Below are 57671 nucleotides of genomic sequence, written 5' to 3'. Positions count from 1 at the left end.
TCTTCAACGCGCGCAAAGCCACCAGTGATGCCGGCGTTGTTTACCAGTCCCTGAAGCGGACCTAACTCGCGCTCGGCCGTCTCAAACAGGCGCAGAATATCCTCTTCACGCGCTACGTCGGCCTGGATGGCGATGGCCCGGCCGCCAGCGGCAACGATCTGAGCAACGACTTGTCGAGCAGTAGCCTCTCCATTGGCGAAATTCACCGCGACGGCGAAGCCAGACGCGCCCACGAGCCTGGCGGTAGCGGCCCCAATGCCACGGCTGGCACCGGTCACGATGACCGTTCCAGCCTTTTTCTCTTCTTCCCTATTCGCGTGAGGCATAGATACTTCCTTCTATCTTTATCAGGTACAATAGAGTGCTTCGATATGGCTCTTATATTACCATATCTTTTCTATATTGATGGGTTTTACAGCTCTATTCTTTGTGTGTTGTCCTGATGGGCTGATAGATCTAGCTCAACTGTTGGATGCTAGCTCAGGTGGATGCTTCGGGAAGGGCGGCATAGCCCTCGTCATGGGCTATGCCGCTGTTGCCCGCCGGAAGTAGTTCTGAAGGCCATAGATGCCGATGCCACGCGCGGGTCTGAAGGTGTGGTGCCGGGGACGCTACTGCCGCCTGGTTGACTCCATGATCCAGTTCACATCCCAGGTTTTTCCGTCATCCATCGAGAAAGACTGTTGCCAGCGGAAGGAATTTTCAGTGAACTGATCCAATTGAAAGCAAACGAGCACGCGCCTGCCATCGTTTGTGGTGATGAAGCTATCGAAGCGGCCAACTCCATTCTCGAATTTGCCAACCAGCGGCTCAAAATCGGGAGCCTGGCGATTATCGAGCCAGATGAACGACCATTCGCCCGTCTCTGGATTATAGGCCCGCACATTGACACCCTTGACGACCTGTCCAGAGGGGAACATTCCCTCATAATGGTCGACCATCACACGTCCATCGCAATACTTCGTCCCCATACCCGAAACGCCCGTAAATTCTTCCCATTCAGCCTCTTGATTGTCCTCAGGATTCTCATAGAGAGAGTTAACCTTCTTGCGCTTATTGACAACGTCCCAGGTATGTAGAAAGAAATCGAAATCGGTTATGTCAGACATGTTTTCCCTCCAAAGAATATTGTTCCCCAAGTATACAGGTTGAACTGGACATAATCGGTCCTGATTAATTTCAAATGATATAGAAGTTTTACGTGTAACAGGGTCCACAGATGTTCTATAGAGTCGATGCTTGCATAAGATGGAGTGGGTATGGTACACTAGCAGCTAGCTCGTCCAGCTTTTGTATGCTGGATTGATCAGATGAAAGAGAATGCATGGGCCAATCTGAATTGTGTTGTGACAATTGTATACGCCTGACAGCAGTTCAGCAGCAGCAGGGAAACCAGTTCCATTGGAGGTATGGTTCGCTGCGCATGCTCTTCACAGCCTGATCGTTATAGAGTATAAAGAAGCAAATAGAAAAGAAGCCACCAGACCTCCCGCGCAGGTCTGGTGGCTTCTTTTTGTGTGTATGAGAGCGGGTCGTTCCTGATGAAGGAGAAGAGATGGACTTCAGTTTTCTGTTGCGGGGTCTGTTGATTGGCTTATCGGTTGCCGCTGTGGTGGGGCCGATGAGCGTACTGTGCATGCAACGCACGCTGAATAGGGGTTTTCGCTATGGTTTTATCTCAGGATTGGGTGTGGCTTGTGGCGATGCCGTGTATGGCTGTATCGCGGGCTTCGGCCTGACCGTTATCGCCGGCTTCCTGGTGCGTCAGCAAGGCTGGGTGCGCCTGGTCGGCGGCCTGTTTCTTGTCTACCTCGGCATCAAAACCATGCTCACCAGGCCCGCGCAACAGGCCGCCAGCACCGCAAAATCTAAAGGCAATGGCTTGCTAGGAGCCTACGTTTCCACCTTTTTACTGACCCTGACCAATCCTGTGACCATCTTATCCTTTGCCGCGATCTTTGCCGGCCTGGGAGTGGGGAGTGGGAACAGCAACTTTGTGAATGCCCTGCTCGTCGTATCCGGCGTTTTTCTGGGCTCGGCCCTCTGGTGGTTGTTCCTGACCGCTGGCATCAGCCTGGTGCGAGGGCGCTTCAACGCGCGCTGGCTGCTGTGGATCAATCGCCTTTCCGGCCTGGTAATCACCATCTTTGGCGTGATTGCGCTGATCAGCCTTTATAGATAGCCAGCAATTGGCGGGGCAGATTTCTGAAGTAGTGTATGGCCGGCAACCGCATCTGCTATACTCTATTTCAGAAACGCTGAAAAGGGAAGGGAAGGATATATGACGCAACAACATCAGGGGGAGCGAGCTTTGCCGGAACAGTTTGATGCGGTGCTGAAGACGATGGAGGGGATTGTCACCTCCTATTTTATGGGTGGTCGGTTGGAGCAGGCGTTGCACACATTGCGGGCCGGCCAATCTTTACTTGAGCTACCAGAGGTGCCTGCAGCCGCGCGCGCGCGGTTTCTGCTGTGCTATGGACGCATGCTGACCCTCAAGACACAATTTGAGAACGCACCGGAGGATGAGGCGATCGAACTGTTGCAGCAGGCGCGGCAACTCGGGAAGCAGGTGGACGATGCGCGGCTTATCGCCGATGCCGTGGATAGTATCGGTTTCGCCGGCTACACGGTGGCCTCCAATCGGCATGAGGGTGATCCCTCGCTGTTGCAGGGCTATTTTCAGGAGGGTCTGGAACGAAGGCAGGAACTGCAGGATCAGCGCGGTATCAGCGAGAGCCTCTTCCATCTGGGCTTGATTGCAGATATTATCGATCAGCCTGAGCAGGCTCACGACTACTACACGCAGTCGTTGCAACTGGCCCAAAAATACAATTACGCAAGGGAAGCGGCGGAGGCGCTGCGCCATCTTGGATTTCACGCCCAACGAGAGGGCAATCTGCCGGAGGCCCAACGCTATTTCAGCGAGGCACTGCAGATGGCCGAGCAGTGTGGGATGCAGATGTACCTGCCCTTCGCCCATGTAACCCTGGCCGATGTGTATCTGGAGCAAAAAGAACTGGACCGTGCCAGCGAGCACGCCCAGCAGGCGCTTGAACTGGCGCGGCGTCTGGACGTTAAAAGGGCCCAGATCTTTGCCCTCTTTAGCAGTGGAGGTATCCGCCAGGCGCGTGGAGAGACGCAGCAGGCCCGCGACTGTTATGAGCAGGCACATGCGCTGGCGCAGAGCATCGGACTCGGCTACGCCATCCAGCGCGCCAGCGACGCCCTGCAACATCTTCCGGGCAGTGTGGATAGCCAGTCGAGCGCGAATGAGCAGGAGCGATAGATGGATCTGGATGAGATAGCGGAAGGTGTCGAGCAGGTTTCACAGCGCTATGCCGAGCGATTCAATATCGAGCGTGACGCTACCTGGTTCGTGCTCAAGTTGCAGGAAGAGGTCGGAGAACTGACCCAATCCTACCTGATGCTGTCAGGGAGAGCGCGTACAAAAGGCAAGCCCCTGGAAGAGATTCAAGCCGAGTTCAACGCTGAGGTTGCCGACGTCTTTTGTCAGATACTCTTATTAGCCAGGGCGAGCGGCATCGACCTGGAAAAAGAGGTTGCGGACAAATGGTTGAGCAGGCTTAAAAGCTAGCGATTGGGTGCATGTTCGCTCGGCGTCGAAGACGGCGTAAGCGCCGATTGTGAAGTGGGAACAGAGTCCTCGTTGCTTGAGATCGGATGCGCATGAGGTATCCAGCGGTAATAGATAAGCCGCATGCGCATCCTGCCGGGTCATATCAAAATACGGCTGATATCTATTGTGCTTATCGGGCTGAAATGAACAATCATCTGTGATTACGCCGCAGGTGATGCGCTCGGCGCTCTGGAACGCCAGGCGGTAGCAGGTCCAGTAATCGGTGTAGACGTGGGCGATGTGGTGTTGGGAGAGGGTGGTGATCAGCGCCTCTTCCTGCTGGTGGGCGGTCCGGGCCTGTGGCACCTCGCTCAGTGTTTCGTACGTGCCATAGCTCAGACTGATAAGCATGACCAGCACCAGTCCGATGATCAGCATGACACGGAGGTTTTTGGCCTTATGTATAATCAGGCGTTTAGACACGAAATCCCACAAGGGCCAGAGCAGGATGGGAAGCGCGATCCAGAGGCAGATCAGGTAGCGGGAGTAGACCGAGGCTCCATCGAGAGGAGCATGGCTACGCATAAACGAATACAGAGTTAACACCGCCTGCAGCGTGATGGTCAGGGCAGTGCAGGAGCGAATGAAACCGTCTGAGAATGTCCCATCCCCCGCGTTCTTACGCCGTTGGCAGGCGGAAAAATGCCTCCATACCTGGTATCCCAGCAGGATAGTCGCGTACAACAGTAATGCCAGGTAAATGCATGACCAGCCCGCCCTGACAACGATACAAGTGGGACCCAGCGGCTGTACAGGCTCAAAGCCCAGAACCTTCAGACCTGGCAGGTCATCGGTATGGCAGAAAGGATTGCCCGTAATCGCTGGCAGGCTGTACAGCATAGTTCTTCCAATCTGCTGCATGGTAGTACTGACAGACCACCTGGGCGTCCCCTGCATCCCGATCAGGACGGACCAGGAATTCTGGCCCGGTGCCGCGCACAGGTTATAGAGGATCAGCGGCAGTGCTCCGATGATGAGCCCCAGCAGCACCAGTAGAACATGCCCCCGTTTCAATTCTGCCCAACAAAAGTACAGCAGGAGCAGCGCGGAACACGCAATGACTGGCAAGATCAGCAGATCGCTCCAGATCCCGATCCCAACGATACAGCCCCAGAGAAGATATCCCCCCTTTCTCCATATAGTAGCAGCGTTCGATCTAGTTATAGAAAGAGCGAGCTGTTGCGCGAGGAGAAAAGAGAGCGTGCCACATAGGAGAATCTCTATGTAGCCTCCAATCGCATTCAACTGTCGCGAGAATACCGTGTTGGAGCCAGGTCCTAACAGCAGGAGGATGAAGAGGGCAAAGCGCCGCGTATACAGGCGAGCGGTCAATATATAGAGGCAGGCCAGAAAGATGGCAAATAGCAGGATCAGACCCAGCCGAAGAGAGAAGGTGGAACTACCAAAATAAAGGAACAGTCCGGCGCCAAGGTAGGCTTCAAGCGCCCCCATATAGTGTTGCCCATAGAAAAAAATGGGAAGATCCCCTGTCAGAATGTGCCGGGCCATAATACCCATCACACCTTCGTCCGCATTCAATTGAGGCCAATCGTTGTAGGCGAGAAAGAGGCGCAGTGCGCTGGCGCAGATAATCAGCAGCCCCGCGCACAGCTCAAATTTATAGCCAGCACAAAATTTCTTTACCATTATATTGACCTTTGGCAGACTAAACAAAGGATATATAGTCAGAAATATGTTATATGAGCAAAATTGGAAATATTGATGTGAATTGATGTAGGTGGCATTCATATTATAAATAAAATAGTATGTAACAGCAAGTGCATGAAAATATATGCGGGCGGGCCTCTTGCTGACCCTGGATCACGCTCAGCGGATAATCCTGGCGTATGAATCGGGAAATTCAAAATGCAAGTTCAGCGAGAAAATGCGTACGCCCTTAGCATATAAGGTAGAATAGAAGAGAGTTGAGAATGATTTTTAGCTGGAAAGGGACATTTTATGGTGACAGTGCGTGAGGAGACCTTTCGTTTATTACGCTTGCTTGGCCTGACGACGATTTTTGGCAATCCAGGTTCAACTGAACTGCCGTTTCTGCGCGATTATCCCGATGACTTTCGCTATGTGCTGGGCCTGCAGGAGGCGTCGGTGTTGGGTATGGCCGATGGCTATGCCCAGGCCAGCGGGCAGGCGGCACTGGTCAACCTGCATACCGCGCCCGGCGTGGGTAACGCCATGGGTAATATCGTGACCGCGTTCTATAATCACAGCCCCTTGATTATTACCGCCGGCCAGCAGACGCGCGCCATGATGGCCCTGGAGCCACTGCTCTTTGCTCGCGATGCCGTTGAACTGCCCAAACCATATGTGAAGTGGAGCTATGAGCCAGCGCGGGCGCAGGATGTGCCGGCGGCCATCATACGGGCTTATCACATGGCCACCCAGCAGCCGCGCGGCCCCGTCTTCCTCTCCATCCCCATGGACGATTGGGATGCCGAGGTTGAGCCGCTGGCCCTGCACGAGGTTGCCTGGCGCATCGCGCCCGATCCGATCTCGCTGCAAGAGGTGGCGAGGCAACTGCGGGACAGTCAGAAGCTGGCCATGGTTGTCGGGGCCGATGCTGACCGCGATGGCGCCTGGCAGCAGATGATCGAACTGGCCGAGCGCACCAACGCCGCCGTCTGGCGCGCCCCGCTATCCGCTCGCGTTGGCTTCCCCGATACGCATCCCTTATTTCAAGGGGATCTGCCACCGGCCGCCAGATTGCTGGCCGAGAAGCTGTCCGATTATGACACTGTACTGGTTGTGGGCGGGCCCGTCTTCCACTACTATCCCTATGTGCCGGGACCCATCGTCAAAGAAGGCACCAATGTTATCCACATCAGCAATGATCCCGAAGAGGCCGCCCGCATCCAGGTGGGGCGCAGCGTGATCGGGCATATCGCCCTGACGATCGAGCAGTTGTTGTCTCGGCTACCGCATACAGAGCGGACAAAGCCCGCGCCGCGCCGTACGCCCGAGGTGCCTGAGGCCCGAACTCCTATCTCGCCGGCCTTTCTCATGCACACCCTTGGGCAGCAGCTGCCCGCGAACACCGTCGTGCTCGATGAGTCTCCCTCTACCGCAGGCATTTTGCGCCGCTACGTCAAGGCCAGCCATCCCGGCAGCTTCTACATGACTGCCAGTGGGGGACTTGGCTACGCCATGCCAGCCGCCATCGGCGTCAAGCTGGCCCTGCACGACCGACCGGTGGCCTGTGTGGTTGGAGACGGCTCCAGCATGTACTCGATCCAGTCCCTGTGGACCGCCGCGCAACTGCACCTGCCAGTCCTCTTCGTCGTCCTGCGCAACGAAACGTACGCCATTCTCAAAGCCTTTGCCCGCTTCGAACAGGTCGGCGAAAAGATTCCCGGCCTCGACCTGCCGGGCCTCGACATCCTGCAGATCGCCCGTGGTTTTGGCTGTGAAGCCCGGCGCGTCGAGCAGCCCCAGGACCTGGTTCCCGCCATCCAGCAGCACCTGCAAGCCAAGGGCCCCACGGTCCTGGAGGTGCTGGTCGAACAAAAGGAGTCGTCCCTGCTCTGACTTTCTCGGGCAACGGACACGATAAAGTTATGAGCCATGCTGGATTTCGCGAAATCCAGCATGGCTCATATGAGATGATTGCTCCTTATATTATCCTCTGGGACCCGGTAGTGGGCATGTTCCTGTTTCAATCCAGGATGTTAAATCATTAAGATGAGCATCCCACGCTTTGTCCATAGTGGCGTAAGCTTCCCATCCTTTTCCCTCACCGATACCACTATGGGTAAATGTTAACAGTGTGCCATCCCTGGTTGCTCTTAATTCAAAGATCAGGGTTGTCGGGGTAGGAGAAAATGCACCTTCCCAGGTGAAACTGAACAGCTGAGGCGCCCTCACTTCTTTTACTTTTCCATGTTCTCCCATGCCAGGCGCCCAATTTGTACGAATGGTTCCCCCCGGTTTCAATTCGATGTCAACTTCTTGCACAAACCAGCGCTCTAAATCTTGCTTTTCGGTCAGCGCTTTAAAGACTCGCTCTGGTGTGGCCTGGATGAATTTTTCTTTTCTAATTGTTTTCATATCCATCGTATGATTTCCTTTTCCCATATTCTAAATGTGCTTTTTTAAGTGTTCTCTCTATTATTCTTCCTCACCTCCTCAAAACCGGAAAAATGGCGGGATAGAACGGGAGCAAAGTCTGATAATAAGCATAGATGCAGCTTTGTCCTTGAGGATTGTCATGAGCATGGGCTATAATCAAGCGGGGGCTTTAAGGATGTAGGAAAGCTCGGGAGATATGGGATGGATGTTATGAGGACATGGATGTATTGTTGTGTGTTGATGTTTAGATCAAAGATTGATCTATGTGAAAGAGGATGTACATGAAGTTTGGTATTTCTCTTCCCAATGGTTGGACAATGAGCCTCGTGGGCATCAACGATCCTGTTGAAGCTTATGAGACGATGACCAACGTAGCGAAGGCTGCCGATGAGACGGGCTTTGATTCGGTCTGGCTGGTTGATCACTTTCATACCGTTCCAACGCCGACCCAGGAAGTGACTTTCGAGTGTATGATGTCGCTGGCCGCGCTGGCCCGTGATACCCAGCGGGTGCGTATCGGCCAGATCGTAGCCTGTAACAGCTATCGCAATCCTGCCTTGCTGGCCAAGATGGCCAGTACGCTGGATGTCCTGAGCCATGGTCGCCTGAACTTCGGTATCGGTGCTGGCTGGTATGAGCACGAGTACCTGGCTTACGGGTACGAATTCCCGGATGCGCCGACGCGTCTGCGCCAGCTGCGCGAAGCTTTGCAGGTGATTCTAGCCATGTGGGAGCAGGATGAGGCGCAATTCGAGGGCAAATACTACCACGTTCGTGGTGCCATCAACCAGCCCAAGGGCGTCCAGAAGCCGCACATCCCGATCCTGATCGGTGGTGCTGGCGAGAAGGTTACTTTGAAGCTGGTGGCGCAGTATGGTGATGCCTGTAACTTCGGTGGTGATACCAAAACGGTGCAGCATAAGATGGATGTATTGAAGCAGCACTGCGAGACCGTTGGACGCGACTTCAAGACCATCCACTGCACGACCGGCGCCTTCTGCTCGATCGCTGACAGCGACGAGGAGGCCATGGCTCTGGTTCCAGAGAAGGCTCGTGCTGGACTCCATGAGAACTCCCTGGTGGGCAGCCCCGAGACGATCCGTCAGCGCATCGCCAACCTCGAAGGGCTGGGATTTGGCGAGATCATCATCGACTTCCCCAGCGCGACCGACCTGACGCCCCTGCGTCGCTTCGCCAGAGAGTTTATCGTCAAATAACCATAGATACTGAACCGCTAGCCTGAGGATGTCAGGTCCCCTGGCTTACTCAATAAGGGACACGGGTCCTCCCGATTTTCAAAAAATCGGGAGGACCCGTGTCCCTTATTGTATTTAATATATTCCGCTTCAGTGGATAAATCAGGGACGGATAACCGTCGCCTGAGCGATGCGTTCGCACTCGGACACGACCAACTCGCGTCCCAGGAGTTTTAAGAAACTTGTTTGATAGTCCGCGCTTCCCACGTCCGCTGTCAGGTTCAGGCGAAAGGGCGCGAGGTAGGAGGCCACGTCTGAGGATTCCAGACCAAAGAGCCAGGGGGAGCCTCCTTTATCCAGCCTCTCTAGCAGTTTCTGGGCGCCTGGCACGTTCGAACGTCGCTCGATCAGGCTGCGCAAGACATAGGTGAATACGAGGATGCTACCAGGAGTCGATTGCCCGACGAAGGCGAGCGTTTGATGGACAGCTTTTTCAGTGAGATACTGCGTTACGCCTTCCCATACAAATAGCGTGGGCCGCGATAGGTCAAAGATTGTGGCCCCGAGAGCGGCATCCAGACTCTGTTTACCGAAGTCGATGGGAACGAAGGTAACATGTTCTGGCAAGCGACCGAAGTGTTTGAGGAGCCGCTTCTTCTTTGGTTCTTGCACGGCTGGAAGGTCAATCTCGAATATCCGCACGCGCTCCATCCCCGCCAGACGATAGGGACGAGTATCCAGCCCCGCGCCCAGCATCACCACCTGCTCGATCCCTTGCGTGAGGGCCTGCTCCACTGCCTCGTCGATATAGCGTGTCCGGCAGACCTGAACACCGTAGAGACCCGGCATGACGGCATCGGTCTGTTTAATTGTGTACGCACGCATGCTTTTAAGCTGCATGAGCATACTGAAAGGGGCGGCAAGCAGATCTTTGACCAGGGGATCATAAAAGAGCCGGATTGGCTCCGGCTGGAACTGCTCAATCAAACGGCACATCGCTGCTCCCAGCGCCGTATTGCTCACGGGCGGGTTTGCCATAAAGAACCTCACTCATGCAAAGTTTTTATGCTTATTATTGATAAATAGCGTATCTGTTTATCAATAATAAGCATAACCTAAAGATGAGTTATTGTCAATCAATACACTTTGTACGCAGGGCTTTTTCATTTTTCTCTTTGGCGCCTACGGCGCCAGATTGGGGGTGGAGTGTGTGTGGTGATATGGGAAGCATTGACAGGAGGGAGGAGCATCTCTTATAATTAATTCAATCACTGATTGAATTAATTATAAGAGATGAAGATTTGAGAGAGGAGGTAACTGGTTAAGTTCGAACGCAAGTGAGTGGCTGGTCCCGGATTGCTGCGCAGTGTATGCGCTAGCGTTACAAAGAAACAGTGTTGTATGGTGATCTTTTCCAGGGAAGGACAAGATTATGTATTTACCTCGGAACCTTTTGCGCATCCCCGTGCTATTTTTATGTGCCATTTCTATGGTGGCCCTTGTGTTTATGGCTCCGCGTTATGGGACCACCGTTCATGCCAGCAGTAAGGCGCTCAATATTCCGGCTACGACCGGCAATGGAGCGGGTCAGAAGCCGTACATGGGTTGGAGCAGCTGGAGCCTGGAATCCACCAATTATAGCGGCTACAATACCGTCTGGCTTAACGCGGCCCACGTCAAGGCGCAGTCGGATGTCGTGCATCAGAAGTTGCAATCCCACGGCTATCAGTATATCAACATCGATGCCGGCTGGTGGATGGATAACAACTGGACGAGCGAGTTTGATAGCTACGGGCGTCCCAGGGCTGATGCCACGCGTTTCCCCGCCGGGATGGCCGACATCGGCAATTATGTCCATAATAACGGGCAAAAGTTTGGCATCTACTTCAATCCCGGCATGGACCCCCAGGTCTACAATCAAAACTATCCTATCTATGGGACGAGCTGCCACGCGCAGGATATCGTGGTGCAGCCACTGACCAAAACCAATGGCTGGCTGGGCAACTACGCCATCAATTATAGCAATCCCTGCGCCCAGGCCTACATTAATTCGATCGCCAACCAGTTTGCCTCATGGGGCGTCGATTACCTGAAGCTGGACGGGGTCACGCCTGGTTCTGGCCGCAGCGTCAGCGTGTCGGATAATCGCCCGGACGTGCAGGCGTGGTCCCAGGCGCTTCAGCAGAGCGGCCGCTCGATCTGGCTGGAGCTCTCATGGTCACTGGACCACAATTACCTCAGCACCTGGCAGCAGTACGCCAATGGTTGGCGTATCGATACCGATGTCGAGTGCTACTGCGGCACGCTGGTTACCTGGGACAACTCGATTAAGGCGCGCTTCAACGATGTCGTTCCCTGGATCAATAGTGCCGGGCCCGGGAGCTGGAATGATCTGGACTCTCTGGACGTTGGGAGTGGGACGCTGGACGGCATCTCGCAGGATGAGCGGCAGACGTACATGACATTGTGGGCCATCGAGTCCGCGCCCCTCTTTTCGGGAGACGACCTGACCCAGTTGGACAGTTATGGCACCTCGTTGCTGACCAATGATGAGGTGATCGCCGTCGACCAGTCGGGCCATGCCGCGCACCCCGTCTCGCAGTCCTCGAACCAGCAGGTCTGGTTCTCCAATAACACTGATGGCAGCTATACCGTAGCCCTCTTCAACCTGGATAGCTCCGGTGCCAATGTGACCGCGAACTGGAGCGACCTCGGCTTTAGCGGTAGCGCCAGCGTACGCGACCTGTGGAGTCATAGTGACCTGGGCAGCTTCAACAATAGCTTTAGCGCCTCCCTCAATGGTCATGGCTCGCGGCTGCTAAAGGTTACGCCTACCAATACTGGCACTCTCTCTTACGAGGCCGAGGCGGCCAACAATTCCCTCGGCGGCGGCGCCAGCGTCGCCGGTTGTAGCGCCTGCTCGGGAGGACAGAAGGTTGGCAACATCGGCAGCGGAGCCTATGTGCAATTGAACAACATTTACGCCAGCAAAAGTGGTAGCGCGACCGCTACCATCTACTACATCGATGGGGACAGCGGCAGGTCCGCGCAACTGAGCGTGAACGGCGGTTCGGCTACCACCTTAAACTTCCACGGCACCAATGACAACAACTGGAACTCGGTCCAGAGCATGAATGTCACTGTCAACTTAAACGCTGGCAGCAACAGCATCAGACTCTCCAGCGCATCGGGTTGGGCGCCAGACTTTGATCGTATCGTAGTCAATACCGGCGCTAGTTCGTATGAGGCCGAGGCTAGCATCAATACCCTTGGTGGTAGTGCCAGCGTCGTTGGCTGTAGCGCCTGCTCGGGAGGACAGAAGGTTGGCAACATCGGCAATGGTGCCTATGTACAGCTGAACAACATCTATGAAGGGAGCGCTGGCAATTATACCCTGACGCTCTACTACATCGATGGGGACAGTGGACGTTCGGGCCAGCTCAGTGTAAATGGAGGGAGCTCAACGACCATCAACTTCCACGGCACTAACGATAACAACTGGAATTCTGTCCAGTCGATGACGATGACCGTCGCCTTGAATGCCGGCAACAACACCATTACGCTCTCCGCGCCCTCTGGCTGGACCGTCGATCTCGATCGCATTACCGTCTAGTCATAGTTTCCAGCCAGCCTGACCGCATTGTGGAGGGGCATCTACGAATATCCGTAGATGCCCCTTTTTTTAATCGAAGGCGAGCTCCGAACTTATGGTGCGTGGGAAGGTCCGAAGATATTGACGGATGGGTTTTTGGTATGTTATGGTGTCGATGCTGTTATATATGGCAATGGAGGAATAATATATGATTGCCATCTCCCCCTTCATGAGGCAGGTCTTCTAACGCTTCATCTGTAATGCAGGTCTTCATGTGCGAGGAAGTCTGTAACATCTGAATACGCGATATTCGCGATCCTCTTTACTCTATCCACGAAGCTGGAGCGAGCTCAGCACCTACGGGGTGATGTCTTCGTTGGCGAAAGGTGCGTGCCCGGGAACGGGACCGCTACGCGGTAAGCTGGGGCAAGCCCAGCACCTACGGGGCGTATCTTATGTTGCTCGTTTTTCGCCGGGTTTGGTTGCCTTTTTTCTCCTTATATGGAAGGGGCCTCGGTGCTGGTTGCGCATTGTGGTTAGAGTAGGTTTTTCAAGAAAAGAAGGTTAGAAGCGATATGATTATTGAGCAGAATTTGATGATTCCGATGCGTGATGGTGTGAAGCTGGCGACCGATGTGTATCGTCCAGAGGGTGAGGGACGGTGGCCGGTGCTGGTGGTGCGCCATCCATACAATAAGGATTTCCGCATGCCGTTGCCGGGATGGGAAGACCGGCCTATCGCCATTAATATCAACCTGTTTGCCGAACGTGTTGTGGCGGCTGGTTATGTGATTGTGCTGCAGGATGTGCGGGGACGCTATGCGTCCGAAGGCGAGTTCCAGCCATTTCTGTTTGAGAGCAGTGATGGCGTGGATACCATCAACTGGGCATCCGAGCAGCCCTGGTCCACAGGCCAGGTTGGTATGTTCGGAGCCTCGTTTCAGGCGCTGGCTCAGTGGCAGGTGGCCAGCGCGCAGCCAGCCGCCTTGCGTGCGATCGCGCCTTCCCAGTCTCCCCATGCGGGAGGCTTGTATCTCTATCAGGGTGGCGCGTTCATGCTCGCGGTAGCCCTGACGCTGGTCATGGGGAGCTTTGCGCCGGATCAGCTGCAGCGGCGCATTAAAGACGACCGGGCGAGGTCTGAGGATATGGAGATGTTGAAGCAGGCGTTGGACGATTTTCCGGCCCGCTTTGAGCAGTTGCCGCTGGTTGAGCAACCGGCGATGCGTGATGTTGCGCCCTATTACTTTGACTGGCTGGCGCATCCCGACCAGGACGATTACTGGCGCGCCACCCTGTCGGAGGAAGAGTTCGAGCGCGTTACCGTGCCCGCGCTGACGATCGCTGGCTGGTATGATCTGTTCCTGCGCAACGACCTGCGTCAGTATCAGCTGATGAAGCAGCGGGGAGGAAGCGGACATGCGCGGCAGCAGCAGCGGCTGATCATCGGACCATGGGGACATGGCAACTTTATGTGGGGCCACGCGGAGCGCCGGTATGACGAGGACGGCTTGGCGGTGAGCGAGCAGGCCGTGAACATGCTGACCGACGTGCAGTTGCGCTGGTTTGATCGCTGGCTCAAGGGGCTCGACAATGGCGTAGAGCGGGAGAAGCCGGTGCGCATCTTCGTGATGGGCATCGATCAATGGCGCGAGGAAGATGCCTGGCCATTGCCCGATACGCGCTATCGTTCTTATTATCTGCACAGCGGGGGGAAGGCGAACAGCGTTGCCGGTGATGGCGTGCTGTCGGCCACGCAGATGGCACAGGGTGAGGAAGATGTGTATCGCTATGATCCGCATGATCCGGTGCCGACCAGGGCCGCGACCAACGTCGCGTCCAAACAGCGGGGCGACCTGGGACCCTATGATCAGCGCGAGATCGAGGAGCGAGAAGATGTGCTCTGCTATACTGCAGCGCCGCTTGAGCATCCCGTTGAGGTGACCGGTCCGATTGAACTGGTGCTCTACGCCTCCTCGTCCGCCCGCGATACCGATTTTACCGGCAAGCTGGTGGATGTGTATCCCGACGGTCGTGCCGAACTGCTCGCAGATGGGATTCTGCGCGCCCGCTATCGTGAATCCTTCGCGCGGCCAGCCTTGATGGAGCCAGGCCGCGTCTACGAGCTGCACATAGACCTGGGAGCGACCTCGAATGTCTTCCGCGCCGGGCATCGCATCCGCCTGGAGGTCTCTAGCAGTAACTTCCCGCGCTACGATCGCAACTCGAACACCGGTGGCAGCATCGCGATCGAGCAGAGAGAGGATTTCGTGCCCGCCGTCAATTGCGTCTATCATAACGAGCTGTATCCATCACACCTGATCCTGCCAGTGATTGAGCGGGAAGGATAGGGCTGCCTTTACCTATCATCAGAAGAAAGGTGATGTTTAGAAGGCTCCAACGCATACGCAGCAACCCCTGAAACAGGTCGCTGCGTATGCTTGAGATAGCTGATTGCGTCATCGGCGCCTGTTGTCACGTTCTTTGAAGAAAGGGGTGTGCTCGATACATTTAGCTGAACATTCTGGCGCACCGCTGGTTGGGTAGGTGGTCGTTGTTGGCGTAACTAACATGCGCGCCGGGGCACGGTGCCGCTTCGCAGCAAAGCCGGGGCAAGCCCGGCACCTACGATCTACGTTTCCGCCTGGCGGTGGCATACGATGGTTTTGTTTATATGGAGAGAGGAGGAGCTGGCTATGAATCTTGTGACGGCCTCTTCACAGATCGCTTATTGCCTGACCGAGGGGGTGGAGATTCGTGATGAGGGACAGGGCATTGCCGTGGTGTCACCATTCTTCCAGGTGGCTATTTCTCCGCTGGAGCCTGGTTTAAGGCAGGTATTTAGCAGGCTGGCGCAGTCTCCATGCTCGATGCGCTGGATTAATGAGACCATCGATGCCGCCCACCTGATGACCTGCTATCGCTATCTATCCAGCCTCATGCGGCACCAGATGTGCCATATATCCGTGATCAGTGAGAGCAGCGGCGAACCCCTGGCGACGCTCTATCCAACTTCAGCCTCGTTCCAGCACAAATGGATAAATGTCCAGCCGGAGCAACTGTATCGTCTGTCGCGTTTCGCCTATCTGCGCCGAGGTGAGGATGAGGGGTACTGGCTGGAATCACCGCTCGCTCACGCGCTGCTCACGGTCCAGAACCAACTGGTGGTCGATCTGCTCTATCAACTTGGAACGACACGCACTCCTCTGGAGCTTGCCCGTATGCATGGGGAAGGATCATTGGATACCGTAGCCGATGTCCTGACGCTGTTGCTGATGGGCAATTTCGCCGCCGCCACAACCGATGACGGTCAACTCGGCGAAACGCAGGACGCAGCGCTCAGGCAGTGGGAATTTCACGACCTGTTATTTCACAGCCGCAGCCGGGGCGGCAGACACAGCAATTCACTGGGTGGCACCTATCGCTTCCTCTATGAACTGCCTGCTCAGCCTGTTATCAAGCCAGCTCCGTGGCCGGTTACTGTGCAACTTCCACTGCCCGATATGGAGCGCGTCCAGCGCACAGACCCCACGTTAGCGCAGGCGATGGAGGAGCGGGCCTCTATCCGCACGTATAATGAGGAACATCCGATCACGATGGAGCAGATCAGCGAGTTTCTGTATCGTGTCGCACACATCAAAGATATCTATACATATGGAGAAAGCGGTGAGCTGAGCAGAAGACCCTATCCTGGCGGCGGAGCCAGTTACGAACTGGAATGCTATCTGACCGTTGACCGCTGCTCCGGACTGGCGCCCGGCCTCTACTGGTACAATCCATTACGGCACACCCTATCCCTGGTTCGTGAGCCAGATAAGGATACCGAACGGTTGGCCATCGACGCGGGCCAATCGATGGGTGAGGAAGGCCCTCCCCAGGTGCTGATTACGCTGACCGCTCGCTTTCAGCGAGTATCCTGGAAGTATCAGAGCATCGCCTATGCCCTGATCCTCAAGGATGTAGGCGTGCTGTATGCCACCATGTACCTGGTTGCCAGCGCCATGAACCTCGCTCCTTGCGCCATCGGTGCTGGCGATTCGGATCTCTTTGCCAGCTTAATCGGTGCTGACTATTACCAGGAAACATCGGTCGGTGAATTTGCCCTGGGCAGCAGATAGGGTGGCATGGGACAATTATTTCCCATGTGCGCGCCGAATCGCCCAGATCTCCTCAAGGTGCTCATCGGTGTGGTCAGCTGTACATCTTTCACACCTTTGTCGCGCAGATCAGCTTGCCGGGCCTCAAGGTCGCTGCCACCCATGCCGATGATTTCGCCGGGCCTGACGATGTAATGCTGAGCGTTCAAATATGGGGAAAGATCGTGCGCCGCTGGTCCTGCCAGGAGAATCGTGTCTCCGTCGCTGTCGAGCAGGTAGGCAATGTCCAGGTCGGACCGCTGTTCAGTCAGTGTAAAGCCAAGCATCTCGACCAGAAAACTGCAACTGCTGGCAACATCGGAGACGCGCATGGCAAAGGATGGAAGGTCAGCCATCGAATCATGTTCCTTCTATCGTTGTTGAACGAGGGCGGCGGTCGCCTCGTAGAGCGGCTTCTGGTCGCGTTGATCGTAGGCTGCCTGAGATTGTGCTACTTCCTGTAGGTGCTCGTATGCCCAGACCTGCAGCGCCCTCACTGGCTCGATCAGGGTCTGGCCCAGTGGTGTAAGGGTATACTCCACAACTGGCGGCACGACGGGATAGACGACGCGCTGCACCAGGCCGTTGCGCTCCAGGGAACGCAGGGTCCGCGTCAACATCTTCTTTGAGATGCCATTGATGCGCTTGAGTAACTGGCCGAAACGCATTGTGCCATCTTCCAGCGCATAGATGACGAGCGGCGTCCACTGGTCGGCGATCAACTGTAGCACCTGTCGTGACAGGCAGTTCTCCTGGAAAATATCTGGCTGTGTCTGTTCTTTCGTCTCCATGTGATAACTATATCATGTGCATTATCAAAACACCAGTCCAGCGTTTGTTCCGAAGTGCCATTCCTTTTTTTTCAGAGGGCAATGTAAGGAGAAACCCGAAATGCCCCACGAAAACGAGATGCCCCCTTAAATATGGAACACTCCTGTAGCGGCGACCGTTGGAGGTCGACTCTACGGGGCGTTTTTCTTTGGTGGGGGCGTTTGGGATTTTGGGGGTGTTGGGGGACCGGTCTGGTTGTTCGCGTTACGTGGCAAAAGGCCATAGTCTCCAAAAGTTGACTATGTTACCTTATGGTCCCTTCTTACATAATATAAGTTTTTAAGCTATAGTAGCCATAGTAGTGATCATCCACGCGTTGCTAGTGCAGCGACCTGATGTGTCACGAAACTGAGACGAGAGATGTATTATATACGTATACCAATATTCTGGATAGAAATGAAAAATCACGAGATAGATGAAAAGAAGGAGCGATAAAATGCCGAAAGCAGTCAGATTTAATCGGTATGGCGGGCTTGATGTGTTGCAAGTGGTTGAGGTTGAGAAGCCGGAGCCGGGTCCGGGACAGGTGCTTGTGAAGGTGAAGGCGGCCGGGACCAATCCGGGCGAGGCGGCTATTCGCCAGGGAGTATTTGCCGAGCAGTGGCCTGCCACCTTTCCCTCGGGCCAGGGGAGCGACCTGGCGGGTATCGTTGCCGCGGTGGGCGATGGTGTGCAGAATGTAGCTGTGGGTGATGAGGTGATCGGTTTCACGAACAAGCGGGCCAGCCAGGCAGATTTTGTGGTGGTCGAGGCCAGTGACGTGACCCCACGCCCTCGTAACGTTCCCTGGGAAGTAGCTGGCGCGTTATTTATCGCCGGGACAACCGCCTACGCGGCGGTGCGTGCTGTAGCGCTGAAGCCGGGAGATACCGTGGCCGTCTCGGGAGCTGCGGGCGGTGTCGGCACCATCGTCGTGCAGCTGGCAAGGCGAGCGGGAGCAAAAGTGATCGGCCTGGCCAGCCAGTCTCACCATCAGTGGCTGAGCGACCACGGTGTTATCCCCATTGCCTATGGGGAGGGGGTAGAGGAGCGGCTGCGTGAGGCGGCTGGTGGCCATCTCGATGCTTTTATCGATACATTCGGTGCTGATTACGTCGAACTGGCGCTCAAGCTCGGTGTGCAACCAGAGCGCATCGACACGATCATCAACTTCGCGGCAGTGGAGAAGTACGGTATCAAGGCCGAGGGAAACGCCGACGCGGCGAGCGCCGAGGTCCTGGCTGAACTTGCCCGACTGATCGAGCAGAAAGAGATAGAAGTTCCGATCGCCCGCATCTATTCCCTGGCGGAGGTGCAGGAGGCATATCGTGAGCTGGAGCAGCGCCACATCCTTGGCAAGATCGTGCTTGTACTCTAAACGCGCATCATGGTATAACCAGCGACCTCATGCCTCCTTTGCTCTCAAGAGTAAAGGAGGCATTTTCTATGCTTAGAAGAAGGGATGGGGGTAGGGGTTGATTTCGTCCACAGTGAGGGGGTGGTCCTGGTAGCCCAGGGCATAGGGGACCTGGTGCAGACGGCTAAAGCCGGTGATGCGGCGATTATGCTGCCCGAAGGTCATAGGTAGCATGCCCGGCATGAGGACCTTCACGCAACACATCCCCGTGTGCAGGTGTTCCGGCGCCGTCTGATCGACCACGATCGTATCGATGTTGCGTTGCAGGTAATACTGGATGAGTTGCTCAATGTCCTCTTTCAGATCCAGTTGATCTGATGGCTGCTGGTAGAAGGTGGCGAAGGCCTCCTGAAAGGTCTGTCTGCGTGGCGTGCGGTACAGGAAGTGTAGCCGTTCAAAAGCCTCGGGCAGATAGTAGACGAGGGGATGGTCGAACATGGTTTTGACCTGGCGGCCATCGGCGAGCATCGCGCGCGCCTGCTCACGTCCCTGCTTATACATCTCATGGGCGGCGGATGTCGTGGCTACGAACTCGCGCAGGCCGCGCAGCAGGGCTTGTTCGGGATGTGGATGTGAGCCAGACAGCGCATGCAGCTTTGGCATATCTTCCCGATTGTCTTCATCGATGCCAAGCAGGCAGATACATGGCAGGGCATGATCCAGCGTGGCATTGAAGGCATGCAGGGTATAGCCGGTCTGATGTTCCACCCGTTCGACAAGCAGGCGAATGGTTGGATCGGTTAGCGTGTCGAGGTCCAGGCGTGGCAAGCCTGGACGGGCATACCACGTGAGCAGGAACGAATCGCGCTCGATTACCTCCAGACAGCCATGAAAGATTGCCTCTTCCAGATTATTGCCCAGGGCGCAGCCGTTGGATACCTCGTAGATGAATGTAGGATTGTCCTTGCCGTGTGGCAGACCATAATAGACGCACTGCTCTGGCACGAGGAGCGGAGCCCGGTGCTGGAAAGAGTATCCCCAGACCCAGTTGAACTCCAGGTCATGGTGATAGGGCTGCATGTGGCAGCACTGCTGCTCGTGCTGCTCAAAGCACTCAGGCTCTTGCAGTCCCAGTGTATTGGGATCGAGCGCCGACCGTCCCTGCTGCAAGAGCTGATGATAGCTCGCATGTATCGCCGCACGTTTGCTTCTAGGACGCATACCGGCGTAGCGTTCAATGCTCTCGAGCACCGAAATGACTTTACTCTGCTGCGTGCGTAACGTACAGCCGGTCCCCTGTGTGGGTTCTCGTCCATCCTGCAACTCGTAGTGCAGGTGCGTGGCGGTGATCGGTAGCGTGGCAGTGTGGTCAACGGTCAGAGAATAGATCAGCCCCGTCTGCTCATCAACGTAGGTCGAGAGAATGTCCTGTGGTGTAGCCGATGCAATCTGGGCGCGATAGGTAAAGACATCTGACTTGTGACGTGACTGCAGGGCAATGACCGCCTCTTGTTCACTATCACTGGCGAGCCCACCACAGGCGGGACATGACGAGAGCGGCACAAAAGGGTGCCGCTGGCAATCCAGGGTCGTTAACGGAAGCGATAGCAGAGCCCGGCGCGTCTGGAGCTGCTCCGGATGCTGGAGATAGGCCAGGACCTCCCGGGCCACCACGGTCCCCAGTATCTCCAGACTAAATGACGAGAGCCAGGGCTGAAAGGTCGGTGGCGCCTGCTCATGATAGAGGTATTGATGCAGCAGCTCACGATCGGTATCGGCGTACGTCGCTCCCAGCTTGCATAGCTCGGCGCAACTGGTGCAACCCTTCTCGCCGGGGATCACGCAGGGGCCAATGATCGCCTCTCCGAATTGTGTATAGACAGGCAAGAGCGGTCGCTTTGCTTGCAGGCAGCGCTGATTGAGCCGCTGAAGCTCCTGCGGAGCCCAGATATCGCTGCAGTAGACGATGAAGCTACATCCTGGCAACTGCTCATCCTCCGGCAGGCATGCGATGATCTGAACGTATTCGGTATCCAGGTGGCGCAGCACGCCGCGCGCGATATTGCCCTGTCCCACCAGACCAATGCCATGCTTTATGGGAGTTTGCCGCATACTACACCTCGCTTCGGATCAAAAGGACGCGTACTACAAAGGGGAAGATCTCGGCTAACGCTGGATCGTGATCCAGAGGCACCACGCAAGCGTAGAGATGGTGTGAGCGCAGTTTCTGGAGCAACCATGTCAGACGATCCGACCATGCAGCGGGGCATGGATAGTCTGGTATGCTGACCTGCTGGCCGCGCAGGTTCCGGGGAAGATCGATTGGTGGCGTGACGGCGTAGGCGGGCTGCTGATATTGTATGGATTGATAATGTTGCAATACACGTTGCATTCCCACCTGCAACGCCTGTGTCGCCTCGCAATGCGTACTGTACGCGATGATCCTATCGTCCACACAGAAGGCAAAAGTAGGGACGCCCAGCGGCCCCGTTACATTGTAGATCTCAAGTTGTACATCCGCTATCTCTAAGAGCCGGGCGAGATGTGTTCCTGTCGCTGATAGTGCCGTGTGTGACAGGTCAACGCGCGGATATGGCTGTGCGGATGCCGTCAGCTGCTCAATGGTCAGGTGATGGCACCAATCCAACAGGCCATGGCAGGCCGCCTCATACCAATCCATGCCAGACGCGGTGCCGCGAGGCAGCGCTATCTCTCTTTCGCGCTGGTGTAGCGCGTAGAAGACCTGTGGCGCGGGCACGAGGCAGGCTCGGGCGCTATAGAGGTTGAAGGCCCAGGTCCACAGCTCATCTGCCTGTGCGAGGGGGGCTGGATCGATGAAGCGATCGGGCGCTATCATCGGCTCTGCTTGCTGGCGCGCCTGTTTAGTCGTCAACAGACGCCGCTGATCCACGATCTCTGCCAGGTAACGCTCACAGGCGGTCCGGGAGGCGTATAGTCCGGACGCCGTGGCATCTAGGTCCGCGGCGGTGATCATGAGCGGCTCTCGCAGGTGCTCTAACAGCATCGGGTTGGAGACGTTTACCTGAAAAACGGTCAGCGGCATCTGCACAAAGTTCTCGGCACTCGTGAGCGTAAAGAGTCCGAGCCGCTCATCGGTACAGGGCATGATTGAGTTAAAGAACTCCTCGGCATCGATGGCTGGACGGCATTGTAGGGACCGCAAGCGATCGAGGAATTGAGGGGTGGTCGCGGCGACTGGAGCTTGATCGGCCTGGCAGAGCGGATGGGGCTGAAACGCAAGGCTCTGGCTCTGGAAGGTCGCGAGGTCAAGATCGATGATCGGTGTGTCTTCCTGCGCATCGCCGATCCGAGTGCAATAGCGGAAAAGCTCAAACAGGAGCCGATTGGCGATCAACCCGGCGGTCGATCTGGTAACACACGGCGGCTCGACCGGGTCTGCTGGTTGCGCCTCAAAGGCGTAACGAGGTAGCTGGTCACTGAGCGAGATAAGATTGGATTGGAGGCGCCGCCATGCGCACTCCCAGCAGCCTTTTGCCGCCGGATGCACCAGGGGACCGATCCAGACATGGTTATCGATGACGATTGCCTGCATCAGGACGCGTTGTTGATGGCGACACAGACGGTTGAGCAGCCGGGCCCGCGCCAATACAGGTTGATCGGAGACGTAGAGTACCGCATCAAAGTCCTGGATAAGGTGCCGCAGAGCCGCCTCATCATCCCAGGGCAAGGCGTCTACTTCTCGTATGGTCTGCTCGGGAGCGGACTTTGCGTGCCGCATGGTGGGCGCTGTTGCATCCACGCCGATATATCTGATACCCTGTTGCAGACTGGCATCTACCAGCGCAGAGAAGCACAGGCCAGAGCCGATGAGCAGCAGGCGCTGTCCAAGGAAGCGCATCAAGCTACGGGCGGCGTTTTCTTGAAACGATGCGATGAAGGCCAGGTCCGGGGCATACGCGTCCCGTTCAGACAGGGGAACGCTGAGCGGTTGATCCTGCTCTGTATTACGCAAAAAGTGATGGGCTGATAGCTTCTCGATCAGGTTCACGATCATCTGCCGCTGATCAGCATTCAAGCCATCGGTAATCTCTTCAACGGACGCTCCACCGTCGAGGATGGGAATCAGGTGTTGTAACAGGCCATACAGACTTTTCCCCTTGAGCATCAGCCCACCATGATTGTTGCGCAGATAGATACCATCCTGAAAAGGGATGTAGCAGGTATCAGACTGGAATTTTGGCCGCATCTTTTCTACCAACCTATCTTGATCCGAAGCCGTATGCCTGACAAGGTATCAAGCGCTTCTCTTATCGGGGATACATGAGTGCTCCCACACGGGTGTCCGCCTGCGCGACCGCACCGGGTTTTTCTATGGTGTATGGGGGCGCAGTGCGCCCCCATACACCATAGAGTTGTACAACGGATGCTCATCACTAGCCGCAGGCGCTGCAATCACAGCCACAGCCGCAGCCACAACCACAGTTACAGCCACAGCCACAACCACAACCACAACCACAACCACAACCACGGCAGCCGCCGCATTTACAGCCGCAGTTGCCACAGCGATGATGCCCACAACCACAGTTGTGTCCACCACACTTGCCACCACAGTTCACAATGATAGGTTTTTGGCACTGACCACCACACTGACCACCACACTGACCACCACTGCAGCCAACCTCTGTAACCTGGACCTCTTGCAGGTCCTTGTCATCTAGGTCGATGAAATCTACGAACTTCTTAGATAGCTGTTCAGCTCTGGTGCGGATCTCAGGATCACTGTGATTCATGATGGGAACTCCTTTCTGTATTGCTTGTGGATCCAGTATCTTTCGGCTTGCTATGATGCCAGGCGTGCCTGTCCGAGATTCCTACTATCAACAACCTACGTAAACGGCTGGACGAGCGTTATACACAGGAGTTTGAATCAAAACTGAACACGAGTACATTATTAAGGAAATCACAGCTAAATAATGTACTATCCAAGGCTAAAATGACATACCGGGTAGAGGCAAGTCAAGGCGCGTCTGGTTGCCTGTGGCTAGCGAATAAATAAAATGCGCGCGAGGATGGTGGGCAGTAACTCATCCGCCATAATAGGGATGCGATCTACCCGTTTTTTCATAAATGTCGCAATTGCCGAAGGCAAATGGGGCAGGTGGACACGATTCAAGTGTAGCCCAGAAAACAGATTTTTGGGGGCGTATCAAGCGGTTCCCTGGGCATTGTGGCTTGATTATTGAGTAGATGCATCGAGGGCCACGCGCGAAGATTGCATGGATGGGATGATCTACCCAGGGCATACTGGCAGCGCAGGGCTGCCAGCGCATCAGAATCCAGACATATGATTGGCAATCAAGGTACGCAGGTATTCTGCTGTCTCTTGTTCTGTCATTTCGGGATGAAGGTTGCGGATATCGATATTACCTCGTGCTCTCCGGATCTCTTTGATATCATCTGCGAAGTTAATATGCTGTGGTATAAAATTGTTTTCCTCAATTGATGATTTCTGCTCTCGTGATGCCTGAAAAATTCCCATCTTGCTCTATCCTTCTACTGCTTCACCATTGTTTTTAACTATAAAAAACGGCCGCGCTCATTTAGATGAACGGCCTGGTTAAAAAAAAGTTGGCGGAAACGCGCTTAAGTGTGGCTATACTCATCCAAATGAACGGCGTACTATGTTTAATGGTTGGTGCGATCTATAGTTTGCACCAACCATTAGTATTCTATGAATAAGTATAAGAGTGGCAACAAATGAAGGCTCACCCCTGTCCATAGGTGACATAAAATCGATAGCGGCTATGAAAGCGCTCCCATTCCTGGGCCAGTCCCTGCAAGATTTTCTGTATCCATTCCAATTGTCAGGGTGATGAGGTTGCCTGCATATCTGTGAGGCGTGGTATGGTGTGTATATCATACGAGATATGTAGAAAGGAGGGATGAGGTGGGCAAGCGCATACGACGTGTTTATCAGAACAAGGCGCGTCAAAAACCAGCGATCTTTGGAAAAGGCACTGAGCCCGCGAGCCCCTTCCAGGAAGATGGATGGTGGGAGCAGTGTGAACCATTTCTGGAATTTTTTCCCGAGGGGGTAATCGCATGTGATCGAGACAGCAAGATCCAGTTGATCAATGCCGAGGCACGCAAAATTTTTGAGATCGACTCACACGAAGAATGGCATAATGCTGAATTCGAGCGCTTTTTTCAATTCTACACCATTAGCGACGAGCAATTGCGGCCGATGCATATACAACCATGGCTACAGTCGCTGTTTGAGGAGCAGCCAGCCGCTCATTCATATAGCTATCCTACATATGGTTATCCCATCTTCTTTCGTACCCCATCTGGCACGCGTTATGCCAGCATTCTCTACTGTTCGGCGCTGCTTGACCGGCGGCGTGAAGTAATTGGCATTATTGCCGTCTTCCATCAGATTCAGAGCCGCTATCAGAAGGCTCTACACCTGCAAAGGGTGTATGAAGCCATCGTTAGCATCACCGAGGCGCTTGAGCACATGCCTGATATCGCCAGCCATCCGCTACCTGAAGAATCGATTCTGCTCTCGCCCCCGGTATTATTTGTGGCGCAACAGGTTGCCGAGGTTATTCACAATATCCTGGATTGTCAGCGCGTGGCCCTGCTGGCCTTCAGATTGCCAACCGACCTGATCTATTACGTAGCTGGCAGTGGTCTGACATCCGAGCAGGAGCAGTATCTTCGTGAAAGAGGGGGCCGATTACAGCTCTCTGAATTTCTCGATGAGACGAAGATCATGCATCTCGGCGCCAACCAGGAGGTCCTGCTCACCAGCGATCAGTTATATCGCTCGCTTATCTTTCCCTCGGATACGCCGGTTGAAAACCTCTTGCTGGTCCCCTTATTTGTGGAGCAGCGCATGGTTGGTATGATTCAGATCGTCAAGGCCAGGTTGAACGATGAATACACACCAGAGGAGATCGAACTGGTCAAAGTTGTGGCCGGGCACACCATGCTGGTCATTGAATGTATCTGTATTTTAAAGGAACGATCCGAGGCCCAGACGAAAGAGTTCATATTGAACGAGATCAAGCAGCTGACGACCGATTTTCTGACGATTGCCGCGCATGAATTGCGCACCCCGCTGACGGGCATTCTCGGCAACATCCAGCTGGCCCAGCGCCGGGTCGAATCCCTCAAACGCCAGATGCCAGGCTGCCCCGAGGCGCTGGTCCCACATTTCACCCGCGTACAGCAGCCATTGGAGGCGGCTGCCCAGAGCGCCCGCGTGCAGCAGCGCATGATCAATGACCTGGTCGATGACGCGCGCATCCAGTCCAATCAACTCACATTGATGCTGAAGCCCTGCGACCTGAAAAAGATCGTCACACATACAGTGGAGATGCTGCGACAGGACGCGCCGGATCGTGCCATCTCTCTGATCACAGAGACCGTGGAGCAGCCGATAATCGTGCGGGCCGACAGTGAAAGGATCGCCCAGACGCTAACCATCTATGTGGAGAACGCCCTGCGCGCAACGAATATAGCGCAGCCCATCTCGGTGCGTGTCACGGTTGAAGAGATGACGACCCATGTGTATGTACACAGTCAAGGGCAGAGTCTCAATGCTGACGAACAGGCTCATCTCTGGGACCGCTTCTATCGGTCGAAAGAGGGCGCCATCCAACACGAGCTAGATTTGAGTCTTGGCCTGGGCTTCTATCTCTGTCGCGAGTTTATGAAGCGCCAGGAGGGTGACGTCGGCGTGATCAGCGATCCCTCACATGGAACGACCTTCTGGTTCTGCCTGCCACTCCTCCTGCTGCCCAAAAAGTAGAATATTAGTAGTGTGGTCGGATATATTTAGAGACCGGCGGGCTGCTGACGACCTGATTTTACCGCTTCCTGAATCAGGATGCTGAGATAGTGATCCTGCGAGGCCTGCGCCAATCCGTAGAACTCCACCCCCTCATCGACATAGATAGCCATCTTCTCCAGGCAGGTCGCGATCGCGATCTCATCGTCGCTCAGGCGTCCAGGGATGAAAGGATTCTGGTAGATCCACTCGCTGCCCGCCATGATGCCTTTGAGGTAGTAGCCCTCAAGGTTGCCATACTCGCCTGCGTTCTGGCGCTGCAACTCGAATGAAATGGGGGTGCGCACATCCTGCAGGTAGCGCACCTCGCGGTTATTGATCTCACCACGCTCGCCGCGTACCAGCAGGCGCGGTGAACGTATCCAGGAAAAATACTGGTCGTCGCAGAAATCGTAGATGCCCAGGCACCCACCGAAATCGAGCTCCGCGATCACCTGGCGCGACGGTTGGGTCTCCTCCTGTGTTGGAGGGCCTGATCGATCGGGACTCGCGACCAATGGGGACTCAAAGGAACGGGCGGTAATCGTGGGCAAGGCGAAGCCGACGCCCAAAAACTGGCGCAGCAGGCTGATGCCATGGTAGCCATGCGCCACCGAAATCTGCACCTGGCTGATCTGTCCCAGCCGTCCCTCCTGAACCAGCCTCAGACGGGCGGCATGCAACGGCTGAAACTGATACTGCTCGGCCACCTGGACCTTCGCGCCCGACTCGATCAGCGGCCGCAGGGAGCGCAATCCTTCTACATCTGGTGCGGGAGGAGTCTCAGCCAGCACCGGTATCTGCCGCTGGCTGAGCTCGTGCATCAATACCGGCGTCGTTGCCCACGGGACCGACAGCACCACAAAGTCCAGCTTCCCGGCATTGAGCAGATCATCCAGGGTACGGAAGGTCGGCACATCCCATTGCTGCTCGAACTGTGCGCCCTTCTCGGCATCACGCACGACCACGCCGCTGATATGGAAACGCTGCGGAAGCGCACGAGCGATCTGAACAAAAAAAGTGGAGCGCCAGCCGCCCCCGACGATACCAAAAACAATACGTCTCTGCATAAATCTGCCTCCTTGCGGCGCGCTACGTTCAACACTAACCATGCGAGAGAGAAAACGATTACTCTCCGTCAGTATGGGGTTTGAGAAGGCTGATTGTCAAGGGAGCTGTATTATTCTTGCTGGCAAAATGTTGAATGGTATCCGTGGTTATGAAGGTTTTTGACCGTCGCCCACAAACTGCAGGGCTTCCTGAGCCAGGGCGAGCCAGGACACCTCGGACGTTGGTGCAAGCACCAGCCATTCTTTCATCAGGCGGCCATCGTGGCGCGGGTCGAAGCGCTCTCCGTCTCCACTTATAATGAGTTCATCCACCCTGGATCTGGGAAGCTTTACGACCAGGTTGCCTCTGACAAGCATAGCGAAGATTTTGTTTTGAAATTTGAGGGCTGAAGAACCAAAGCTTTTCCTGGCCTTTGCGCCCTCTTCAGGTGGTTGTACTCCTGGATAGGTCAGGAGTTCCCCAACGACGGCGGCGAAGCGTTCTTCAGGTTTTGGAAATGAAGCAGTCATAATCAAATAATACCTCTGTATAAGAATTATTCAGGCATCGGTAGATGGATATGAAGCGGGATGTATGCATGTATGTATAATTCATCTAGATACATTATATACTTTTATTGGAGAAAATAATATGGCCAATCTTTCCTCATCTCCGAAATCTAGACGTATTGGCTTGTGCCCCATGGGAATTTTGATGCTGTTCTTGCTCATCGCCTATCTGAATTATCATTTTACTGCCCTAGAGACTGGCGAGAAATCGAAAGAAATGTTATTATGTAAATGTACAATATTTCATTGCATGTACATTTGTGCAAGCACGCGTGGGAGAGAAAAAATGACCGAGATGCAGAACGAAAGGAGACGACTACTGGTTAAAATCAGTCGGCTTTATTATGAAGATGGACTCAATCAACAGGATATTGCCAAACGCCTGGGTATTTCGCGACCTCACGTGAGCCGCATGCTCGCTACCGCAAGAGCTGAGGGGATTGTCAATATCACGATTAATAACCCTTATTCACGAGAGCAGGACATTGAGCAAGAACTCGTAGAGGCATTTGGCATTCTCGATGCGTTTGTCGTCAGCATGGAAGAAGCTTCTGAACAAAGATTTCTTCAGCAACTCGGACGTAATTGCGCAGCACTTCTCGAATCTGTGCTCAAGGATAACGATATCGTCGGGGTTATGGCCGGGCGCACGATCGCTGCTATTGCCGCTGAAGTAGAGTATTTTGAGCGAGATGCGTTACAGTTTACGCCTCTGGTTGGTGGCTGGGGGTCTACTGGATCAGCGTTGCATGCCAACTCGAATACGATGATGTTTGCTGAAAAACTGAAATCGACCTACTGGCTTCTCCATGCACCCGCAGTTGTTGCCTCACAGGAAACCAGAGAGCTTTTGATGAAGGAGCCGGAGATAGCCGGTGTGCTTGAGATTGCTCGGAAGAGTACTGTGGCAATTGTCGGCATTGGCCAGGTCTCAAACGAGGCAACGATTGTCCAAACCGGCTACTTTGGAGACTCAGATTTGAATGATGTTATCCAAAGAGGAGCTGTGGCAAACGTATGCGCGTCATTTCTCAATGGAGAAGGAGAGAGCATCCCTTTTTCAGCACAAACCAGAATGATTGGCATTGACATAGCAGCGTTGAGACAACATACCAATGTCATCGCTGTTGCTGGTGGTCAGGACAAAGTCGAAGCAATCACAGCGACGCTGCGCGGAAAATGGATTGATATTCTTGTGACGGATCTTGAGACGGCACAACGAGTTTTAGCGTTTCATAAGCGCTGGCAGCTACCAGGGAGGGGAAACAATTGAGTAGGAATGGTTACTATGGGCCCTATGGAGGAATGTTTATTCCTGAGATTCTGTACCCTGCTTTCCACGAATTACAAGCAACATTCACTGAAATACAACAGGATGCGGTGTTCTGGCAGAGCTATCAGGAGAGTCTGGCAAACTTCTCTGGTCGCCCAACGCCGCTTACCTACGCCGCGAGATTAACCGAGTACTTTGGCGGCCCCAGGATCTACTTGAAGCGAGAAGATCTGAATCACTCAGGCGCGCATAAGCTGAATAACGCTCTGGGCCAGGCGATGCTCGCGAAACGCATGAAGAAAACACGTATCATTGCCGAAACCGGCGCCGGGCAGCATGGAGTAGCCACTGCTATTGTAGCAGCGAAGTTTGGCTTACATGTAACCGTGTACATGGGAAGCGAAGATATCGAACGCCAGTATGCGAATGTTTTTTGGATGAAACGCTTCGGCGCGGAAGTGATTCCGGTGGAAGCCGGTTCTCGCACCCTCAAAGATGCGATAAATGAGGCGCTCAGGGATTGGGCTTCGAATTTTGAAACAACCCATTACGTGTTAGGAACCGCCTCAGGTCCCCATCCCTTTCCAGCGCTGGTAGCTTTTTTTCAATCGATCATTGGCAAGGAGGCAAGGGAACAAATCCTTCAATTGGAAGGCAAGCTTCCCAAACGTGTTTATGCCTGTGTGGGAGGAGGTTCAAATGCGCTGGGAGTCTTTCAAGCGTTCATGCCCGATGAAGCAGTTGAACTTATAGGAATAGAAGCTGGAGGAGAAGGACCGACAACCGGAAAACATGCTGCCCGCCTCGCGTACGGACAGGGCAGGATCGGTATAGCCCAGGGGTACAAATCCTTCTTTCTCCAAAATGAAGACGGACAAATGGTAGATACCTATAGCATTGCAGCTGGACTCGATTATACAGGGGTGTCACCTGTTCTCGCCCATTTAGCGGAACAGGGACGAGTGCGCATCGAAGCGGCCACCAATGAGGAGGTTCTGCAGGCCCTACAACTGGTCATGGTCAGAGAAGGTATTGTTCCTGCACTTGAATCAGCCCATGCGTTTGCAGGAGCTTTTCGGGAAATCCAACAGTGTTCACAGAACGATTGTGTCATCATCAACCTCTCGGGCAGGGGCGATAAAGATATTTTTACCATAGCGGAAGGATTAGGCGATGAAGGATGGAAAGCTTTTATCCAGCGAAAAAACACACAATATCAGCACGCTTGCTCAGGAGATTCTGGAAAAGCGTAAAGGGAAGCCTATTTTACTGATGGCGCATCAAATTCTAGGCTATCCTGATTTCGAGACGAATTACGAAATGCTTCGTCTGTTCCAGGAATGTGGAGTGGACCTGGTGGAGTTACAGATTCCTTTCTCCGAGCCCATTGCGGACGGTCCACTGTTCCTGAAGGCCAATCAGAAAGCCCTGGAACGGGGTGTGACTGTGGAGCAGTGTCTGGATTTTGCCCAAAAAGTCACCAGAGATTTCTCTCTTGCTTGTGTTTTCATGACCTATTACAACATTTTACTCCAATATGGAATCGAACGGTTTGTTGAAACAGCCAGGTCGGTTGGAATCCGCGGGCTGATTGTGCCTGATGCATTCCCCGAGGAGAGTGAAGAATATTTCGCTGCCTGCAGGCAAGAGCAGATCGATCCTATTCTCGTGGCTACTCCCTACACACCGGTCAAGCGCTTGGAGTATCTGGCGAACGAGACGGAAGGATTTTTGTATTGCGCTGCTAGAAAAGGCGTCACGGGCTCCAAAACGTCTTTTGGTGATGCGACAACAGATTTTCTTTCCCGCTGCCGTCAGTACGCATCCACTCCCATTGCAGTTGGGTTTGGCGTTCAGCACCCAGAGGATGTTCGCTATCTTGTCAATAAAAGTGACATTGCCACTGTAGGAAGCGCAATACTCAACGTATTGGAGGCAGAAGGAACTCCAGGCGTCAGGAATTTTTTGCTTTCTCTCAGGCCTTGAGCGGGCGAGGGCACGGGGTCGCTGCGCGACAAAAGCCGGGGCGAGCCCAAAAAGCCGGGGCGAGCCCGGCACCTACGAGAGGGGTGGAGGGAGATAGGGATGGATGGGATGATGTAACGTTTATGGATGTGGGCGCAGGGTACGCCAGGCGGCGCGACCGAGCTCTTGCTGGATGTGGGCGAAATCGATCTGCTGGCGCGACTTGAGCCAGCGACGCAGGAATTCCCGGCTGGGTCCAAAGAGCAGGGGCATATAGATCTGGTCTGGATAGAGGGCGATGCGTCCCGTGTCGATCATGGGACGCAGCCAGGCCATGATGTGCTGGGAGATGGCATCGGATGATTGTTGTAGAGACTGCACCTGGGTGCTCAGGTATTCGGTGCTATCGGCCTGAATGAGGAACTGGCCCAGTTCGGGATTATCCGTGAACCAGGCGACGTAGGCGGCGACCAGGTCCTTGATCGTGTCCTCCAGCGGCTGTCCCGGCCTGTTCATGATAGGCTGTAGCCGCTCATTGAGCTCTTTGCGCCCTTCCAGATAGAGAGCCAGGGCCAGATTCTCTTTATTTTCAAAGTGATGATAGATACTCCCCGTGCTGGCGCCAGACAACTGTCGAATATCCTCCATGGTTGTTTCCGTGTAACCTCTGGTGGCGAATAGCTTAAGGGCCGCCATCATGATGCCCTGCCTGCGTAGCACGGTCGTTTCGCGGCGATAGGAGGCACTTTCAACCATAGCATCTGCTCCTTATTGATATGCCAGGATTTTATTTGCACAACATTGTAACATAACCTTGACTAGAATGCTATTCTAGAATATCATTCTAGTGATAGATATATCTCTATTGTCTTCAAGCACTACATATCCCTCAGGAAGGAGCGTTCATGGATACGGCGACCTCAAATGTGGAAGCGAATGAAAGGCGGCGTGTGTCGCGATCACAGAGACCGGTAGGTCCTCATTATAAATGGGTAGCGCTCACCAATACGACGCTGGGCGTACTGATGGCCAGCATCGATGCGAGTATCGTATTGATCTCGCTGCCTGCCATTTTTAAAGGCATCAATATTGATCCACTCGCCCCGGGCGAGTCCAATTACTTCCTCTGGATGTTGCTGGGCTACATGGTAGTTACAGCGACCCTGCTGGTGACCTTCGGGCGCATCTCCGATATGTTTGGACGTGTGCGTCTATACAATCTGGGATTCGCCATCTTCACCGTTGGCAGTATCCTGCTCTGGCTCACCCCTGGCACCGGAAATACCGGGGCACTGGAACTAATCATCTTCCGCTTCGTGCAGGGCATTGGCGCTGGCTTTCTGTTCTCAAATAGCGCGGCCATTCTCACGGACGCCTTTCCGGCCCATCAACGCGGCTTCGCGCTGGGCATCAACCAGATTGCGGCCATTCTGGGCTCGGTTATCGGCCTGATCCTTGGTGGCATCCTCTCCTACTTCAGCTGGCGGCTGGTCTTCCTGGTCAGTGTCCCGGTAGGAATCGTTGGTACCGTCTGGGCTTATCTCATGCTGCGCGAGGTCGCGACCATTCGTGGCAAGCAGAAGATCGACTGGGCCGGCAACATCACCTTCGCCATCGGCGCGACGGTGCTTTTGCTGGGTATCACCTATGGGATCGAACCATATGGTGGCTCGCCTATCGGTTGGGGCAATCCCATGGTGATCGCGGCCCTGGTTATCGGTGTGGTGCTGCTGGCCACCTTCATTTGGATCGAACTGCACGTTGAGGATCCGATGTTCCGGCTGGATCTGTTCAAGATCCGCATGTTTGCCGCCGGAAACGCCAGTAGTTTCCTGGGAAGTATCGCTCGCGGTGGACTACAATTTATGCTCGTCATCTGGCTGCAGGGCATCTGGCTGCCACTGCACGGCTACAATTACGACGTCACCCCATTGTGGGCCGGCATCTACATGATCCCGCTCATGATCGGCTTCCTGCTGATGGGTCCACTGAGTGGTTACCTCTCCGACCGCTTTGGCGCGCGCATCTTCTCGACCGCCGGCATGCTTATTCAAACGGTCAGCTTTCTGCTGCTCACGGTCTTGCCCGCCAACTTTGATTACATCTGGTTCGCGGTTCTGATCTTCTTCCTGGGATTGGGGCAGGGCATGTTCTCATCGCCCAACACGTCCTCAATCATGGGTAGCGTACCAGCGGAGCAGCGTGGCGTCGCCTCAGGCATGCGTGCCACCTTCCAGAACTCGGGTTCAATCGTCAGTATCGGCGTCTTCTTCAGCATCATCACCGCTGGACTGGCCGCCGCCTTGCCGAGTACCCTTGCCGGTGGACTGACCCACGCGGGTGTGCCCGCCACGGTTTCTGACAAGATCGCGCATCTGCCCCCCACTTCGGCCCTGTTCGCCGCCTTCCTGGGATATAACCCGATGCAGACCTTGATCCCGCACAGCGTATTGACGGCACTGCCCGCTGCTAACCAGAGCAATCTATTGGGACATAGCTTCTTCCCCAATCTGATCTCCTCGCCCTTCATGGTCGGCATCCACAACGTCTTCTACCTCTCAGCCGCCATGTGTCTGGTAGCTGCCATCGCCTCGCTACTGCGCGGCAAAGCACAGCAGGATGATGGCACGAGCGTCAGCGAGCGGACCGATACCCCTTCCGAAGAGGTTCCGGCCTCCAGCCGAGCCCGCTAAATAACACTGCTCAACATAGATAGAGAGATAGGACACTATCACTTACAGCGTGGTAGTGTCCTATCTCTCTATCTATGTTGTCCCACCTCCTAAAAAGCCAATTCAGTTCCACGCGATTTCTCAGCCGGCCAGTGTGATTGCCTACATGTAGCACTCAGGAGCCTTCTTCAGGTGTTCCCACTGTTCACGATCATGCTCACAAATGATAAGCGTTACGTTTTCCCTCTCTGCTATGCCTGTCAGCTTGCGCGTGCTGGCGCGAACAGATGCGGCATCCATATCGAAAGCACTGATCTCTCGTGTCTCGGCGTCAAGGTCTGTTGTTCGTGGGATAGCATCAATCGCCAGCAAGACCGGTCCGGTTTGTGCGAGATGAATGAGTACGGATTGATGACCAGGGACATGGCCGCCGGTCTCTATCAAGCGGATTCCAGGCATGAAATCTTTGTCTCCCTCAACAAAGAGATATTGGGTGGATGGTTGATCAAAGCGTGCGAACGTTTGGGTAAGGCGCGGATAGGTCCCTTGACGCGCAATTTCGTACTGCTTGCGTTGTACAACCATTTGCGCGTGGGGAAATGCATCATGATTGCCGGCATGGTCGGGATCAAAGTGGCTGCAGATGACGTAGTCTATGTTAGACGGGAAGAGCCCCAGGCTGGCTAGTTGATACATGATCGTGTACTGGATACGCTTTTTTGCCAACCTACACCGGATGCGCAACCGGATAGCACCAGGTAGCCAGATTGTTATATGAGCAGGTGTATGCGAATGTCAGCATTGCTCTTCATCAGTAACGGGAACTTTACGAGGGCGCTCCACGTTAAATCTGTATAAACGACTCAACAGACGCGGCAGGCTATTCTGGCTGGCTTGCCCGAAGAAGAAAGGGACAGAGATGAAGATACGGAAGTTCAACATCCCTCTGCTGACCATGTGCCTGTTAGCACTGCTTGTGCTGGTACTGGCTGCCTGTGGCAGTAGCAGCGACCAGGGGAGCGCTGGCACAACCACTCCCACGGCTCAGAGTACGCCGACCCCCACCCCTTCACCCATGACCCCCACCGCCACTGGTACGTCGGGAGCCACACAAGGTTCTTGTGGAAGCATCTCAAACATGCTACGGGGAGCACCAAGCTCAGGTACAAGTACCAACAGCGATCCTCAGCAGGTCGGCGACTGCTTTTGGAGCGCATATCAGCAGTGTCGTCCCGCCTCGCTTAACTACGTTACGGGCGGTGTAGATACGATTCTGACGCGAACATTCCAGATACAAAAGACCGCCAGCGGCAGCTGCCAGGTGCAGGATAAGATACAGATGCGTGTCCTGCCCCGTCCTCCCAGGACCACTGCCGTCTATACCTGTGCATCGGTAGAGAAGCAGGCGACCGCTTTGCAATTTCGCAATTGCCAGAAAGACGGCACCATTAACGTCTTCACTAAATAAATTAAATATATAGATGACTTAAGAAATTTGTGAGAAATGAGGCGGCCCAACAGGTGGATACGAATGCATCCGCCTGTTGGGCCGCCTCATTTCTCATAGAATAGGTTTACTGTCTTACCAGTAATTACATAAGAAATCAATTCTATTACATAAGAAGGAAAATCATAGCGCTAAAAAGTGTAGCGTAAAAAGAGCTTTTATTCTTATACTAAGAAGAACCGGGTAGGCGGGATTAAGTAAATTAAGGGATAATTAAAAGAACATAAATAGACTGTAATATATTGGCAATAGCAGGAGCTAGAGATGCAGGAAGCGCAGCAGGCTCTCGCTAGATATTTACAGTCGTCCCCGATGTACGCAAGGAGGCTTAATTTGAAAAGACGCCTGAAATCAGCTCTTTTCCTGCCACTCCTGCTGCTGGCATTCACACTCTTACCCGCGACGAGTGCTTTTGCCGCCAGCCCTGATGTATCTGTAGCGCAGCAAAAAGTACATTTCTTTCCTCACATTAGCGGAAAAACTGGTGTCTCGGTTGCATCAACGGTCAGGCCCATGGCGACCAACATGGGCTATTATGGGGGTCAGGTACAGGGTGGTACGACCAATGTCTATGCTATCTTCTGGGAGCCGACCCACAACGTATCTTCGACGTACCACAGCCTGATTCAACGCTACTTTGGTGATGTTGGTGGCTCTGGTCTCTACAAGAACAACACCCAGTATAAGGATTCCAGCGGTCGCATTCCATCCAACTCCCGATTGGCTGGTACCTGGACTGATACCGCTGCCTATCCTCGCAGCCCTTTGCTTGACACAGATATTCAGAACGAAGTCAGCCGAGCGAAGAGCGTGAAGGGCTGGTCTGCCAGCCTGACGAACATCTTCTTCGTCTTTACGCAGGCGAATGAGAACATCTGCTTCGATAGTAGCCATACGCAGTGTGCATCGAATGCATTCTGTGCCTACCACAGTAACTACGGTTCTACCATTTATGCTACCATGCCCTATGCCGCCAGCTTTAGCTGTAACGGTGGGCCGGGACCAAATGGTGACCAGGCCGCGGATGAGACCATCAACGTTACTTCGCACGAGCAGATGGAGGCTGCGACCGACCCATATGGCAATGCCTGGTACGACAGCAGTGGTGAGGAGATCGGCGACAAGTGTGCCTGGAACTTTGGCAACTCCAGTGGCGCCAACGTCACCTGGAATGGCCATCCGTATCGCGTACAGAAGGAATGGGATAACAGGGTTACCGGTTGTGTGCTGACCGGGCCGTAAAGCGCAAGGCTTTTTCTACACACAAAAAGACTGCTTTAACTGGCGGTGCCGCCAGTTAAAGCAGTCTTTTTGTGTGTTTTTTGATAGGGGGTATCAGGTTCTTATATTGCCGGGGGAGCGTGAGCGCCCCCGCACGGGCGTCCGCGTGCGCGGCCGCATTATTTATTTTGTGTTGTGCATGGGGGCGCATCCGCGCCCCCATGCACAACACAAAATAAGATTGCTGAGCATCGCAGACGGTATTCGCGACTTCCGTTCCTGGTGTGAAGGGATGCACAACACAAAAGAGATTGCTGAGCATCGCAGACGGTATTTGCGACTTCCGTTCCTGGTGTGAAGGGATGCACAACACAAAAGAGATTGCTGAGCATCGCAGGTACGAAATCGCATGCAGGCAGCAGGCGATGACAGAGAGTGCCTGGACGGCCACAGTTGTTTTATTTGTTGTTGCAGCGGGGCGCGGCCGCGCCCCGCTGCAACAACAAATAAAACAACTGCCGATTATGTATGCCATAAGCTATGGTAGATATCTGTCTGGTGATGAGAAGGGAATAGTACCTGTGTTACGACGTATACTGGGTGGGAGCCGCTACCTGATACTGATCGCGGTCGCAGGTTCGCTGCTGACCTCGATTGTTTTGCTGCTCTATGGAGCGGCCATGATTATCAAACTGACAGTAGAGATCGCGTCCCATCCTATTTTTACTACGGAAGATGCCAAGCCCCTGGCAGTCGCGTGCATCGAGGTTATTGATCTATTCTTGCTGGCAACGGTTCTTTATATTATTGCACTAGGACTCTATGAGCTTTTCATCGGGGCGGATATACCCACGCTTCCATGGCTAGAGATCAGCACACTGGAAGATCTGAAAGCCAAACTTATCGGTGTGGTGATCGTGCTGCTATCTGTTACCTTTCTCGCTTCTGTAGTTGAATGGAAAGGGAACACCAATATCATTGCTCTGGGTGTTGGCATCGGCCTTGTTTTGCTGGCGCTGGGCTATATCCTGGGCAAAGTAGACAATGCTGGCCACCCACCAGAAAAAAGCGAGCCATAGCTGTCAGGTGGGCTTTCTGGCAATGGTTGTCAGCATATGCCAGGTACCCTGAAAATCGTCGCGCAGCATTTCAATGCGTACCTGGTTCAGCGTGGCCTCAAACTCGGTCTGTGTCATTACTCGCCGATGGAGAAGGAGCGGGAGCAGGGTGGTGAAGGTGACGATGAAATTATCATACTGGCTCTTATGCAGTTCTGTGGAGGCGGAAAAATCGATGGGATGGGGAAACGGTTGGATTTCGACGAAGCCGGCCTGAGCCAGTAAGGCGGCCATGGCGGATGCTACCCCCAGCCCACTTCCGTCTGAAGCAAACCCATAGCCCATCGCGCTCACCATCTGGTAGGAGCGCTGGAGCAATTTTTCGAGCGTTGGCGCGGGACTCACGCTCATCTTATCGCTTTCAGTCATGCGTATAATGCCGCCCGGTCGCAGGGCACGGAATATTTCGAGCAGGATGGAAGGCCACGCATCGCGCAGAATAAAGGTGGCCGCCAGGCGAATATTGACCAGGTCAAATTCTCCTGCCGCGAACGCGAGTGGCTGAAGGATGTTTCCCTGAACAAAGATAGCGTTGGGGCGCTTCTCGGCCTTTGCACGCGCCTGAGCATAGTGGATCATCTGCTCGCTGATATCTAAGCCGACAACTTCGCAGCCAGGATAGGTATAGGCTATATCCAACACCCAGCCACCCGGTCCACAGCCAACGTCCAGAATATGCGTGACATCGGGTGGTAGTGCCTCAAACTCCGGTAAAACGCCTCCCATTCCCTGTGTAAGTAACCGATCCTGTTCGATCAGACGCGTCATCTCCAGCCCGCTATCCGGATCAGTTATATACGTATCATCTCTATCCATACACCCCTCCCGATATCGTGATTCATCTATTCATAAGCAATAGTGTACATGGAGCAAAGAATAAATGCAATAGATATTAGTTAATTGTATTTATTATTAAATACGCATAAATATGGTTAAATAATGAGACTCTAAGATAATAGAACTCCATAAGCTTTTAATGAGATAGATCGATATAACTGGTAGAAATGAGCATAATTTGTCGAATGGATGTAGAAAAAATATGCGGTTCTTTTTATTTCTGTACAATCTGGTGTATTATTGATGGATTTGCATCTAATAATTAACACATCGCGTGCTATAACTGTCGGTGTTAAGCTCTTGCTTGAGAACACAACGAGGAACGTTCATTAGCGGTGCCAGCCATTCTTTGTTATCTTCTTTTCCTATCCCATTGCATCGGTTGAGCAGTTCTATCAGGAGGGTTTCAGCGACACTCGTAGCCAGCATATAGCTGGTATATGTGAGAGATATGCAATTATAAGGATCAGAATGTATGACGAAAAAGAACTTTCGTGTGACGCGGAATCCAAAGGCATTAGCACTGCTGGTGATGCCTGTGGTTATGCTGCTGATCGGCGTGCTTGTGCTAACCCAGATCCCGCGTGAACCGGCGCGGGCTGCCACAAAGGGCGCGCAACAGGTCCACGCGCAGGTGCATAACTATACTTTTTACATCCGTGACAACTCGATGAAGATGGCCGATGGGCAGCGCATCTATGTGGTGGGCTATAGCGACAAGGCCCAGGGACCCGCCCAGGTGCCGGGTCCATCGATCGTGGTGAACCAGGGCGATAGTGTAAATATCACCGTTGTTAACGACACTGCCCAACTCATGAATACATTCCCCGATGCCGCGGGCAACCTGACGACCGCACCGGTCCAGACCATAGATGGAGTAAAACTCCCGTCAGAGCTTGACAAAGAGATTGGCATGGGACCGCTGGCGAAAAGCAGCCAGAAGGGGCAAAAGGTCAGCTATCATTTTACGGCCCAGCAGCCGGGTAGCTACCTCTACCATGACTCCACGCCGGTACATATGCAGATGGGCCTCTACGGAGCCTTGACGATCAAGCCCAATGGCATCCTGAACCGCGCCTATCCCGGCGCGCCACCCTATAATAAAGAATATACCTTTGTGCTCAGCGACATGGATAGCAACGCGCATAACTCCATCTTTAAAGGGAGCGCAGTAGACTGGGCGAAATACCATCCTAACTACTTCCTTATCAACGGTAAATCCTGGCCTGATACGGAGATGGACCCCAACGACTCGCTCAACGTCAAGGTCGGGCAGAGCGTACTGGTGCGTTTTGTCAACGCTGGCTCTGAAATCCACATGATGCATACGCACGGCCATCACTTCACGGTCATCGGTGCCAATGGACAGAAGCTGGCGCATCCCTATCAGAAGGATACTGTGATGGTGGCGCCGGGCGAGACAGCGGATGTCAGCATGCTCCTGAATAAACCCGGGCGTTACATGTTCCATGATCACATTGAGGCCGACATCACTAATAACGGCGTGTTTCCTGGTGGCATGATGACCACCATCAACGTTAGCCTGCCCAACGGAACCAATCCGGTCCCGATGCCAGACATGGGCACTGACGCTCAGAAAAAGTAGCGTCGGTAATAGAAGGTAAGGAAAGAATTGAAGCTTATGAAGAAGCACAGAGGCCGTATCGTCATCAGGGTCCTTCTCCTGGCGTTAGCCTTCGTGGTTACCGGGATGCTGGGCGCCTGTAACCTCCCATTTGGACAGACGGGCTCAAACGCGAAGGGCGGCGCAACGGTTCCACAGACCAGGACGTTTAAGCTCTACGTACGCGACAACTGGCTCACCATGCCTGATGGGAAGAAAGCCTATGTCTTTGGCTATACCGACAATCCCAAAGGGCCGGCACAGCTGCCCGGTCCTACTCTGGTGGTTAATGAGGGAGACAAAGTCAACGTTATCCTGATCAACGATAAAGATCCAACAAAGACACAGTATAATACTACCGGCGATGGTCATACCATTCACCTGCACGGCCTTGATCTCTATAGCGCCTCGGATGGTGATCCCATGACTACGCCGCCACGGGACGCCAATGGCAAGGTGTTGCCATACGGCGCCAAAGGTAAAGGGGTCCAGACAGGATCGCTCAAGCAAGGTGAGCAATTTACCTATAGCTTTATCGCCGATCACGCCGGAACCTACTGGTATCATTGTCATCAATCGACCCCTGAACATATCCAGATGGGCATGTATGGAGCCATCATCATCCGACCGGTTGGTCAGCCCAATCATGCCTACCTCAATAGTCCGGCATTTGACGTTGACTCCACCTTTGTGCTCAGCGACCTGGACCTGCCGGGGCATAACGCCGATTATAATACGCTGTATAAAAACGCACCAGATGTTAACTGGACCAACTCCAAGATCAGCTATGCGCTGCTGAACGGGAAAGCCTGGCCCGAGACCCTAAAAGACTCCCGTTCCGTGGTGAACGCGAAGGCCGGACAGACCGTCTTGTTGCGCCTGGTCAACGCCGGAACCCAGGTCTACACGCTGAGCGCACCCGGACTCAAGTTCCAGACCATCGGCACTGATGGCCGCAAACTGAGCCAGTATCCTATCAGTGACACCATCAGCCTTGGTCCCGCCGAGCACAACGACGTACTGGTACATGTAGATCACGCGGGAACGTATACCCTGCACGAACATATAGATGAGAATGTACCATCCAGTGTTCCTACTCCGGATACGAATCTGACCACTATTACCGTCAAGTAGTGTTATAATTAACCACATGCTTTCGGGCAATCATTGCATTCTTGCTAAAGATGTGTCTTACTCTCGTTACCCTGGGGGCTCGTAAGCGCCCCCGCACGGGCGTCCGCTGCGCGGTCGCGCTGGTTTTGTGTGTTGGTGCATGCGGGGCGCTTCAGCGCCCCGCATGCACCAACACACAATGGACTTGTGAGCACCGGAGGTGCGAAAGCTCCTGCAGGCAGCAGTCGATGAGCATGAGAGTAAGGCAGATTCTAAGGGGATACACGCAATGATTGCTTTTTTGTGTGTATACAAAAATGAAGAGAAATAAAGCCAGGGCAAGCCTGCGGCAAGTGCTGTATTCAACGGGAGATAAACCCAGTAGTTGACGTTATGACAATATTTCTTTAAAATAGTGAAGCGGAGAACTTATTTATGTACTTTTGGAGGCCCTCTATATGGTAGATCAATCACTTCTTATTGGGAGACAATTAGGCAATTACCGTATGGAAGGCCTTATTGGACAGAGTAGCATCAGCGATATATATCGAGGAACGTATATTCAGGGGCACAGACAGGCGGTGATCAAGCTCTGGCACCTGCAGCTCAATGACAGTGAATGGCAGATATTCCGGCGCGAGGTGCAACAGCTTTTCCAACTGGACCACAAATATATCTTACGTATCCGTGATGCTGAAAGGGAGCATGGCGTGCCCCTGTTAGTGATGGATGACATCGCCAACACGACCTTGAGGCAGCGTCTAAAGGACGGTCAGCAGCTTCCCCTCTCCATCGTCGTAACCTACATCAAGCAACTCGCCGAAGCCATTCAATATATTCATGATCATCGGCTGGCCCATTTGAACATCAAGCCAGAGAACATGCTACTGGATGGACAGAACAACGTCATCCTGAGCGACATGCGCATCAGCACCATTGTGCGCAACCTGGCCGCCAGGAATCATCCCATCCCGATGAGCAATGTTCTGTACATGGCTCCTGAGCTGTTCATGAACCAGCCCCATATTACCAGCGACCAGTATGCTCTGGCCGCCGTCGCTTATGAGTGGTTGTGCGGGCGGCCCCCCTTTCATGGTGCATATAACACGATCATCGAAAAGCATCGCCTGCAGTCTCCCCCCTCACTGCTGGACCAGATGCAGGCGCTACCCGAGGAGGTTGAGCGCACGCTATTTACCGCTCTGGCTAAAGACCCAACCCGGCGCTTCCCACGCATTATCGATTTTGCCAATGCCCTGGAGCAGGCCAGCTATCAGAAGCCCCAGGTGCGCGGTACAGTGAAGGTGAGCAGAGAAGCCAATCCGGTTGCCAGCCAGGCACCGCGCACAGGGACCACCAATCCCCAGCCTGTACGTCCATCATCTTCGGGGTTGCGTCCGAAGCTCAATCTTACCTCCACCGCGCAAAGCATCGGCCCCTTCTGCACGCTACGCGAGCCGGTAATGAGCCTGGACTGGTCCGCGGACGGCAAGCATATTGTGGCGGCGGCTGATGGTAGAAATGTCTCTATCTGGGATATCGCGACCAGGCAGATGGTCAAAACTTATCAGAGGCATCGCGGAAAGGTGCAGATGGTGGCCTGGGGACCACAGAAAACGAGTGTCACGGTCGCCTCGGCCAGCAGCGAAGGCAACATTCAGGTCTGGAATACCAACTCGGGCATGCAACTGGCCTCCTGGCTCGAAGACGCTCCCATTCGCTATTTCGCCTGGTCACCGGACGGCCAGTTTATTGTCTCGATCAACATGGCTGGCAACAACATCAAGATCTGGGATGTCAAGACCGGTCGGCTTGTAGTTCAGTACAACAGTAAGATCCAGCAACTGCAGGCGCTTGACTGGTCAACGGATGGCACCTATATCGTGGCCGCCAGTAAAGAAGGTTCAATGCAGATGTGGTTTGTAGGGACCGGCATGGATGGAGATCGAGAGTCACTGAAGCGCGAGCAGACCCGTGTCTACCAGCAAACAGCGGTCAACGCGATCAATGCCCTCGACTGGTCGCCGAACAAAAAGCTGCTGGCCTATGGTGGGGCCAACAACAGCGTCGACATCTGGAATCCCATCACCGGCATCTCGCCGGTGCACTACGATCAGCACAAAGGGCCCATCACTGCCATCCAGTGGTCGCCGGACGGCTCGGCCATTGCCTCCGCCAGTGCCGACCGCTCGGTCCACGTCTGGGACGCCAGCAATGGCAAAGCGATCTATAGCTACCGCGGCCATGGCGATGCTGTAAATGCAGTCAAATGGTCGCCGGATGGCAAGCTGCTTGCCTCCGGCAGTAGCGATAGAAGCATCCACATCTGGAGTCCCAGCTAAGCCTGGCGATTGGGCCGCCTGCATAAATAGGCGGCCCGAAAGATGGTGGTTATGGACGTGTGGGCAGGGCGGCCACGAAAGTTCCGGCTACTTTGAGGTCTCCGTTCTGGTCGGTGGCCTGGACCTTACCGACGATGCGCTGCTCGCCGTCGGCCTCGAATTTCTCTGTGATCGTGCCTGAACAGGTGATGATGTCGTTCAGGTGGGTCATGCCCTTGAAGCGCACGCCAAATTTGCGCAGCGCCTGGGGACCCACATAATCGCTCACCATCTGCCCGACCAGTCCCATGATTAGCATGCCATGGGCGATGATGCCGCCGGTCCCTATTCGCTCACCGACCGTAGGATCGGTATGCAAAGGATTAAAGTCGCCGGAGGCGCCGGCGTAGCGCACGAGCTGCAGATGGGTGATCGGAGGCGTCGTCAACGAGGGAATGGTATCCCCGACCTGTATGTCATCGGCATATCGTACCGGGTTGGTCATGTATTGCGGCTCCTTTCGGTTTTAAATCGGACGCGAGGTCCGAACCTATGAATGTGCCCGTGGGTGGGGTTATGTGCGGACGACGATGGATGTTCTGGTGTTTAAGACGGGCTGGTTGTGCTGGTTGACGTAGCGGGTTTCTAGCGTCAGGATATCCAGCGAGTGGCCGCCGCTGCCGGGGCGGGTCTTGCCGTCGATCAGAGTGGTGGTGCCGGTCAGTACGTCGTCGGGATAGATGGGGGCCAGGTATTCGTATTCCTCCTCGCCATGCAGGATGCGCGAGACGTCGATGCCCAGGTCCGCCATGCTGCTGCCGCGTGTGCGGTTGCCCCAGAAGTTGAACATGGTGGGCGTGGTTGGCGAGATGGGAACGTCGGCATAGCCAGTGGCCTGCGCGGCCTCGCGGCTATGGTAGATCGGATTCATGTCGCCGATCGCCAGGTTCAACTCATGGATCTTGCCGCGCTGCACCTCATAGGTGAAGGGCGCGAAGCTGGTGCCAATCTTGCTGGTGTCAAACATAAGAACTCCTTTGCGTGCGAGTACTTAGCGTGGACCGCCGGCGACGTAGATGATCTGGCCGCTGACATAGCCCGATTCTTCAGACGCCAGAAAATTGATGACGTTAGCGACATCGCGCGGTTGACCCACTCGGCGCACCGGGATCACTTTGGAGGCCGCCTCGATACGCTCCTGGGGATCGAAGCCCATGCGGCGGGCCGTGGCGCGTGTCATCTCGGTATCGATAAAGCCCGGCGCCACCGCGTTGGCCGTGATGCCGAACTGGCCCAGTTCGATGGCCAGCGTACGCGTCAGTCCCTGCAGGCCCGCCTTGGCGGTAGAGTAGTTGCTCTGACCGCGATTGCCCAGCGCGGACGTAGAGGAGAGCGAGACGATACGCCCATACTTCTGCTTGACCATGTGGGCCTGGGCGGCACGGCTGCAGAGGAAGGCCCCCTTCAGATGTACATTCATGACCGTGTCCCAGTCCTCGTCGGTCATCTTGAAAAGCAGGTTATCGCGCGTCACGCCGGCATTGTTGACCAGAATATCCAGGCGGCCGAAGCGATCGACCGCCTGCTGGATAGCTGACTCGACCGCCTCTCTCTCCGTCACATTGCAGGAGACCGCTAGCGCTTGCGCGCCGATCTTCTCTATTTCAGCCACTACCTGCTGGCAGCCGTCGGTATCGATATCGGCCACCACCACCTGCGCGCCATCCTCAGCCAGGCGCAGGGCTGTGGCTGCTCCGATCCCTCTACCAGCTCCGGTGACAAAAGCTACTCGTCCTTCATGTTTCGCCATGATGTTATGTCCTTTCATAAAGCCCCACGAGGGGCAAATATTATTCTTTTAAAAGAATGAGAGAAAACAAGCTCCAGGCCAGGGCAAGCCTGGCACCTATGGTTTTGTTTGTGATGTGTCCGCGAGTGGAGCGCATACGAGCAATATATCAAGGGCCTCGATTGAGCCGGGTTGAACGAGCAGGGGATTGATCTCCAGCGCGTTCAAGTTGGGTCCCAGAGCCAGGGCCAGTGAGCAGATGCGGTGTATGATCTTTGCGAGCTGCGGGAGGTCGAGCGCATGCTGACCGCGCGCGCCGCGCAGCAGGGCCGCGCCACGCAGTTCGCCTAGCATGGTGATGATCTCTGATTGTGAAACCGGCAGCACGCGGACCGCCGTATCTTTGAGCACCTCCGTCCAGATACCACCCAGGCCGAGCGTGAGCACGGGTCCCCAGAGGGAATCGCGTACGACTCCGACCAATAGCTCAACGCCGCCCGAGCGCATCGGTGTGACCAGGATGCCCTCGATCTGCGCGGCCGGAGCCTGGTCGCGAATGCGTTGCAGCATAGCCTCAAAGACTGCCGCGACCTCCTCCTCTGTTTGGATATTGAGCGCGACACCTCCGATATCGCTTTTATGAGGAAGCTGTGGCGATTGAATCTTGAGCGCCACAGGTAGACCCAGGGCGCGAGCCGCCGCGACGGCCTCCGTGGCTGCCGTGGTCAGTTGTCCGGGCACCAGCGGGATGCCAGCCTGTTGCAAGAGCGAGCGCGCACGCGCCTCCGACCACGTTTCTACGGTGGGATCGATGGCAAATGGCGGCAGTGTTGTCTCTTCTTGCCCCTCCTCTTGTTGGGGAGCGCGCAATTGTTCGGACCACCAGAGGAACCTGGCCAGGGCGCGCACTCCATGTTCGAGTCCGGCGATGAAGTGCAGGCCGGTACGCTCGACCACCACACGTGTCGTCCCCGGCAGGTCCATGCAGGTATTGGTAGTTAGAATGACCGGGCACGGTGCCGAGCGGATGATGCGCGCCAGGTTATCATAGAGCGGCAGCGTCGTGGCCAGAGTCTCGGGAGTGGGTTCGCGTCCCCCTTCGACCGTTGTCAGGTTGAGCACGAAACCGATGTTGGGATCGTGGACCACTACCTCAAGCGCGCGCTGCTGCAGCGTGGCATCCACCACCACATAGCCGGTCACATCCAGCGGATTGTGGCTGGTAGAGAACGGTGGCAGCACCTCTTGCAGCTTCTCAATGGTCGAAGGTGCGAACTCGGGCAGCTGCAGTCCCACCTCTTCCGCCAGGTCTGAGATGATATCGCAGGCGCCTCCGGACGGCGTGACCACGCCCATGCGGCGTCCTGGCAGCGGTGGACTATAGCCGGCCAGAGCCGCCGTCGTCAGCAAGTCTTCCAGTGAGGAGACTCGGATCAGGCCAAGCTGGCGAAAGGCCGCCGCGTTGATGGCATCGTTGCCGACCAGCGCGCCGGTATGGGCCAGGGCCGTACGTGAGCTGGCCTCGCTGCTACCAATCTTGAGTACCACGATGGCTTTGCCGAGCGCGCGGGCCTTGTCGGCCACGCGCCGCAGCTCGGCGGGATGGCGCACGCACTCCAGGAAGAGCGCGATCGAGCGCGTCGCCTCGTCATCGAGCAGGTAGTCCACCACATCAGTGACCGAGATCATGCTCTCGTTGCCCATGGCGACCAGCAGGCTCAGCCCGATGGCGTGTCCCTGGGCGAAGGCCAGCACCGCGCTGGTGAGCGCGCCACTCTGCAGAACTACTCCAACCGGACCCGCCTTGAGCGGTGGCGTAATCGGCAGGCCATAGGGCGTAATCTGATCGGTGATATTGATGAAGCCGTTGCCATTGGGTCCCAGGATGGTCAGCGAATGGGCGCGTGCGTACTCAAGCAGCTCCTGCTCAAGGCGCGCGCCGGTGTCGCCCGTCTCGCTAAAGCCGGAGGTCAGTACCACGAAGCGCGTCGTCCCCAGCTCAGCGGCCTCCCGCACGATAGACAACACACGTGTCGTCGAGACCATCACGAATGCCAGGTCAACCACCTCCGGCACATCGCGCAGAGAATGAAAAGCCTGCTGTCCATGCACGATCTCTCGATTGGGATTAACCAGGTAGACGGGTCCCGCGAAGCCGAAATTCCGTAGATTGTCAAAGGTATAGATCGACCAGCGCGAATTATCGGTGGCCCCGATCAGCGCGATACTACGCGGCCGAAAGAAGCGATACAACTGCTCCGTTGAGATATGTCGAGATGGTAACATCGTTATTACCTCGTAAATTGGACGCGAGGTCCGAACTTATGGGCGACATCGCCGTGCGTTGAGAGAGAAAATCGGACGCGAGGTCCGAACTTATGGGACACGGAAATAGGGGAGCGTGAGATCGTCACCGACGTTTTGAAAGACGATCTGTACCGCCGTTCCGATCTGGATGTGTTCATCGGGAGGATCGACCAGTCGCGACATCATGCGTACGCCCTCCTCTAGTTCGATGAGCGCGACGACAAATGGGGTGGATGAGGCGAACGCCCCGTAGGCCTGGTGGACAACGGTGTATGAATAGATCTGTCCACGGCCGCTGGCGACGATCCATTCCAGGGTGGTGGCATGGCAGTGGGGACAGAGCGAGCGCGGATAGAAGACCGCTTGAGAGCAGCTGGCGCAGCGTTGGATGCGCAGCTCGCCCTGTGCCAATCCCTCCCAATAGGGACGCGAATCGCTATCCTGCTGAAGCAGCGAAGATGGTAATTGTTCAGACATAACGCTCAATCAATCCTTTCCCAGAATAACCGTCGCCGCCGACGAGAGCACGCCTCCGGTCCCGTGAGCCAGCGCGACGCGCGCGCCCTCAACCTGGCGGGCGGCGCATTCGCCACGCAGCTGTCGCGTGGCCTCAATTAGCAGGAAGATGCCATACATGCCGGGGTGGCAGTAGGAGAGTCCCCCGCCATTGGTATTCATCGGGAAGGGGCCACCGGGGGCGGTGCGCTGTCCGCTGACGAAGGCCCCGCCCTCACCGGGCGCGCAGAAGCCCAGCGCCTCCAGGGTCATTACCACCGTAATTGTGAACGAATCGTAGATCTCGGCCACATCGATATCAGCAGGCGTCAAGCCGGCCATGGTGAAGGCAGCTTTGCCTGATGTGATGGCCGACCGATGACTGGCCAGGTCGGGCATGTTGGCAATGGTATTGTGCGTATGCGACTCGCCGTGGCCCAGGATCCAGACCGGCGGTTTGCGTGTGGAGTGGGCGCGATCGGCCGACGCGACGACTACGGCCCCACCACCATCGGTCACCAGGCAGCAGTCCAGCAGGTGCAGTGGCTCCGCCACCCAGCGCGAGTTGAGTACATCATCGATGCTGATCGGTTCGCGCATCATCGCCTTCTCGTTCATGACGGCCCATTTTCTTGTAGCCACTGCCACCTCGGCCAGTTGCTCGCTGGTCGTGCCATATTCATGCATATGGCGCATGGCGGCCAGCGCGTAGGCGCCCACGGGCGTCGGCAGGCCGAAGAGCGGCTCGAATTGCTCTGTCAGCTTGAAGGCGGCGGGAGCGCGCTGGCGCGAACGGTCGGAGCGCTGCGTACTGCCATAGGTGATCAGGGCTACCTCGAAGAGACCCGCCTCGATGCCGGCCAGGGCATGTCCGATGTGGGCCTCGAAGGAGGCGCCGCCGATATTGGTCGAATCGGTATATCGGGGCTGGATGCCCAGGTACTCGGCCAGCATCAGATTGGGGGACCAGGCCCAGTTGCCAGCGCCGAAGAGCGCATCGACATCAGCGAAGGCCAGGCCAGCATCGTCGAGGGCGGCCCGGGCCGCCTGCGCCTGCAGCTGGAGCACCGTTTTATCCGGTGTACGACCAAGGTCTGACTCGGCTACACCCACGATCGCGGCCCTGCGTGGAGAGGCCATTAAAGCGCCTCCCCGAGCTTGACATGGCCGCGCAACAGGTTGCGTGAGATAATGAAGCGCTGAATCTCATCGGTCCCCTCGAAGATACGCCACAGGCGCACCTCGCGATACCAGCGCTCAACCGGCAGTTCCTTGGTATAGCCCATGCCGCCGTGAATCTGCAGTACGCGATCGATGACGTGGTTGACCATATTGGAGCCATGTAGTTTGGCGATCGAGGATGCATGGCGATTATCCTGCTTCTGTTCCGCCAGCCAGGCCGCGTAGAGCGCCAGCCAGCGCGTCGCCTCGATCTCGACGTTCGAATCCGCGATCATCCACTGGATGGCCTGGCGTTCGGCGATCGGCTTGCCGAAGGTGTGGCGCGTATGCGAATAATCGATAGCCATCTGCAGGGCGCGCTCGGCCACCCCGACCGCACGGCAGGCGATGGCCCAGCGGCCCGCCCCGATCCACTGCATCCCCAGGTTGAAGCCACCATTGAGCTTGCCCAAAATGTTTCTGGACGGCACGCGCACATTCTCGAAATACAGAGAGGCCGGTCCCCACTCGCCCATGGTCGGGATGTAGGTTGAGTGCCAGCCCATGTCACGATCGACCAGGAAGCAGGTCACGCCACCGTGGGCACCTTTTTCGGCGTCGGTAATCGCGAAGACCATCGCGAAGTCCGCCTCATTGCCGTTGGTGATAAAGACCTTCTCGCCATTGAGGATCCAGTCATCGCCATCCTGAATGGCGCGCATCTGGATATTGGCGGCATCCGAGCCCGCACCCGGCTCGGTCAGCGCGAAGCACGAGCGGCGCTCGCCGTTGATGGTAGGGATTAAATAGCGTTGTTTCTGTTCTTCGTTGCAGTAATAGAGGATATTATCGGCGTTGCCGCCAAAGGCGAATGGCACAAAGGTGCGCGCCAGTTCCATGCTCACCACCGCCGTCATCAGCGGACCGAGGTTGGCTCCGCCATACTCCTCGGGCGTATTGATGCCCCAGAAGCCCATCTCTTTGGCTTTGCGTTGCAGCTCGCGGATCTTCGCGGGCTCGATGCCCGGGCGGTTCTCGCGCTCATTGCGCAGCACGTCACCCTCCAGGGGCATCAATTCTCGTTTCACAAAATCACGAACGGTCTGCTGAACCATCTTCTGTTCATCGGTCAGGCTAAAATCCATGCACTGGCTCCTTTGCACTGTCGCTAGAGGCGTGACCTCGCAGATAGTAGAGAAGAAGACCAGCCCTGGTCTTCTCCGGGTCCGTCATGGGATCATAGAAAAAGATAGCAGACGTTCACGCATCCTGGTGAATGTCTGCTGGTGATAGCATGCTGCTCATTCCTTTTGTCTGTCGCTATCCACGGTAAAGTAGAGGACTGTTGATATTGTAAGTCTGTGCACAAGCGTAGCATATTTTAAGCGAATATTCAATGGATGCGGTTTTGCGGGATGTCTGTCATTTTTTGCACAGAGAAAGGCCAGCGGCGTTTGCCAGGAAAGATGGCGTCGTTGGGGGGACATGGGTGGCCGAGTACGGGGTCGCTTCGCGACAAAGCCAGGGCAAGCCTGGTTGAGGATGCCCCCGGCATCCTCGCCTACGGTGGTGGCTTGACTTTCGCTTGTGGAGAAAATACACTGATGTGTATTGAATGCCATACATGCATATCCGGCCAAGGAGGGCTCCTATGACAGCAGTTCCCGAACGGACCTATACGACATTGAGCAGCAGTGGTCTGCGCCAGGATATCTTGCCGATGCGTCTGTACCAGAAAGCCAAGAGGCTTGGCATCTGGGACCCACGGGCCATCGATCTTTCCCGCGATCGCCAGGACTGGTTAAGTCTGTCCGATGAGAAGCAGGAGGCCGTGCGCCGCAGCGTGATCGCCTTTCAGGCGGGCGAAGAGGCGGTTACCCTTGATCTGCTCCCCCTGATCATGACGATTGCGCGCGAGAATCGGTTGGAAGAGGAGATGTTTCTGACCACGTTCCTGTGGGAGGAGGCCAAGCATACCGAATTCTTTCGTCGTGTGCTCGACGAGGTCATGCAGGAGCACAACGATCTGCACGAAGGACGCCGAGCCAGCGGCGGGCGCGATATCTTTGCCGACGAGTTGCCGCGCACCATGAATTTGCTGCTGACCGATCCTTCACCCCTCAACCAGGCGCGTGCGTCCGTACTCTACAATATGATCGTCGAGGGAGTGCTGGCGGAGACCGGATATTTCAGCTTTGCGCGTATGCTGGATGAGGGAAACATCATGCCCGGCTTCCGACAAGGGATCGCCCTGATCAAGCGCGATGAATCGCGCCACATCGCCTATGGTGTCTTTTTGATCTCGCGGTTAGTGGCGGAGCATCCGGACCTATGGCCGCAGGTTGAGGCGCGCATGAATGAATTGTTCGCGGCCATCGCCCGCCACCAGGAGCAGGATGGCACGCCAGACGTTATTCGCGACTACGCCCGCCAGCAATTTGAGAAGCGGCTCAAGCGCATTAGCCGCGCCCGCACCCAGAGCCTTGAACAGGTCTATCATACCCTTGAGAATGAAGAAGCCGAAGCAGTTTAAGCGAGGGCAAGCCTCGCACCTACGCGATGGGCGGAGAGAGAAAAAAATCGGACGCGAGGTCCGGACATATGGGAGGTTAGAATGCAGGTTAAGGCTGCCGTATTGTACGAGGTGGGCAAGGCTGCCCCCTATGCGGATTCGAAGCCATTGAAGGTTGAGCAGGTTGAACTGGCCGCGCCGGGTCCGGGTGAGGTGTTGGTGGAGGTGGTGAGCGCGGGTCTGTGCCATTCGGACCTCTCGGTGATTAATGGCTCGATGTATCCGCAACTGCCCAACCCGATGATCCTGGGGCACGAGGCCAGCGGTGTCGTACGTGAGGTCGGGTCGGGTGTTACTGATCTCAAGGTTGATGATCATGTGGTCTTCTCGTTTGTGCCCATGTGCGGTCACTGCGACAACTGCGCTGTGGGGCGCCCCGTGCTATGCAAGAACGGGAGCGTCGCCAATGCGCGTGGTACCTTGCTCAGTGGTGCGCGACGTTTCAGTACCGCCGGTGGACAGCCGATCAGCTATTTTACGGCCACCTCGGCCTTTTCGCAATTTACCGTGGTATCGCAGGAATCGCTGGTGGCCATAGATCGCGAGGTGCCGCTAGATAAAGCTGCTCTGCTGGGCTGCGCGCTGATCACAGGTGTAGGAGCTGTCGTGAATACGGCCAGGGTCGCGGCTGGTGAATCTGTTGTTATTTTTGGACTGGGCGGTGTTGGCCTGAGCACGATCATGGGCGCGAAGTTGGCCGGAGCCTCGCCGATTATCGCCGTAGATATGCTCCCCTCCAAATTTGATCTGGCCCTTCGGCTGGGGGCCGACCATACCATTGATGCCAGCAAGAATGATCCAGTCGCCGCCATCAGGGAACTGACTCGCGGGGGAGCTGCTTATGCCTTTGATGTTGTGGGCAATACCAATGTGCTGGCTCAGGCCTTCAGCGCCATTCGACCGGGCGGAAAGGCCATCGCCGTAGGCATTCCACCCAGCGACAAATTCGTCTCGGTGCATGCCGCCGCTATGGTTCTGCAGGAAAAAGTCCTTCAGGGAAGTTTTATGGGATCGGCGGTGCCGCGTCGCGACATCGCGCGCCTGGCTCACCTGTACATGACCGGTAAGCTGCCGCTGGAAGAGCTGCTTAGTCCTTCGATTACCCTGGAGGAGATCAACACTGGCTTTGACCGCCTGGCTCAGGGAACGGCCATTCGGCAGCTGATTCGCTTCAAGGAATAGAGTAAGGAACAGTTGAGGAGATGGCCAGGGGCGGTTGCCCCTGGCCATCTCCTCAACTGTTCCTTACTCTCCGTTCCTGGTGATGTAGTGAGGAGCTATTTGGCCAGGACCACCAGGCGCCAGCCGCCGAAGATGCGCACGGCCAGATCGGGATTGATCTCATAACAAAGCTTACCGGGCAATCTAAGCAGACTCCTCTTCGCTATGCGCAGAGCCTTGATCAGGTCCTGTTTGGGATTGCTTCCGTGCGACCAGGGCGTGGCGTCGAGTGGTTGGAGACTATAAAAATAGTCCAGCACCTCATAGCCAGAGTCGCGCAGAATCTCCAGCGCGATATCTTTGGTGAAGAAATGGAGATGACCAGTGGCGTGGCGATAATCTATTAATTGATTGCGCGCGATCGAATTCACTGAAAGGTCAAGGGGCAACTGAAAGATCTTATACCTGCTTCTGGATTTCAACACGCGCAGGATCTCAAAGCAATTCTCAAAATGTTCAAGTACGTCCACCAGCAAGATGAGATCGTACTTTGTAGATGCCGACTCCTGAAAAAAATCGGCCAGGTGAAAGTGGAGGCGTGAGGTCTCACGTTGCTTCGCCAGCGCGATGGCCTGTGGGGCGATGTCATAGCCATCGAAGGTACATTGCTCTGAAAGGTTCTGCAGTAGAATGCGCAGCATTTCACCGGCCCCGCAGCCGATGTCACAGACGGTATGGGGTGAAAGCGTGTTGCGCCTGATCATTTGCAGTACGCTATCAGCTTTCCATTGTGCCGCATCAATGTGCCAGCCCGGATTTTTCTGTAGATATTCACCATCTGTATAGAAGTTCGCGACCACCATCTCGTGTTCTCCTTTATTGTTTGAAGAGCTTGGCGAAGCATGAAAAAATTGTAGAACATTTCATAGCCACAAGATGAATATTAGCTGAAAAAAGACTGTATGCCATCTCCATCCTTTAGTATAGCTTAAATTTGATTAACCTGGCTACAGCGCTTATAGGAAACGTGTAACCAATAAAAAAGACGCTTTTGATTGCATATTTAATCTAATATATTCTTAAACAAGCAAAGCTCTTGCTGAGCTTGTAGGTAAATGATAATGCTCAAAGATTAATGTGACATGAATGCCCGGTCTCATTGTCTCATGAGACCGGGCATTCATGTTGTTTATTGCTGAATGCGCCCCTTCGGCCTCTGACGATACGCATCTGCAGCGCTCAAGATAATTACTTGTCGGTGATGTATGAGTGGCGCCACGGCGTCACTCATACACCACCGACAAGTAATTATCTTATTAACTGTGCTTGCGTTTTTTCCAGAGCCAGATGACGCCGGTGATGAGGATGAGGCCTGGGATGATAGGGAAGACGGTCAGGCAGGCGGCATCCCGGAAGTAGACGGCAGTGCAATCTGGTGCAGCAGATACATCCTTGAGCGGGATCATTGTGCTGAGGTTGGGAAGGTCTGGTCGCGCTACGAAGGTGGGGTCACGCTGCATCAGTGTGGGGGTGTAGCTGGTATAGAAGCGTGTGATGTATGGGTTGGAGATAGAGTTGTCCGCCAGGTAGGGGCCAAGCTCATAGGAGCTGATTGATTGCGCGTATTCCGTGACGATGCCGTAGCCTCCCGCCTGCTGGATGGCGCTATCGGCGATCTGGTGGTATTTCTGTACGGGATCAGGATCGGCATTAGTAATAGTAGCAGGGTGCACCCGCACATCCTGGTAATTCTGGGAGCCAAAGCGCTGCGACGCCAGGATCGAGACCTCCATGCGCATGCGCTGCTGGATGTCGGCCGCTGCCAGGTGGATAGGGATCGTTACCTGTTTCATGACGGTAGGGAAAGTGACCTGCACCGGAGCGATATTGGTCACGTTCCCCTGTGTACGCAGACGCATGGCCAGAAAATACATATGATTCTGTACATAAGGTTGAATCAGAGTGGAGGTATTAGCTGGAACTGCGTACTGATGGGATTGCAACCATGATGTTAGCGCTCCGGCATTGTCCGAGCGAATGACCTGGTATGTGAATGGCCCCACAGATCCTCCTGAATAGATGTCAACCTTTGAGCTACTGGCTGGAGCTCTGGCGCCACCGTAGGTTCCATTGTCAAACAGAGATTTCATGATATCGACGGAATTGCAATTTTTGGCTGGTGGCTCGAGAAAGCGAGGAGCGGTAACCATTTCCAGTTGATTAAAAAGCGCCGGCGAAGCGGTATTGACCGTTGGAACCGTCGCCACCGGGAGCACCCAGGCGAAATCGTGGGCATTGCCCTGATAGCGTATCTGTTCATACAGGGTGGTCTTTTGAGCGCCAATGGTGATAAGCAGGCGCTCGGTGTCCTGGCTGACCCGGCCTTGACTGGTAGCGGCGAACAGGCCACCACACGCCTGAGCGGACACTGGCAGGAACAGCAGCAAGCACGTGGCGAGCAAGAGTGCTTTCAAGAAGAGAGATTGACGGGGGGATACGTGCCGGAAAAACATATCTATGTGGACGTCCTTTCTGTACATCTACCAAAAAAGACGCTTTATGAAGACAGATTTTAACCATGAGATAAAAAGAAAAAGAAGGCATTTCGCAATGAAATACCTTCTTTCGCGTTTTTTTACTTTATCTGGCTACAGTATAGCCGGCGTCGTCCAGCACTTCCTCAATCTTCTCCAGGGAGATGTGAGAAGGATCATAGTTGAGGTGGACGCTTTTAGTGGGGATATCGGTATTGACCGACTGGACACCATCCAGGCTGCCCAGGGCCTGATTGATGGTCTTTACACAGTGCTCGCAACTTACATCAGGAACGGAGAGAGTAATCTCATGTGTATGTGTGGTCATCGTATGTATCCTTTCAATGACAGCAACTTCTTTATTTGTTGTAAACCCACACCCAGGGGGTAGGCATATATGGATAATACCACACCAGGAGCAACAAAAGCAAGCCCGGGTGCTATAATGTGGTGATATGGCAGAAGTTAGATATTGAGTTGGAAAGAAAGAATAGATGTCGCAGACTGAGAAAGAGCCACTAACATTTATGGCCGTCCATGCCCATCCCGATGATGAAGTATTTGGTACCGGAGGAACCTTCGCACGCTATGCGGCGCAGGGAATACGCACCGTACTGGTAACGGCCACCCTTGGTGAAGAAGGGGAGATCGTTGATCCTGCACTGGATGAGCAGGCGAAAGAAGCTATGTTCCCACGCCTGGCCGAAGTGCGTCGACAGGAACTGAAGGCGGCGGTTGAAGCCCTCAACATTCAGGAATCGCGCCTGCTCGGCTTCCGCGACTCCGGTATGGCGGGCACGCCCTCCAATAACCATCCCGAGTCGTTCTACCGGGCCGTCTTTGACGAGGCCGTCAGACGTCTGGTCGCCCTGATCCGTGAGCTCAAGCCGCAGGTGCTGGTCACGTATGACGCCTTTGGAGGTTATGGCCATCCCGACCACATCCAGGCCAATCGCGTCACCAACGCCGCCTTTGACGCCGCTGGAGATGCCCGCTGCTTCCCCGATCTTAGTTTGCCAGCCTGGCAGCCGTCGCGCCTCTACTACACAGCCATGCCGCGCTCAGCGATGATTGAAGCTATGAAAGAGATGCAGAGGTCTGGTGCACCCGGCCCCTGGAACAATCCGGCCATGAACACCGCCATTATGGGCACTCCTGACGAGCTCATCACCGCCAGGATCGATGTGTGTGAGTATATTGATCATAAGATGAAGGCTTTCGCCGCCCACAAGACGCAGATCGCGCCCGACAGTTTCATGTTTACTATTCCCGAGGCGCAACGCGAGCAGGCCCTCGGCTACGAATACTTCGTGCTGGTACGCAGCGCCCTACAACCGGTCGCGGGAGAACTACAACAGGATCTGATGGCAGATCTGAAATAATGGTTGGACGTGGGTGCCCGGGGACGGGGTTGCGACGTGACAAAAGCCGGGGCAAGCCCGGCACCTACGATGAATTTCATGTTGCGTTGGGGCAAGCCCGAAAAGCCGGGGCAAGCCCGGCACCTACGGCGGTGGAAAATGATATAACATAAGGTTACATGGTTGACGACGAAGTTACCACATGTAGGAAGGAAACAATGATGAGCGGTTATATCGTACTAGAGGGCGGCGATGAGTTTGGTGGCAAGATGGCGGAGCCTGATCGCCGTGCCATCGAGCTTGCCGGTGGGATGGATGCTATGATCAGCATCATCCCGACTGCCGCCGCCCCGGACCACAATCATCGACGGGCGGGCATGAATGGGGTCAA

General features: G+C 55.0%; 50 protein-coding genes (2 of these 50 running past the window's edge). 24 read left to right on the top strand and 26 right to left on the bottom strand.

The genetic code is table 11. The features are described from left to right. Together KTT_RS26065 and KTT_RS26060 are read right to left on the bottom strand one after the other, a co-directional pair. Positions 1–326 carry the beginning of an SDR family oxidoreductase gene (locus KTT_RS26065; RefSeq protein WP_126600316.1) on the bottom strand. It extends 451 nt beyond the left edge of the window, so 326 of the gene's 777 nt are visible here — the first part of the coding sequence; its start codon is at positions 324–326; its stop codon lies beyond the left edge, outside the window. Between the two features lie 285 nt (positions 327–611). Further along, the gene (locus KTT_RS26060) at positions 612–1109 is read right to left on the bottom strand and encodes a DUF1579 domain-containing protein (RefSeq protein ID WP_126600314.1); all 498 of its coding nucleotides are present in this window, start codon (positions 1107–1109) and stop codon (positions 612–614) included. Between the two features lie 446 nt (positions 1110–1555). Between KTT_RS26060 and KTT_RS26055 the strand changes: the two genes are divergently transcribed. The 3 genes from KTT_RS26055 (at position 1556) to KTT_RS26045 (ending at position 3598) form a co-directional block, all read left to right on the top strand. Beyond that, the gene (locus tag KTT_RS26055) at positions 1556–2182 is read left to right on the top strand and encodes a LysE family translocator (protein WP_126600311.1); all 627 of its coding nucleotides are present in this window, start codon (positions 1556–1558) and stop codon (positions 2180–2182) included. 99 nt (positions 2183–2281) lie between these two features. Continuing rightward, the gene (locus KTT_RS26050; protein ID WP_126600309.1) at positions 2282–3289 is read left to right on the top strand and encodes a tetratricopeptide repeat protein; all 1008 of its coding nucleotides are present in this window, start codon (positions 2282–2284) and stop codon (positions 3287–3289) included. Continuing rightward, a complete protein-coding gene (locus KTT_RS26045) occupies positions 3290–3598 on the top strand; it encodes a nucleoside triphosphate pyrophosphohydrolase family protein (protein WP_126600307.1) in 309 nt (102 codons plus the stop codon). Here the strand turns inward: KTT_RS26045 and KTT_RS26040 are convergent. Next, on the bottom strand, positions 3527–5287 hold the full coding sequence (locus KTT_RS26040) for an ArnT family glycosyltransferase (protein WP_126600305.1): 1761 nt from the start codon (positions 5285–5287) through the stop codon (positions 3527–3529). The genes KTT_RS26045 and KTT_RS26040 overlap by 72 nt on opposite strands. A gap of 312 nt (positions 5288–5599) precedes the next feature. Between KTT_RS26040 and mdlC the strand changes: the two genes are divergently transcribed. Further along, complete coding sequence (gene mdlC / locus KTT_RS26035) at positions 5600–7183, top strand: benzoylformate decarboxylase (RefSeq protein ID WP_126600303.1); 1584 nt, start codon at positions 5600–5602, stop codon at positions 7181–7183. A 90-nt stretch (positions 7184–7273) separates the two neighbouring features. Here the strand turns inward: mdlC and KTT_RS26030 are convergent, their stop codons facing one another. Further along, a complete protein-coding gene (locus KTT_RS26030; protein ID WP_126600301.1) occupies positions 7274–7708 on the bottom strand; it encodes an SRPBCC family protein in 435 nt (144 codons plus the stop codon). Positions 7709–7998: 290 nt separating this feature from the next. Here KTT_RS26030 and KTT_RS26025 point away from each other — a divergent pair, with 290 nt between their 5' ends. After that, entirely contained in the window at positions 7999–8940 is a 942-nt protein-coding gene (locus tag KTT_RS26025; protein WP_162854203.1) for an LLM class F420-dependent oxidoreductase, read from the top strand. A 141-nt stretch (positions 8941–9081) separates the two neighbouring features. Here KTT_RS26025 and KTT_RS26020 read toward each other — a convergent pair whose 3' ends face one another. After that, positions 9082–9957 (bottom strand): SAM-dependent methyltransferase, encoded by an 876-nt coding sequence (locus KTT_RS26020; protein ID WP_126600297.1) that lies wholly within the window; start codon positions 9955–9957, stop codon positions 9082–9084. Between the two features lie 469 nt (positions 9958–10426). On the opposite strand from KTT_RS26020, the gene KTT_RS26015 reads away from it, so the two are divergent. The 3 genes from KTT_RS26015 (at position 10427) to KTT_RS26005 (ending at position 16629) form a co-directional block, all read left to right on the top strand. Continuing rightward, the gene (locus tag KTT_RS26015; protein ID WP_235845877.1) at positions 10427–12532 is read left to right on the top strand and encodes an alpha-galactosidase D; all 2106 of its coding nucleotides are present in this window, start codon (positions 10427–10429) and stop codon (positions 12530–12532) included. A 554-nt stretch (positions 12533–13086) separates the two neighbouring features. Beyond that, entirely contained in the window at positions 13087–14862 is a 1776-nt protein-coding gene (locus KTT_RS26010; protein WP_126600288.1) for a CocE/NonD family hydrolase, read from the top strand. A gap of 345 nt (positions 14863–15207) precedes the next feature. Beyond that, positions 15208–16629, top strand: coding sequence for a SagB/ThcOx family dehydrogenase (locus KTT_RS26005; RefSeq protein ID WP_160146143.1), 1422 nt, complete (start codon positions 15208–15210; stop codon positions 16627–16629). Here KTT_RS26005 and KTT_RS26000 read toward each other — a convergent pair. Continuing rightward, on the bottom strand, positions 16584–17003 hold the full coding sequence (locus tag KTT_RS26000) for a VOC family protein (protein ID WP_126600284.1): 420 nt from the start codon (positions 17001–17003) through the stop codon (positions 16584–16586). The genes KTT_RS26005 and KTT_RS26000 overlap by 46 nt on opposite strands. A 15-nt stretch (positions 17004–17018) precedes the next feature. Then, a complete protein-coding gene (locus KTT_RS25995; protein ID WP_126600282.1) occupies positions 17019–17438 on the bottom strand; it encodes a winged helix-turn-helix transcriptional regulator in 420 nt (139 codons plus the stop codon). A 476-nt stretch (positions 17439–17914) separates the two neighbouring features. Between KTT_RS25995 and KTT_RS25990 the strand changes: the two genes are divergently transcribed. Further along, positions 17915–18835, top strand: a complete 921-nt coding sequence (locus KTT_RS25990; RefSeq protein WP_126600280.1) for an NADP-dependent oxidoreductase — start codon at positions 17915–17917, stop codon at positions 18833–18835. Between the two features lie 72 nt (positions 18836–18907). On the opposite strand, the gene KTT_RS25985 is transcribed toward KTT_RS25990, so the two are convergent. The 4 genes from KTT_RS25985 to KTT_RS25970 form a co-directional block, all read right to left on the bottom strand. After that, the gene (locus KTT_RS25985; RefSeq protein WP_126600279.1) at positions 18908–20926 is read right to left on the bottom strand and encodes a TOMM precursor leader peptide-binding protein; all 2019 of its coding nucleotides are present in this window, start codon (positions 20924–20926) and stop codon (positions 18908–18910) included. Position 20927: 1 nt separating this feature from the next. After that, positions 20928–23042: a TOMM precursor leader peptide-binding protein gene (locus KTT_RS25980; protein ID WP_126600277.1), complete on the bottom strand. Its 2115-nt coding sequence runs from the start codon at positions 23040–23042 to the stop codon at positions 20928–20930. 187 nt (positions 23043–23229) lie between these two features. Then, entirely contained in the window at positions 23230–23586 is a 357-nt protein-coding gene (locus KTT_RS25975) for a hypothetical protein (RefSeq protein ID WP_126600275.1), read from the bottom strand. Between the two features lie 539 nt (positions 23587–24125). Next, complete coding sequence (locus tag KTT_RS25970) at positions 24126–24335, bottom strand: hypothetical protein (RefSeq protein ID WP_126600273.1); 210 nt, start codon at positions 24333–24335, stop codon at positions 24126–24128. Positions 24336–24743: 408 nt separating this feature from the next. Between KTT_RS25970 and KTT_RS25965 the strand changes: the two genes are divergently transcribed. Next, entirely contained in the window at positions 24744–26612 is a 1869-nt protein-coding gene (locus tag KTT_RS25965; RefSeq protein ID WP_126600271.1) for an ATP-binding protein, read from the top strand. A 26-nt stretch (positions 26613–26638) separates the two neighbouring features. Here KTT_RS25965 and KTT_RS25960 read toward each other — a convergent pair whose 3' ends face one another. Further along, positions 26639–27700, bottom strand: coding sequence for a Gfo/Idh/MocA family protein (locus tag KTT_RS25960; RefSeq protein WP_126600269.1), 1062 nt, complete (start codon positions 27698–27700; stop codon positions 26639–26641). A gap of 147 nt (positions 27701–27847) precedes the next feature. Next, the gene (locus KTT_RS36565; RefSeq protein ID WP_126600267.1) at positions 27848–28210 is read right to left on the bottom strand and encodes a hypothetical protein; all 363 of its coding nucleotides are present in this window, start codon (positions 28208–28210) and stop codon (positions 27848–27850) included. Positions 28211–28331: 121 nt separating this feature from the next. Here KTT_RS36565 and KTT_RS25950 point away from each other — a divergent pair, with 121 nt between their 5' ends. From KTT_RS25950 to trpA, 3 genes are read left to right on the top strand one after another with little or no spacing between them, the layout of a single operon-like run. Continuing rightward, complete coding sequence (locus tag KTT_RS25950; RefSeq protein ID WP_235845876.1) at positions 28332–29522, top strand: sugar-binding transcriptional regulator; 1191 nt, start codon at positions 28332–28334, stop codon at positions 29520–29522. Then, complete coding sequence (trpB, locus tag KTT_RS25945; RefSeq protein ID WP_126600265.1) at positions 29519–30775, top strand: tryptophan synthase subunit beta; 1257 nt, start codon at positions 29519–29521, stop codon at positions 30773–30775. The genes KTT_RS25950 and trpB overlap by 4 nt, the downstream gene beginning before the upstream one ends. Next, positions 30696–31508 carry a tryptophan synthase subunit alpha gene (trpA, locus tag KTT_RS25940; protein WP_126600263.1) on the top strand — a complete coding sequence of 271 codons (813 nt, stop codon included), beginning with the start codon at positions 30696–30698 and terminating at the stop codon, positions 31506–31508. Before trpB ends, trpA begins: the two co-directional genes overlap by 80 nt. A 120-nt stretch (positions 31509–31628) precedes the next feature. On the opposite strand, the gene KTT_RS25935 is transcribed toward trpA, so the two are convergent. After that, positions 31629–32243 (bottom strand): TetR/AcrR family transcriptional regulator, encoded by a 615-nt coding sequence (locus tag KTT_RS25935; RefSeq protein WP_126600261.1) that lies wholly within the window; start codon positions 32241–32243, stop codon positions 31629–31631. A 149-nt stretch (positions 32244–32392) separates the two neighbouring features. Here KTT_RS25935 and KTT_RS25930 point away from each other — a divergent pair, with 149 nt between their 5' ends. Then, positions 32393–34180, top strand: coding sequence for an MFS transporter (locus KTT_RS25930; protein ID WP_126600259.1), 1788 nt, complete (start codon positions 32393–32395; stop codon positions 34178–34180). Between the two features lie 141 nt (positions 34181–34321). Here the strand turns inward: KTT_RS25930 and KTT_RS25925 are convergent, their stop codons facing one another. Beyond that, positions 34322–34885: an MBL fold metallo-hydrolase gene (locus KTT_RS25925; RefSeq protein ID WP_126600256.1), complete on the bottom strand. Its 564-nt coding sequence runs from the start codon at positions 34883–34885 to the stop codon at positions 34322–34324. Between the two features lie 193 nt (positions 34886–35078). On the opposite strand from KTT_RS25925, the gene KTT_RS25920 reads away from it, so the two are divergent. From KTT_RS25920 to KTT_RS25910, 3 genes are all read left to right on the top strand, one after another. Continuing rightward, a complete protein-coding gene (locus KTT_RS25920; RefSeq protein WP_126600254.1) occupies positions 35079–35627 on the top strand; it encodes a hypothetical protein in 549 nt (182 codons plus the stop codon). Between the two features lie 372 nt (positions 35628–35999). Next, positions 36000–36908: a hypothetical protein gene (locus tag KTT_RS25915; protein ID WP_126600252.1), complete on the top strand. Its 909-nt coding sequence runs from the start codon at positions 36000–36002 to the stop codon at positions 36906–36908. A gap of 560 nt (positions 36909–37468) precedes the next feature. Beyond that, on the top strand, positions 37469–37966 hold the full coding sequence (locus KTT_RS25910; RefSeq protein WP_126600250.1) for a YqhA family protein: 498 nt from the start codon (positions 37469–37471) through the stop codon (positions 37964–37966). Between the two features lie 3 nt (positions 37967–37969). Here KTT_RS25910 and KTT_RS25905 read toward each other — a convergent pair whose 3' ends face one another. Further along, positions 37970–38821 carry a class I SAM-dependent methyltransferase gene (locus tag KTT_RS25905; protein ID WP_126600248.1) on the bottom strand — a complete coding sequence of 284 codons (852 nt, stop codon included), beginning with the start codon at positions 38819–38821 and terminating at the stop codon, positions 37970–37972. 496 nt (positions 38822–39317) lie between these two features. On the opposite strand from KTT_RS25905, the gene KTT_RS25900 reads away from it, so the two are divergent. From KTT_RS25900 to KTT_RS25890, 3 genes are all read left to right on the top strand, one after another. After that, on the top strand, positions 39318–40448 hold the full coding sequence (locus tag KTT_RS25900; protein WP_126600246.1) for a multicopper oxidase domain-containing protein: 1131 nt from the start codon (positions 39318–39320) through the stop codon (positions 40446–40448). A 36-nt stretch (positions 40449–40484) separates the two neighbouring features. Then, complete coding sequence (locus tag KTT_RS25895) at positions 40485–41600, top strand: multicopper oxidase family protein (protein WP_126600244.1); 1116 nt, start codon at positions 40485–40487, stop codon at positions 41598–41600. A 437-nt stretch (positions 41601–42037) separates the two neighbouring features. Beyond that, positions 42038–43921 carry a serine/threonine-protein kinase gene (locus KTT_RS25890; protein ID WP_126600242.1) on the top strand — a complete coding sequence of 628 codons (1884 nt, stop codon included), beginning with the start codon at positions 42038–42040 and terminating at the stop codon, positions 43919–43921. A gap of 49 nt (positions 43922–43970) precedes the next feature. Here the strand turns inward: KTT_RS25890 and KTT_RS25885 are convergent, their stop codons facing one another. The 7 genes from KTT_RS25885 to KTT_RS25855 all read right to left on the bottom strand — a co-directional run bounded on the left by KTT_RS25885 (position 43971) and on the right by KTT_RS25855 (position 50797). Next, on the bottom strand, positions 43971–44405 hold the full coding sequence (locus KTT_RS25885) for a MaoC/PaaZ C-terminal domain-containing protein (protein WP_126600240.1): 435 nt from the start codon (positions 44403–44405) through the stop codon (positions 43971–43973). Between the two features lie 69 nt (positions 44406–44474). Then, positions 44475–44927 carry an FAS1-like dehydratase domain-containing protein gene (locus KTT_RS25880; protein WP_126600238.1) on the bottom strand — a complete coding sequence of 151 codons (453 nt, stop codon included), beginning with the start codon at positions 44925–44927 and terminating at the stop codon, positions 44475–44477. 24 nt (positions 44928–44951) lie between these two features. Continuing rightward, entirely contained in the window at positions 44952–45710 is a 759-nt protein-coding gene (locus tag KTT_RS25875) for a beta-ketoacyl-ACP reductase (RefSeq protein WP_126600236.1), read from the bottom strand. Between the two features lie 96 nt (positions 45711–45806). After that, complete coding sequence (locus KTT_RS25870) at positions 45807–47975, bottom strand: acetate--CoA ligase family protein (protein ID WP_126600234.1); 2169 nt, start codon at positions 47973–47975, stop codon at positions 45807–45809. A 90-nt stretch (positions 47976–48065) separates the two neighbouring features. After that, on the bottom strand, positions 48066–48473 hold the full coding sequence (locus KTT_RS25865) for a Zn-ribbon domain-containing OB-fold protein (protein WP_126600232.1): 408 nt from the start codon (positions 48471–48473) through the stop codon (positions 48066–48068). A 9-nt stretch (positions 48474–48482) separates the two neighbouring features. Further along, the gene (locus tag KTT_RS25860) at positions 48483–49631 is read right to left on the bottom strand and encodes an acetyl-CoA acetyltransferase (RefSeq protein WP_126600230.1); all 1149 of its coding nucleotides are present in this window, start codon (positions 49629–49631) and stop codon (positions 48483–48485) included. Continuing rightward, the gene (locus KTT_RS25855; protein ID WP_126600228.1) at positions 49631–50797 is read right to left on the bottom strand and encodes an acyl-CoA dehydrogenase family protein; all 1167 of its coding nucleotides are present in this window, start codon (positions 50795–50797) and stop codon (positions 49631–49633) included. Before KTT_RS25855 ends, KTT_RS25860 begins: the two co-directional genes overlap by 1 nt. A 506-nt stretch (positions 50798–51303) precedes the next feature. Between KTT_RS25855 and KTT_RS25850 the strand changes: the two genes are divergently transcribed. Continuing rightward, positions 51304–52185 (top strand): R2-like ligand-binding oxidase, encoded by an 882-nt coding sequence (locus tag KTT_RS25850; RefSeq protein WP_126600226.1) that lies wholly within the window; start codon positions 51304–51306, stop codon positions 52183–52185. Between the two features lie 81 nt (positions 52186–52266). Beyond that, entirely contained in the window at positions 52267–53406 is a 1140-nt protein-coding gene (locus KTT_RS25845; RefSeq protein ID WP_126600224.1) for a zinc-binding dehydrogenase, read from the top strand. A 95-nt stretch (positions 53407–53501) separates the two neighbouring features. Here the strand turns inward: KTT_RS25845 and KTT_RS25840 are convergent, their stop codons facing one another. The 3 genes from KTT_RS25840 to KTT_RS25830 all read right to left on the bottom strand — a co-directional run bounded on the left by KTT_RS25840 (position 53502) and on the right by KTT_RS25830 (position 56247). Then, positions 53502–54248: a class I SAM-dependent methyltransferase gene (locus KTT_RS25840; protein ID WP_126600222.1), complete on the bottom strand. Its 747-nt coding sequence runs from the start codon at positions 54246–54248 to the stop codon at positions 53502–53504. 453 nt (positions 54249–54701) lie between these two features. Beyond that, positions 54702–55898 (bottom strand): DUF2330 domain-containing protein, encoded by a 1197-nt coding sequence (locus tag KTT_RS25835; protein WP_160146142.1) that lies wholly within the window; start codon positions 55896–55898, stop codon positions 54702–54704. A 127-nt stretch (positions 55899–56025) separates the two neighbouring features. Next, positions 56026–56247 carry a heavy-metal-associated domain-containing protein gene (locus KTT_RS25830; RefSeq protein ID WP_126600218.1) on the bottom strand — a complete coding sequence of 74 codons (222 nt, stop codon included), beginning with the start codon at positions 56245–56247 and terminating at the stop codon, positions 56026–56028. A gap of 166 nt (positions 56248–56413) precedes the next feature. On the opposite strand from KTT_RS25830, the gene mshB reads away from it, so the two are divergent. Continuing rightward, the gene (gene mshB, locus KTT_RS25825; protein ID WP_126600216.1) at positions 56414–57301 is read left to right on the top strand and encodes an N-acetyl-1-D-myo-inositol-2-amino-2-deoxy-alpha-D-glucopyranoside deacetylase; all 888 of its coding nucleotides are present in this window, start codon (positions 56414–56416) and stop codon (positions 57299–57301) included. 197 nt (positions 57302–57498) lie between these two features. Then, positions 57499–57671, top strand: the start of a protein-coding gene (locus KTT_RS25820; protein ID WP_160146141.1) for a Type 1 glutamine amidotransferase-like domain-containing protein. It continues 538 nt past the right edge of the window; the window shows 173 of its 711 coding nt (coding positions 1–173); the start codon lies at positions 57499–57501; its stop codon lies beyond the right edge, outside the window.

It is taken from the genome of Dictyobacter aurantiacus (assembly GCF_003967515.1).
GTDB classification, from domain to species: Bacteria; Chloroflexota; Ktedonobacteria; order Ktedonobacterales; family Ktedonobacteraceae; genus Dictyobacter; species Dictyobacter aurantiacus.
This window is presented reverse-complemented; position numbering and strand designations above follow the sequence as displayed.

Coding starts and splice junctions, on each gene's coding strand:
- KTT_RS26060 (WP_126600314.1), bottom strand. CDS start 1,109: ATGTCTGACATAACCGATTTCGATTTCTTTCTACATACCTGGGACGTT.
- KTT_RS26055 (WP_126600311.1), top strand. CDS start 1,556: ATGGACTTCAGTTTTCTGTTGCGGGGTCTGTTGATTGGCTTATCGGTT.
- KTT_RS26050 (WP_126600309.1), top strand. CDS start 2,282: ATGACGCAACAACATCAGGGGGAGCGAGCTTTGCCGGAACAGTTTGAT.
- KTT_RS26045 (WP_126600307.1), top strand. CDS start 3,290: ATGGATCTGGATGAGATAGCGGAAGGTGTCGAGCAGGTTTCACAGCGC.
- KTT_RS26040 (WP_126600305.1), bottom strand. CDS start 5,287: ATGGTAAAGAAATTTTGTGCTGGCTATAAATTTGAGCTGTGCGCGGGG.
- mdlC (WP_126600303.1), top strand. CDS start 5,600: ATGGTGACAGTGCGTGAGGAGACCTTTCGTTTATTACGCTTGCTTGGC.
- KTT_RS26030 (WP_126600301.1), bottom strand. CDS start 7,708: ATGGATATGAAAACAATTAGAAAAGAAAAATTCATCCAGGCCACACCA.
- KTT_RS26025 (WP_162854203.1), top strand. CDS start 7,999: ATGTACATGAAGTTTGGTATTTCTCTTCCCAATGGTTGGACAATGAGC.
- KTT_RS26020 (WP_126600297.1), bottom strand. CDS start 9,957: ATGGCAAACCCGCCCGTGAGCAATACGGCGCTGGGAGCAGCGATGTGC.
- KTT_RS26015 (WP_235845877.1), top strand. CDS start 10,427: ATGGCTCCGCGTTATGGGACCACCGTTCATGCCAGCAGTAAGGCGCTC.
- KTT_RS26010 (WP_126600288.1), top strand. CDS start 13,087: ATGATTATTGAGCAGAATTTGATGATTCCGATGCGTGATGGTGTGAAG.
- KTT_RS26005 (WP_160146143.1), top strand. CDS start 15,208: ATGAATCTTGTGACGGCCTCTTCACAGATCGCTTATTGCCTGACCGAG.
- KTT_RS26000 (WP_126600284.1), bottom strand. CDS start 17,003: ATGGCTGACCTTCCATCCTTTGCCATGCGCGTCTCCGATGTTGCCAGC.
- KTT_RS25995 (WP_126600282.1), bottom strand. CDS start 17,438: ATGGAGACGAAAGAACAGACACAGCCAGATATTTTCCAGGAGAACTGC.
- KTT_RS25990 (WP_126600280.1), top strand. CDS start 17,915: ATGCCGAAAGCAGTCAGATTTAATCGGTATGGCGGGCTTGATGTGTTG.
- KTT_RS25985 (WP_126600279.1), bottom strand. CDS start 20,926: ATGCGGCAAACTCCCATAAAGCATGGCATTGGTCTGGTGGGACAGGGC.
- KTT_RS25980 (WP_126600277.1), bottom strand. CDS start 23,042: ATGCGGCCAAAATTCCAGTCTGATACCTGCTACATCCCTTTTCAGGAT.
- KTT_RS25975 (WP_126600275.1), bottom strand. CDS start 23,586: ATGAATCACAGTGATCCTGAGATCCGCACCAGAGCTGAACAGCTATCT.
- KTT_RS25970 (WP_126600273.1), bottom strand. CDS start 24,335: ATGGGAATTTTTCAGGCATCACGAGAGCAGAAATCATCAATTGAGGAA.
- KTT_RS25960 (WP_126600269.1), bottom strand. CDS start 27,700: ATGCAGAGACGTATTGTTTTTGGTATCGTCGGGGGCGGCTGGCGCTCC.
- KTT_RS36565 (WP_126600267.1), bottom strand. CDS start 28,210: ATGACTGCTTCATTTCCAAAACCTGAAGAACGCTTCGCCGCCGTCGTT.
- KTT_RS25950 (WP_235845876.1), top strand. CDS start 28,332: ATGGCCAATCTTTCCTCATCTCCGAAATCTAGACGTATTGGCTTGTGC.
- trpA (WP_126600263.1), top strand. CDS start 30,696: ATGAAGGATGGAAAGCTTTTATCCAGCGAAAAAACACACAATATCAGC.
- KTT_RS25935 (WP_126600261.1), bottom strand. CDS start 32,243: ATGGTTGAAAGTGCCTCCTATCGCCGCGAAACGACCGTGCTACGCAGG.
- KTT_RS25930 (WP_126600259.1), top strand. CDS start 32,393: ATGGATACGGCGACCTCAAATGTGGAAGCGAATGAAAGGCGGCGTGTG.
- KTT_RS25920 (WP_126600254.1), top strand. CDS start 35,079: ATGAAGATACGGAAGTTCAACATCCCTCTGCTGACCATGTGCCTGTTA.
- KTT_RS25905 (WP_126600248.1), bottom strand. CDS start 38,821: ATGGATAGAGATGATACGTATATAACTGATCCGGATAGCGGGCTGGAG.
- KTT_RS25900 (WP_126600246.1), top strand. CDS start 39,318: ATGACGAAAAAGAACTTTCGTGTGACGCGGAATCCAAAGGCATTAGCA.
- KTT_RS25895 (WP_126600244.1), top strand. CDS start 40,485: ATGAAGAAGCACAGAGGCCGTATCGTCATCAGGGTCCTTCTCCTGGCG.
- KTT_RS25890 (WP_126600242.1), top strand. CDS start 42,038: ATGGTAGATCAATCACTTCTTATTGGGAGACAATTAGGCAATTACCGT.
- KTT_RS25885 (WP_126600240.1), bottom strand. CDS start 44,405: ATGACCAACCCGGTACGATATGCCGATGACATACAGGTCGGGGATACC.
- KTT_RS25880 (WP_126600238.1), bottom strand. CDS start 44,927: ATGTTTGACACCAGCAAGATTGGCACCAGCTTCGCGCCCTTCACCTAT.
- KTT_RS25875 (WP_126600236.1), bottom strand. CDS start 45,710: ATGGCGAAACATGAAGGACGAGTAGCTTTTGTCACCGGAGCTGGTAGA.
- KTT_RS25870 (WP_126600234.1), bottom strand. CDS start 47,975: ATGTTACCATCTCGACATATCTCAACGGAGCAGTTGTATCGCTTCTTT.
- KTT_RS25865 (WP_126600232.1), bottom strand. CDS start 48,473: ATGTCTGAACAATTACCATCTTCGCTGCTTCAGCAGGATAGCGATTCG.
- KTT_RS25860 (WP_126600230.1), bottom strand. CDS start 49,631: ATGGCCTCTCCACGCAGGGCCGCGATCGTGGGTGTAGCCGAGTCAGAC.
- KTT_RS25855 (WP_126600228.1), bottom strand. CDS start 50,797: ATGGATTTTAGCCTGACCGATGAACAGAAGATGGTTCAGCAGACCGTT.
- KTT_RS25850 (WP_126600226.1), top strand. CDS start 51,304: ATGACAGCAGTTCCCGAACGGACCTATACGACATTGAGCAGCAGTGGT.
- KTT_RS25845 (WP_126600224.1), top strand. CDS start 52,267: ATGCAGGTTAAGGCTGCCGTATTGTACGAGGTGGGCAAGGCTGCCCCC.
- KTT_RS25840 (WP_126600222.1), bottom strand. CDS start 54,248: ATGGTGGTCGCGAACTTCTATACAGATGGTGAATATCTACAGAAAAAT.
- KTT_RS25835 (WP_160146142.1), bottom strand. CDS start 55,898: ATGTTTTTCCGGCACGTATCCCCCCGTCAATCTCTCTTCTTGAAAGCA.
- KTT_RS25830 (WP_126600218.1), bottom strand. CDS start 56,247: ATGACCACACATACACATGAGATTACTCTCTCCGTTCCTGATGTAAGT.
- mshB (WP_126600216.1), top strand. CDS start 56,414: ATGTCGCAGACTGAGAAAGAGCCACTAACATTTATGGCCGTCCATGCC.